Below are 57,671 nucleotides of genomic sequence, written 5' to 3'. Positions count from 1 at the left end.
CTACTGTGCTGTATGTCGGTGTTGGCGGCGGCTTAGAAGCGTTACAATTCGCTTATTTTTCCCGCTATGTAGGTGCTGTAATTGCCGTTGAACCGGTTGGGGCTATGCGAGAAGCAGCTGCACGCAATCTGGAAATTGCTGCTCAAGAAAACCCTTGGTTTGACACCAGTTTTGTAGAAATCCGCGAAGGTGATGCTTTTAACTTGCCTGTTGCTGATGCTAGTGTCGATATCGTAGCGCAAAATTGCCTTTTCAACATCTTTGAACCAGAAGATTTAACCCGTGCTTTAAAAGAAGCCTACCGGATATTAAAACCGGGCGGACGCTTGCAGATGAGCGATCCAATTGCCACTAGTCCAATTCCAGCACATCTTCAACAAGATGAACGGCTCAGAGCCATGTGTTTATCAGGCGCACTCACTTATGAAGAGTATACTGAACGAATTACAAATGCTGGCTTTGGTCAAGTTGAAATTCGCGCCCGTCGTCCTTACCGTTTACTAGATTCCCAAACTTATAATTTAGAAGAACACCTACTTTTAGAAAGCCTAGATTCTGTCTCCTTTAAAGTTGCTATTCCAGAAGATGGTGCTTGTATCTTTACGGGAAAAACAGCAGTTTATGCTGGCTTGGAACCCTTCTTCGACGACTCGGCAGGACATGTATTCCAGCTAGGTATTCCCGTAGCAGTGTGTGATAAAACTGCTGCTAAACTTGCGGATATCAAGCCAGCAGAAATAATTATTACCGATTCAACTTGGCACTATAGCGGTGGTGGTTGCTGTTAATTTCTTAAGAAAACCTGAGTTTGGGATAAGCTGAAACCCTTATTACCCCGTTGCTTGATTCTGAGATATTTCAACGTGTTTGCGTCGTTTCCGTCAACTAAGGCATCATGTAAAAATAAGTTGTACAAAATTTATTTGGAATAGCTTGCTAAATCTAGCTTTCGCACAAAAATTGTTCAGGTTATTTTTACACAAATCCTAACGCTGAATTCTTTCTTAACCCGAACTGACGTTAAGAAAGAATTCAGGTGTCAAGAGTCAGAATTCAGAACAATTCTGTACGACACTTCGACAAGCTCAGTGCATCGCTGGGGAATGAATGCACAATTTTAATATTTTAGTAATTGCATTCTGAATTCTGGATTATGGATTCTTATTTCTTCTTTATAACCCCGAAATGTTGTTAATTAGTTTATTTATCGCCACGCTTTTTTTAGCATATTCAAATGGGGCAAATGACAACTTTAAAGGGGTAGCGACGTTGTTTGGTAGCCGAACCAGCAGCTATCAAACAGCAAGTCTGTGGGCAACTTTTACAACTTTAGCTGGTGCGGTTACTGCAACTTTTTTGGCAAGTACATTAATTAAAAATTTCTCTGGGAAAGGATTAGTGCCTGATGCGATCGCTAATTCACCAGAGTTTCATTTGGCAGTTGCGATCGCTGCTGGTTTAACTATACTGATAGCCACCTTCATGGGGTTTCCCATTTCCACAACTCACAGTTTAACAGGTGCGCTGGTTGGAGCTGGATTAGTTGCGATCGGACTCAAAGTTAATTTTGCAGCTTTGGGAACTTCCTTTATTTTGCCTTTATTACTCAGTCCCATCATTGCTATTCCTTTAGGAGCAGGAATTTATAGCTTATCTAACTGTATCATTTCAAAATTGAATCTACCAGTCAATCAGAGAATTATTGATACTTGCCATTTTACCAGTGCGGGAATTGTCAGTTTTGCTAGAGGATTAAATGATACTCCCAAGATTTTCTCACTCATTCTAGTTATTGAGTATTTTTCGATTCAGGGGGGAATGATCACGATTGCGATCGCAATGGCACTTGGCGGTTTACTAAACTCCCAAAAAGTTGCAGTAACTATGAGTGAAAAGATTACCTCATTGAATCATACTCAAGGCTTATCAGCAAATATAGTAACTGGAGTTCTAGTTATTGCAGCTAGTAGTTTTGGACTTCCGGTTTCCACCACTTATGTTTCAGTTGGTTCTATTTTTGGAGTGGGATTAACTGGCAAAAAAGCCAATACGCGTGTTTTTTTTCAGATATTATTATCGTGGGTTTTAACTTTACCTACTGCTGCAATTATTAGTGCAATAGCTTACAGATTATTGCAAGGTTAGAGAAATTGATTGAATGAATATATTTTGCCATGTTTAAGGAGTAGTAACTAATGCAAACTCAATCAATAGCCATACCATTTAAAAATAAACTCAATTCCCCTTTGACAAAAAAGGGAATTACTGTTTTACAAATTAATCTCGGTAAGCGTTGTAACCTTGCCTGTACACACTGTCATGTCGAAGCTGGCCCAAAACGTACAGAAGAACTTTCTCCTGAAGTTTGTGAGCAATTGATTTCGCTAATCCATAAATTTCCCGAAATTCAAATTGTGGATTTGACTGGTGGCGCACCAGAAATGAATTATGGATTTAAGCCACTGGTAGAAGCAGCAAGAGCAAGCGGGAAGCAAGTGATTGTCCGGTCTAATTTGACCATTTATTTTGAAGATGGATTTGCTGATTTACCAGAATATTTCGCTCAACACCAAATAAGAGTTGTGGCCTCTCTACCCTGCTATTTAGCAGATAATGTTGATAAAATGCGCGGTGCTGGTGTTTTTGATAGTTCAGTCAAAGCTTTGCAGTGGCTTAACCAACTTGGCTATGGTAAAAAGCCAAATTTAATTTTGGACTTGATATTTAATCCCCAGTTACCCACTGATGAAAAATTTTCTTTAGCTCCAGAACAGGTCAACCTAGAACAAGATTACAAAATGTTCTTGCAAGAACATTTTAATATTGTATTTAACAACCTCTTCGCCATTACCAATCTACCAGTTGGTAGAACCAAAATGCATTTAGAACGGAGAAAACTGTACCCCAGCTATTTGCAGTTTTTAGAATCGCATTTTAATCTTAGTACAGTTGAACATTTGATGTGTCGCGATGAACTTTCAATTGACTATCTAGGTAATGTATATGATTGTGACTTTAATCAAATGATGAATTTGCCTGCTAAAAATCGCAATGGTGAAACTTTGACAGTTAGCAAACTGTTAGAAGCTGGCAGTTTAGACCTGATTAGTGAGATCCAAACTGCTGCTTATTGCTATGGTTGTACTGCTGGATGTGGTTCTAGTTGTGGTGGTGCTTTGCTGTGAAATTAGCTATTCTTGAGCTTTTAGTGTATTCTCCTTACCCTGCATGAGTTTGAGGCTTGTTTCTGCCTCAAAAATGTTTAAGTCCCAAATAAATAACTCCTAACTTTTTATACCGCGCAACTCAACTCGCCGGCTTTTTGACTAAAGCGGTGATTTTCCCGATAGTCTACGGGGCAATCTATCACCGCAGGTACATCTTGAGCGAGGGCTTCTTTCAAAGTGGGAATCAAATCTAAAGCTGATTCAACTCGGTAGCCTTTTAAACCCATGCTTTCGGCTAATTTTACAAAATCAGGATTGCTAAAATGCACAAAAGATGAGTTTCCTTTGCCAAATTGATTTTCTTGCTTCCACTCAATTAACCCATAACCACCATCATTGAAAATTATGGTGACAAAGGGCGTACCAACACGCAAGGCTGTTTCTAATTCTTGAGAATTCATCATAAAGCCGCCATCGCCTGTTACAGCAACGACTTTGCGGTTGGGATGAACGAGTTTTGCTGCTAAAGCGCCAGGAATAGCAATACCCATAGCTGCGAAGCCGTTGGAAATTATGCAAGTATTGGGACTATGGCAATGATAATGACGGGCCATCCACATTTTATGTGCGCCAACATCAGAGATGACAATATCATCTGGGCCCATCACTTGGCGTAAGTCATAAATTAACTTTTGCGGCTTAATGGGAAATCCATCATCATGGGCATACTGTTCGTAATCAGCCCGAATCTCTGACCTTAAGCTAATGGCAAAAGGATCGGGTTTACCTTGCCGATCTGCTAATTTTAAAATTTCATAAAGGGAATCTGAAATATCTCCCACTACTTCGGCGTTAGGAATATAACTACTATCAATTTCCGCCGGGCTTACCCCAATATGCACAATGGGAATTTCACCATTACGATTCCATTTCTTGGGGGAAAACTCAATCAAATCATAACCGATCGCAATTACTAAATCTGTGTTATCAAAACCACAAGTAATATAATCTCTTTGCTGTAATCCCACTGACCACAAAGCTAATTGATGTGTGTAGGGAATAATGCCTTTACCCATGAAGGTATTGGCAACGGGTATATTCAGCAAAGTAGCAAATTGCGTTACAGCATCACTTGCTTGAGCGCGAATTGCCCCATTTCCTACTAAGATTAATGGGTTAACTGCTTGGCAAATTGCGGCGGCGGCTGCCCGAATGCTAGCAAAAGATGCATAAGTCTTTTCGCTATTATCCTTACGCAAAGGTTTGCCTTCGACGGGCATGGCAGCAATATTTTCTGGCAAATCAATGTGAACTGCACCAGGCTTTTCAGATTGCGATCGCTTAAATGCTTTCCGCACTACTTCTGGTGTAATACTCGGTCGCACAATCTGCTTATTCCACTTGGTAACAGGTGCAAACATTGCCACCAAATCTAAATATTGATGGGATTCAATGTGCATTCTATCTGTCCCCACTTGACCGGTAATCGCCACTAAGGGCGCACCATCAAGGTTAGCATCTGCTACCCCAGTCATCAAGTTAGTTGCCCCAGGCCCAAGAGTAGAAAGACACACTCCGGCTTTTCCTGTTAAGCGTCCGTAGACATCGGCCATGAATGCTGCACCCTGTTCATGACGAGTCGTAATAAATTTAATGGAAGAATGTTTTAGTGCTTCCAAAACGTGCAGGTTTTCTTCGCCAGGGAGTCCAAAAATATATTGCACTCCTTCATTTTCTAGGCACTGCACCAATAACTCTGCTGTATTCATTTTATTTCCTAACTATTTATTTTGTCATTTGTCCTACCCTGCGGGTTCGCCCTTGGCGTTCTCGTTCGCGTAGCGTCTCCGTCAGGAGAAGAGTAGCCGCAGAAGCGTCTATGTCATTAGTCATTTGTCATTTTTTTGACCAATGACCAATCATTTAACCCACACGGTTTTAAGATTGACAAACTCATGTATACCCTGGATACTCAATTCTCTGCCATATCCAGAACGCTTAATACCACCAAAGGGTAACCGGGGATCAGATTTGACCATACTGTTGATAAATACGGCACCTGCTTCGATTTCCTCAACTAAGCGATCGCTCTCTTGGTCGTTGGTTGTCCAAGCACTTGCACCTAAGCCAAAGGGTGAGTCATTAGCGAGTTTAATGGCAGCATCGATATCTGGAACCCGGAATAACAAGGCTACCGGGCCAAAGAATTCTTCTTTGGCAATTGGTGCTTCAGGCGCGATATCGATGATAATTGTTGGCGGATAAAAGTTGCCTGGACGATCTGATAAAGGATGTCCACCTGTGAGGACTTTAGCACCGCTTTTTGTAGCAGCTTGCACTTGTTGGTCTAAATCCTGGAGAATACCAGGAGTTGCCAGTGGGCCTAAATCGGTATCTAGTTGCATGGGATCGCCTACTTTCAGAGCCTCAAATTTTTCTAAAAGCAATTTTTCAAATTTATCTGCGATCGCTTCTGCGACAATAAAACGTTTCGCTGCAATACATGATTGCCCGTTATTCAACATCCGTGCTGTAGTAGCTGTGACAACTGCTGTCTCTAAGTCAGCACTTTCTAACACAATAAACGGGTCACTTCCCCCCAATTCCAAGACGGTTTTTTTAATTTGTTTGCCGGCGGCGACGGCGAGGGATGCGCCGGCTGGTTCGCTTCCTGTCAAGGTGGCAGCTTTTACACGGTCATCAGCCATCAAATCGGCAACTTTGGCAGCGCCTATTAATAGAGTTTGAAACGCACCTTCAGGAAAACCTGCGCGTCGGATAATATCTTCAATTGCCAAGGCGCACTGCGGCACATTGGAAGCGTGTTTGAGTAAGCCGACATTTCCCGCCATTAGCGCTGGTGCAGCAAAGCGGAACACTTGCCAAAAGGGGAAATTCCACGGCATCACCGCAAGAATTGTACCCATTGGTTGGTAGCGAACAAAACTTTGGCTAGCATCAGTTTTTACAGAAACATCAGCTAGGAAAGCAGGGGCGTGTTCAGCATAGTAGCGACAGACGACGGCGCATTTTTCGACTTCCGCGATCGCAGCTTTAAATGGCTTACCCATTTCTAGAGTCATCAACTTAGCAAATTCTGCTTTGTCTTGCTCTAAAATATCAGCAGCCTTTTGTAGCCAGAGCGATCGCTCAGAAAAACTAGTCTGACGATACTTTTCAAAAGTCTGATTAGCTAAATCGAGTTTAGCGGCAATTTCTGCATCATTGAGTGACTCAAAAGTTTTGAGCGTCTCCCCAGTGGCGGGATTAATGGTGGCGATCGCCATTACCTAACCTCCCGTTAAAAAATAGCTTGACTGTTGGCTTCCTAGTGTTACACAGATCAATTGTGGAAGCTACCACCCAAATTTTAGTCTTTTAACCAAGAATTAGTTGCTCAATATTACAATTTTGCAATTATTTTTGAAACAAAATATACAAATTAACTATGTATTTATCTTGATAAATTAGTCATTTGTCATTTGTCATTAGTTATTCTCCCCTGCTCCCTGCTCCCTGCTCCCTGCTCCCTGCCCCCTGCCCTATACCTAAATATTAATAAATGGATTAATGATTGTTGACGCTTGCTGCAATTTTGTCTGATAAACCTTTACCAATCGATCAATACCTTTGAAACGATAATCTCCCATTTCCTCAAAGTCTGAGGGTTGTGAAAGCATTTTATGAGTAGCTTGACTAATCACACATTCACTAGGAGGACAAACTGCTTCCATGCGAGCAGCAAGATTAATCGTCCCGCCTAATGCCGTATAATCTACCCTTTGGGAACTACCGACATCTCCCACAACAGCCTTACCACTATTAATAGCAATACGTAATTGAAGCGGTTCGTGCCAAAAACCATTGGCATTGAGATGTTCCAGACGAGTGAGCATTCCCTTGGCAGCAGTAACAGCGCGATCGGCGTGATCCACTTGCGGTTCGGGAGCGCCAAAAAATGCCATAATACAATCGCCAATATACTTATCTAAAGTGCCACCGCAAGTAAACACTTCTTTTAGCATTTCTTCAAATAAATTATTTAATAGTTGAGCGATCGCAGTTGGCGTTAACCGTTCAGAAATTGCCGTAAAGCCAACTAAATCTGCAAACAAAATACTGATTTCGCTCTCGGTGGGAGCTAAACGACCACCTGGTAATCCACCTACAGATATTAACTGCTGCACAACTGCTGGAGAATGATAACGTTCTAGTCGGTGACGAATCATCTCTTCAGTTTTGAGTTTCTCTACCAGTAGCCAACGCTGCACGCTAGAAGCCACAAGGTTTGCTAAAGCCGAAAAAAAGCTGAGTTCTTCCTCACCTTCATTTGCCCAATGGTAAGAAGAAAGATTGGCATCAGCATAGAGTACGCCTACAACTTTATTTTCATCCCATAAAGGTACTGCCATCGCGCTACGAATGCCTTTGACCAAAATACTCTGTTCACTAGCAAACCGTTCATCTTGATGGGTATCGGCAGTTTGAATGACGACTTTTTCCTCAAATACCTTTTGACAAATACTACGACTAATCCAACTCCCATCAGAAGCAAGATGTTTTTGTTGGGAAACGTTTCTAGTGGCAGCGTTCACTAACTCTAATTGACCGCAACCATTAACATCAATTAATAATGCCAAGCGTTCGATACTATCAAGGTAACGAAAAACTACTTGCTGCACCTGAGAAAAAATCTCTTCTATAGACGCTGCTGCACAGAGGTTTTTAGCTATATCTACTAAGTCTTTGAGACGAGCAATGGTTTTGTCCTTATTACTGATGCCACCATCTTTACTATCAGCTGCGATCCATTGCTGTTGTAATTGTTCAACATTGTGAAGGATTGTTCTTTGCTCATTACTTTCCGAAGTTGGGGAATACTCAGGTGTAGATTGAGAAGCGGGGCTTGTGAGCAATACTACCAAGTTAACATTGCCTAACCAAATAACATCGCCGTGATGTAGCTCTTGGGGAAACTTAACAACATATTTATTTACTTGCGTCCCGTTTTTGCTGCCCAGATCCTCAATACTCCACACACCATCAGCCTTTTTCACCAAGCGAGCATGGTTGCGGGATACTCCAGCAAAAGGTAAATATAAGTTACATTCCGGCAAACGACCAATTGTGAATATATCTTGATCAACTGCGATCGTTGTCTCGGTATCTCCCTCTTGTAGGCGTAGTGTGAGTTCAGTCATGAGTGTGATAGATCCATCGAAGCTAGAGGTGCAAGCAACTCTAAGGTAAGTTATACCCTACAGGTTAACCTTCACCTTTTCTTTATGACACTGTTAACTGCAATCCGACAACTATATGTGACGGATATTACATTGGAGGTCATTTTGCTGTAGGTTCAGTATAGAGGGGGTTTGAATCCCTTTGTCAAATGAGGCAGGGGAGCAGGGGGCAGGGAGCAAGGGAGAAAGCTGAGACGAAGCGAAGCTTGTTACTCCGCCCCAGCAAGAGCGCCCTTTATGGCGGGCTTTATACCCATGTTCCGCTCTGCTCCACGGCAACTCTTGGAGACGCTGCGCGAACGAGCAGGGCTTGCTCCCCCTGCCCCCTGCTTACACCACGATAGGATATTTTTTTAGTTGGAAGTCCCTTAGTTAGGGGGTAATTCCAAACTCAGTTCACCCAACAACCCCTTGCGAAAATCTGTTAAAAGTTGCCTTGCAGCTCGCTCTACATCACCTTTGTAACGATGCTCTGCTAAGGCGTGTAAATAGGTATCTCCAGTGTCGGATGTCGAATCGAATTGGTAACGGGACTGCAATGGCTTCTTCGGTAATAAATCTGTAGCTACAGCATCCAAATAGTTGAGTAAATCCACTAGGGCTGCTGCTACAAGTTGGTTATCATAAGATGCTTCACCGATATCATCACAAATGGCTAATTTCAATGCTGCCTCTTGGTCTTCCAATCTTAAAGGGATGACACCAGGAGCATCTAGCAATTCCAAATGTTCAGAAATTCGCACCCAGCGCAGTTGGCGAGTCACCCCAGGACGGGCTGCACTTTCCACGACTCGCTTTCCCAACAGGCGGTTAATCAAAGCTGATTTACCGACATTGGGAAAACCAATCACCACAGCCCGAACTGGACGAGGTAACATCCCGCGATCGCTTCTTCTTTGATTAAGTTCTACCCCGGCGGCTTGCGCTGCCCGCGCCACTTCTGCTATACCTTTTCCATGTTGAGCGTTGGTAAAATAAGGGACTTCCCCTTGACGTTTAAACCAATCTATCCACAGCGATCGCATTTGTGGCGTAATCATATCTACTCGGTTAAGTATCAACACCCGTTTCTTCCCCTCCACCCACTCACCTATTTGGGGATGGTGAGTCGCTAAGGGAATCCGGGCATCTCGTACCTCAAACACCACATCTACGCGCTTAAGCTGTTCTTTGAGCTTCTTTTCAGCTTTAGCAATGTGACCTGGATACCATTGAATCAGGTTTAATCTATAGTTTTGAGTTATAGCCATAATTTATTATTAATTACCAATTACTTAATTATCGCCAATAAAAGGGACTGGGGGAGAATAATAACTCCTAACTCAGCACTCTTCGGTGGCTTGATGTAAAATCAGACGATTGCCATCAGGGTCATAAGCATAAATTTCTCTGCCGTGGGAAGCAATGGAAATATTTCCTGGTGGGGGATAGCCCAATGCTGTTAGGTGAGCGATCGCATCTTCTAAGTTACTCACCTCTAAACACAAACTTATCTTACTTTTGGCGTTCGCTTTAAATTCCGATTCGTTTGTGTTCTTTGGTTTAAAAATACCTAAACGCATACTCAGCAAATTAAACTCAGCATAGACATTCGGAATTAAAATAACTGGCTTTTGCTCCAGTAATTTGGTATAGAAATTCACTAAATTATCACAATTAACCGATGCTATGGTGACAAATGCGTTAGTGTACTGGAAAACCATATTTGCCTATTGCCCTTTCAACTTTTAACTTAAATAGCATAGGCGGACAACAAGAAGTCTAATATCTTGACTAATTTATGAATTACCACGACATTGTTACGATTGAAGCTGGAAAACGCAGTGGTAAACCCTGTATCCGAGGAATGCGAATCACTGTTTATGATATTTTGGAGTATCTTGCTGTTGGAATGACTGAACCAGAAATACTAGAGGATTTTTCTGAATTAACTTCCGAAGATATCAAAGCATATCTAGCTTTTGCTGCTTTCGGGCAGCGATCGCTATGATCGCCTTCTACTTCAATCATCAACCGGAAGTAGAAGCCTATTTATAATAAGCATCTTAAAATTATGCCTGTTCATATTTATAACGATGAAGGTGATGACATAGAGACAATAAGTGAGTGTAGCCCCGGAGAGTGGGAGCTACCTACACAGATTGGCAAACTAGAAGAATGGCTCAAAACAAATCATAAAGTGATTCCTAAAGGAAAGTATGTAGCGGATATTGGATTTAAAGTACGTAAGAACGCTACAGGTGGCGGTGCTGTAATTTCGGCAGAGATGATTCGCATTCTGGATGATTTAGGAATGGAAGTCTATCTCTCTGAATATGGTTATGATTTTAGCGATGTGGAATGAAGTAGGAAAATTCCAGTCCTGATCCCTGATCCATTTATTGGGTAGCTTGGCTCTATCTAACTGTAGGCTCTAAGCGAAGCGAAAAGCCCCTAGCCTAAAATAGAAAAATTAGACGCGTGAGCGGCTATTTCTATAACAGTTCACCAACCCCGCTACAGCAAAGAAGAATTCGCTCGATGTGGCGATGAGATTTATGAATCTCAGGTGCGCTCACAGGTTGAAGCAAATAATCATGGTAAGATTGTGGCGATCGACATCGAAACTGGAGCTTTTGAAGTTGATGCTAGTGAAATTACTGCCTGCGATCGCCTCGAAGCCCGTTACCCAGACGCTCAAATCTGGATTGTCCGCATTGGTTCTCGCCATGTTCGTCGATTCGGCGGACGCACGAAAAAAGCCGTATGATTGCCGGAATCGTTAACGCGGATTTGGAACCTCAGATATGATTTAGACATGGAGTTTGAGTGGGATGAGTCAAAAGCAACAGCTAATATAACAAAGCATGGTGTCAGCTTTGAGGAAGCTAAGACCGTCTTTGATAATGTACTGGCAGTTATTTTTGATGATGAAGCTCACTCAGTGAGTGAGAAGCGAGAGATTATTATTGGGCACTCCCAAAACAATCGCTTGCTATTAATTTCTTTCACCGAACGCTCTAATGCCATTCGCATTATCAGTGCCCGTTTAGCCACTCGAAGGGAGCGTGAAGATTATGAACAAAACGCCTTTTGAGGAGTCACACAATTCTGATGACGAGCTTCTAACTGAGTACCACTTTGATTATAAAAAGGCGAAGCCCAACCGCTTTGCTGCTCAAAGTAGAAGAAAGCAACTGCTAAAAGTTGTGGTTCTAGATGAAGATGTAGCTCAAGTTTTTACAACACCAGAATCGGTCAATAAGGTGCTCAGGGCACTAATTGAGTCAATGCCACAAGTCACAGACGGCGATGCAGCCGACGGATGAAGACCTCTGGTGCTGAGTTCAACCTTGCTTACATCCCCTGAACAGGAACGTTACCCTGAAGTAAGCAAGCTACAGATAGGTCTAAATTGCCATCTAAAACTGTCTTCTCTACGAGACGCTGCGCGAACAATTTTAAATAATTATTTTGACTTTTGAATTTACGAAATGTCCCGTTCTGGATACACACTTCCCGTCTTTGCCTGCGCTGCGGCTGTTGCTGCTTTACACTGGTTACGCGATCGCCAACCCCTAACTTTAGCATCTATAGATTTGATTGAACCCGCTCAAATCGCCGAAATCCCCATTGAACAAGTAGCAGGATTATCTGAAAATACAGCTTTAGCAATAACTCGCAGCGATCCTGGTGATAATCTCGATCTGACCAAAGATACACCGATTTGGGCGTTGGTGGAGTGGAGGGAAGAAGGGGAGACTGTAATTATTAAAGGAGGGGAAGGAATTGGCATACAAATTAATGCCGATGACAAGCCTGCTATTTATGCTTATGCTCAAAGGCTCTTAAAAGAGAACTTGCAACGAATGCTAGCACCGGGAGAAAAAATCACGGTGACGATTATTCTACCCGAAGGGCGATCGCTTGCTGTTCGGACTTCAAATTCTGCCTTTGGTGTGGTTGAAGGACTTTCCCTTTTAGGCACAACTGGTATTTCTCAACCTTTGAGTACACCCGATCAGCTTGCAGTTTTTCGGGCGGAATTACAAAATAAGGCCAGTCGTTTTGAAAGTTTAGTATTCTGTATTGGCGAGAATGGCCTAGATTTAGCGCGTAAACTAGGGATTAATCCTGAACAATTGGTGAAAACTGCTAACTGGCTCGGCCCAATGTTAGTAGAAGCTGATGTGCTGGGTGTAAAAGAAATCTTATTATTTGGCTATCACGGGAAGCTGATGAAGCTGGCTGGAGGGATTTTTCACACCCATCACTACTTGGCTGATGGACGGCGAGAAATTTTGGCAGCGCACTGCGCGATCGCAGGTTTAAAATCACCAGATATCCAAGCTGTGTTTAATAGTGCTACCGCCGAAGCCGCACTAACATACCTAAAATCGCTCGACGCTGCAACTGGTAGTGATTGGGTAAATCAAGTTTACAGTGCGATCGCCGAAGCCATCGATGTCCGTTCTAAAGAATACATCCAAAGTCATAGCGAAAAGGGCACAGGAGTAACAATTTGTGGCTCTATCCTCTTTGATCGCGATCGCAAAATTATCGTGAAGAGTAAAACTGCTGGTCTGTTGATGGGAAAATTATGTTAATTTATTATGAATAATCGTAAACAATCCAAATAAATAATTTCTTAAGTAAGCACTCTAGGGTAAATTGATCGTTTTAATACCATCTCCGACTCCGGGAGTAGACAAACGCACATAACCGGGCGTTTGTAAAGGCTCTCTATACCATTATTAGCCTACCCAGGCTGAATAATAGCATCATCATAGACCATAAAGCATCTACCCTTAACAGACATAACACTCCCGTCATGAATACAGCGGTGATACCAACAGAACAAGCGCCCCAAACATTGGAAAATTCGGGGAGACTTGATCGCCAATTGATCGTAATTCTGGACTTCGGCTCTCAATATTCTGAGTTGATTGCCCGTCGCATCCGCGAGACTCAAGTATACTCGGAAGTTTTATCCTATCGCACTACTTCTGAACAATTGCGCCAACTCAATCCCAAGGGAATCATTCTCTCAGGTGGGCCGAGTTCGGTTTATGGTGATAACGCTCCCCATTGTGACCCAGAAATCTGGAATTTGGGAATACCCGTCTTGGGTGTTTGCTATGGGATGCAGCTGATGGTAAACCAACTCGGCGGCGAAGTGGCAAAGGCCGATCGAGGTGAGTACGGCAAAGCCTCATTATATATTGATGATCCCACAGATTTGCTAACTAATGTCGAAGATGGCACTACGATGTGGATGAGTCATGGAGACTCAGTTACCAAAATGCCATCAGGGTTTGAATTGCTGGCACATACAGAAAATACTCCCTGTGCAGCGATCGCCGATCACGAAAAGAAACTTTACGGCGTTCAATTCCATCCAGAGGTAGTGCATTCTATTGGCGGTTTAGCATTAATCCGTAATTTTGTCTATCACATCTGCGATTGCGAACCCACTTGGACAACAGCAGCTTTTGTCGAAGAGGCAATTCGGGAAATTCGCGCCAGAGTTGGTGAAAAGCGAGTGCTGTTGGCGTTGTCTGGTGGGGTGGATTCTTCTACCTTAGCCTTCTTGCTGTATAAAGCCATTGGTGATCAACTGACTTGCGTATTTATCGATCAAGGCTTTATGCGAAAGTATGAGCCAGAGCGATTAGTAAAGCTGTTCCAAGAGCAGTTTCACATTCCTGTAGAGTATGTAAATGCTCGCGATCGCTTTTTAGCTAAAGTTGCCGATGTTACCGATCCTGAAGAAAAACGCCGCCGCATCGGACACGAATTCATCAGTGTATTTGAGGAAACATCCAAACGCCTCGGTCACTTTGATTATCTAGCTCAAGGGACTCTTTATCCAGATGTCATTGAATCTGCTGATACCAACGTTGATCCCCAAACTGGGGAGCGGGTAGCGGTGAAAATTAAAAGTCATCACAATGTTGGCGGTTTGCCTAAAGACCTAAGATTTAAATTGGTGGAACCACTGCGGAAATTATTTAAAGATGAAGTCCGCAAAGTTGGGCGTTCTATTGGTTTACCAGAAGAAATTGTCCAACGCCAACCTTTTCCTGGGCCTGGTTTGGCAATTCGGATTCTGGGGGAAGTCACATCTGAACGGTTAAACATTTTGCGTGATGCAGATTTGATTGTCCGGCAAGAAATTAACCAACGCGGCATGTATCATGATTTTTGGCAGGCATTTGCTGTATTGCTACCAATTCGTAGTGTTGGCGTTATGGGTGATCAACGTACTTACGCTTACCCCATCGTTTTGCGGATTGTTACTAGTGAAGATGGCATGACTGCTGATTGGGCAAGAGTGCCTTACGATGTCCTAGAAGTGATTTCCACGCGGATTGTAAATGAGGTTAAAGGAGTCAATCGGGTGGTTTATGACATCACCTCTAAGCCGCCTGGAACTATTGAGTGGGAATAATCAAGTTTTGAGTTAACTTAACTAAAAGCTCATAACTCCTTCTGATAATTCAGATTCTTTACGGTAGTTTAGATTTACATATTTCAAAATGGCAATGCCAACCTGACTTGTTTTGAGTTTTGGCATTGTCTATTTTTTTGACTCTTGGTTTATGCAACTTATATTTTTTCGCTTTATAGCAAAATGTCATAGTTACTAAATTTAAAAGCCTCATCAGCATTGCAAGTTTTTAGTAATAAAGCAAGCAGCGATTAGCAAAATTATTTTGCAAATTCAACTATTTATTAAAGTAAGTTTTTTAAATGTTAAGTAATTTAAATATATACATAATTTTCTTCAGCCAATAATTATAAATGTCAGCAAACAATTAACCATCAATTAAATGGTGGTTGGAAAAATTGAATTATTGTCTAGGAAAATAGGCGCGATCGCAGTAAAATTACCAATGGTGTGGTCATTAAGAAAAAAACCAGCAGCTCATTAGAAATAACTTTGATTTGATAAACATTAATGGAGATGTTATGGAACCTCCTCTTTCCCTTGCTGGCTTAAACATCCTCGTAGTTGATGATGATGACGATAGCCGTTTTTACATTACTACCGTGTTAGAAGCTGATGGAGCCACCGTCACGGCAGTTCCATCGGCTGCAGTAGCATTGAAAGTACTACCTGAGTTGCAGCCAGATGTCTTAATTTGTGATATTGCTATGCCTGGTGAAGATGGCTACACCCTGATTCGCAAAATCCGGGCGCTGAAGCCTGATATTTGGGAAAAACTCCCCGCGATCGCCTTAACTGCATACGGCGATAGTGAGTATCGTAGCCGTGCATTAGAAGCGGGCTTTCAATCTCATGTGGCTAAACCTGTTGATCCAGGACAACTAGTTGCGATCGTCGCTAATTTGGTTGCTTCTTATCAAAGTTAATGCAAATATGCAGTTATTTGTAGGTTATTAAAATGCACGGCTTTACATCTTAATAGGGCATAATTTTGAATTGCTCAGACTACTTTGCTCCAGTTTGAAAGCTAATTTGCTCAGACTTATATGCTGGTGGCTCAACATGAATTAAAATCCTCACTGGACGGAACCGTTCTTCTAATCGGCTTTCTACTTCTTCGGTGATGTGGTGAGCGGTTTCTACGTCTGGTGCATCTACTATTAAATGCATTTCAATGAAGACTTGACGGCCAATAACACCACGAGAAGCGATCGCATGACAGTTAATTACACCTGGAACAGAAGTAGCGATCGCATGAATTGCTTCTGGTGCGATCGCCATTTGATCCACAAGCCAAGGCAAATTCTCTTTTAAAACTGACCAGCCACTCCAAAATACCAACAAAGCGACAGGAAAAGCTAGCACCAAATCCATCCATTGATAACCTAGCCAAACTCCTATCAAGCTCCCAATTACAGAAATTGTCACCCAAATATCGCTCATGGTATGTGTCGCGTCAGCTATGAGAATTGAGCTACCTACGCGCCTACCCACACTTCGTTCGTAAAACGCCACAAAAATATTCACACCCAGCACAATTAGTAATAACCACAACTCTGATGGCGATATTCTCACAGGTTCACCACCACCTTTGAGAATTCGCTCGATTGCTCCTTGCAGAATTTCAAAACAGGCTATTCCTAAAAATGAAGCAATTCCTAACGCTCCCACAGCTTCAAACTTGCTGTGTCCATAGGGATGCTCGCGATCGGGTTGTGGAGAAGAAAATTTACTTGCAATTAATCCTAAAACGTTATTGGCGCTATCTGTCACACTATGCAAAGCATCAGCTATCAAACTCAACGAACCTGTCCAGGAACCCACAAGTGCTTTCAATCCCATTACAAACAGGTTGAGGAGTAGGGTAATAATTAAAACCTTTCGCACTTCGGCGCGGTTATCGTAAGTCATGAATAATTTATTACATCAAGTTCTATGACTTCTAATGTAGAACTCAAAATATAAATAAACACAAATAAACTGTATCGAAGTCTTACGCAGTAAGGATTAAGACTCTCTATAGCCTCTATCTTTTATACCAATTTGTTGACATTCTTTTTTACTAACAACAGCTAAAAGCTAGATAAGCATTAGTAATGGCTTTACAAATAAAAAGGCATATTTAGCATTAATAATTCCAGAAATATTTTAATTAATTTTTTTTATTAATACTTCTACATCGAACACCAAATAGGTGTTGTCTTACTCCCGCCACGGTTGCAACGCTTTCTTCACAACCCGCAGTAGTTACGTCTCAGTGGCTCCAGTCGCCACCAGGACTGACAAACACGGGGAACTATCACAGTGAGATTCAGATCCCTTCTTCCGGTAATATTAGTACTTATCAAGAACTTTTAATAAAAAAGATATGTCTTCAACCCCTCTAACATTGAACCTAATTGAAGGTTCTGTCTCCTTTAGTTTTTCACCCCAAGCAGCACGAGAATTAAAGACAGCAACAGATCAACTCATGGAGCGCCTGAAAGCTGTCGCCGCTAAACCCACCCCTGGCGGCGGCAAAGTCATTCCCCAACCTCCCCTCGAATATCGTTATACGGGTGAAGTATTTTTAGAAATTTTCTGTAATCCTAATATCTGGCCGACGCCCTTCGCAGCCAAAGTTTTGTTGACTGTCCGCAACGTCAACATCCGCTTGACTACTGAAGCTGAACTTACCCGGATCATTGAAGATATTAATCAGTATTTAGAGCAAGTAGGATAATAAGCTGATGCGCGCTAAAAAAGTATAAACACTCTTTACTCACGGTCGTTAACTGTTAACTGTTGACGGTTATCAGTCATCAGTCATCGGTCATTAGCCTTCATGTAAATGTTCAAGTTAAATGCGTAACAGCTTAGTTCACCTGGTTCTTCTGCGCTTTTTGAGATTTTTTCAGAAAATAATACTATACAAATTTTAGATTTTGCGAAAATTGAGTCAGTTACTTGCGGAGGTTCTCTTCATTGTCGAACTTAGCAAGCTTTTCAAGACGGGTTTTGGCTTTGAACAGCAAGCAGATTATCGGTTACTTGAAGTAAGCGGTGCAATGAATTGCGAGTCAAAAGCGAAGTTCCTACACTTACTTATCAGATAAATGTAGGAACGTCACAGAATCTACATACTAAACTCAAGCAGTAGCACCACATATTACAGAAAAAATTCTTCTGATGCCTTCTTTAACTTGAAAATTTGTATAAATTCAGACTCAAATGCTTCTAGTTAATGAAAAACGCAAGATTCTATATAAAGTGATGCTGATCAAAAAACAGAGATGATCCCCCAGCTTGGGTGTAGGATCGTTGATTGTGACATCCACATATCGAAAATGAACCCCTAATCCCAAACCCGAAATCAAACATTGATTAATCGTTGTCCCACTGTTCACGACCAATGAGGTCGCCAATGCGATCGCGTAACAAAAAGTCACATTTTTCTAATTCACATTCAACGCAAACCCACTCTCTCGCTGGAATATATTGGCAGAGAGTATATATTGGCTGTTGTCTGCTAACCATTCCTTTTTGCACCAGTCGGCGTGCTTCGTCTTGAATCAGATCGAGAGAATAGTAATTGATAGAAGGCACCGTATTCACACTCATGGTTTTTACTCACAAATTAACACTTACGATAGTGTTCCCCTTAATAATTAGGAACAAACATGACAGAATTTAGACTTGTGGCTAGGATTTTGTAGTTTGCTATACGGAACTATTTTTATTTTGACGCTACATATCCTAAAATTATCTCAAGAAATGTTAAAAAAGTCAACGAATCCTGACATTCATCGAAAATCCGCTTTACAAAAAAAATTCAGAGTAGTTAACTTAACCTGCTATGGTGGCTGTATTATCTTCATTCAACAAGCCTGAAAGTCTTCCTATTAAAGTCTTTAGGCAAGATTTAGTGTGTGGGAAGAATTTATATCGCGTAGGCTTAAACTACACTTCGACCCAACTCTTGGAGAGGCTACGCTCAGTACAAGTCAGGGCAACGCAAGCTCTGTGACCACCGCAGGCATTGCTTACGTATCAAATAATCACCTTAAAGCCGGATCTAGAACTGCTGGTATTTATCTAAGGTTAAACAACATAAGAATATTTGTCACATACTAAGGTATAAAGTGTTCCAAAACATAACGCCCAAAATACACTATGAAGGCTTTTATCCCGGCATCTGTTAATAATTTATTAAGTAAATCCGTAATTTATTGGTTAATTTAAGCACTAACATTACACAGTTTTCGTTGGATAAACATCTGTAGAAGGGCGGGGTACTAATTCGTTATTTGAAAGAGGCAGGAGGAGCAAATCATTAAGGGTCAAATCCTCGATTTGATGCCACTGTTACATTAGCTTCCCGCTTTCTTGCGAGAGTTCAGTGGGGGTGTTTAAACCTTTGCTCCTTAGCATTGGCCGAAAGAAACTGTATAGATGCAACTACCGATCCCTGAACTAGGTTATGGTCATATTAAAACAGACGCGATTTAGTCACGTCTGTAAACTGTTTGGCGGATTTGCTGAGATTAATTGTTCTGAAGTTACATTGTTATGTAAGTTACTTATTCATCAAATAATTCATCATCTTGATCAGTGCTGCCATCTACTGACATTAGATTTTCTGGCGGACGCTCATGGTTAAGTTGGTTTAGTAGTGCCAGTACCTTATTACCGCGTTCTATAGAACGATCTTCGAGAAATAGTACTTCTGGTGTACGACGCAGTCGTACCCGCGCCCCAAGTTCGCTACGGACGTAACCTGTGGCCGACTTTAAGCCTGCCATTGTTTCTGCTTTAGCTTCATCTGTACCATAGATACTGACGTAGATTTTGGCGTGTTGGAGATCGCCGGAAACATCAACATCAGTAACACTTACCATTCCTGTACCCACACGGTCATCCTTGATGCCGTTGAGCAGCATTTGGCTAACTTCCCGTTTGATCAATTCAGCAACGCGGGAAACCCGGCGATTTGTAGCCATAAAAATTTCGCCTCCTCACAGAGGTTGTACAACAATATATGCAAGTTGGATAGACAGTACTTAGCGGGAGCAACGCCAAGAATAACCGTCTGTGGGGCACAGCCCCGATATAGCGCTAGTCTAGATTGTACTCAAGCCTAGCATTGCCCGTAAGGTGAGAGTAAGAAAGACTAGGCTGCTCACAAACAAACCCAAGATAGCGATTAAGGTAACTGGGCGCTTCAACAATGGCACTAACGGCGCAAAGGTGTTCAGAAACAGTCCTAAGACGATACTAATTAAGTACCGGGGGTAGCGAAAGACGTTATCCCAAAATCCGTCAAACATCTGAATGTAAACTGCCTTGTTATATACTTACGTTTGTTTTGATATGCTTTATCTACTTAATTGTAATCTATGCAGATGGAAAATTAGCCAGTTAATATAAAATATACTCCGTCGGTTATATTGGCTTTATTTAGTCACGATTATTTTAAATTAAATCGTAAATAAATGGGAATTCAAATCCTCAAGGAAACTAGCCCGCGTCCATTTTTGAAGTGGGCAGGGGGTAAAAGTAGGTTGATACAGCAATATATTCCTTATTTTCCCAACAGTTATAAAAATTACTATGAGCCATTCTTAGGTGGTGGTGCTGTTTTTTTCTATCTCCAACCAACCGCAGCAGTTTTAACTGATATTAATGCCGAATTAATTAATACTTATTGTTGTGTTCGAGATCATCTTGAGGAATTAATTTCTATATTGAAAGAGCATAAAACTCGACATGATCAAGATTATTACTATAGTGTCAGAAATAACTCCGGCGGTACTGATATAGAAAAAGCTGCTCGTCTAATTTATCTTAATAAGACTTGTTTTAATGGTCTTTATCGAGTCAATTCACAGGGTAAATTCAATGTACCTTTAGGCAGATATGAAAATCCCAATATTTGTTCTGAGGATTTACTGCGAACAGCCTCTGAAGCGCTTTCTACATCTAAAATTAAACAAGCAAATTTTGTTGATGTACTAAATTATGCTATAAGCAGTGATGATTTTATTTATTTTGACCCACCATACTATCCGGTAAGTGAAACTAGCTATTTTACAGCTTATAGTAGCGATCGCTTTGCTAAAGATCAGCAAGTTCAACTCAAAGATGTGTTTGAAAAATTAGCTGAACGTGGAGCCAAACTCATGCTATCTAATTCAGATTGTGAGTTTATTCGCAACCTTTATAGCAGTTTCAATATCCACACTATATCAGCATCTAGGGCAATTAATTCTAACGCCAAAAAGCGCGGAAGAATTACAGAAGTATTAGTGACTTCGTATTAAAGATTATTGTTAGACCAAGCAATGAATGAACTTAAATTATGAACAGAAAGAAGATTTCGATTGAGAACAACTTGTTTATCTAACCACGATACAGCTTGCGGTTTCATACCGCCACCGTCAATTAATACAACTGCTTGTGCAGGATAGCAATTTTGAATATTCAAGTTAAGGTAAGGAAGTTTTTCATCAACTGAACCGCTAGTTTGCTGCCATTTACACTCAATAATTAGCCCGGAAGAAACGGATGCAGCGCCAATAATGTAAAAGTTTACATATATATAGCTTCCATAAATTCCTGCTCCGATATAAACCTGCCTTGCATATCGTTTTGGTATAGTATTCGAGCTTAAAAGACATCCGAGGCGCTGTTTTTTTGGTAAATCAAAGCCCACTTGGACATATCCATGACCCACCCAGTAAAGTCCCTTCTACAGCTTTTTCCAAGACATTGCCAGAAGTAACTGCTCTTGCGCCTTGAGTCATCTTTATCCTGATTATCTTCAAAAGGTTTCCTGATTTTAGGATTCCCTAGAAGCAACAGTAAATGCTAGGTTATATAAATTTTTGATTTTTGATGCACAAGGCTAGATTTATTAGGTATGAAGTAGGAAAAATTTGGTATTTTTGTACTAAACAAATACAAATGTATTAATAATTTGGATCAGAAACAAGTTTTATGATCAAATCAATTATTGATTTAAGTGCAGTAATTAGAACGTAAATATAAGAAGTATGAATGTATTGACACTTCCCTCGCCTTTTAGCGAGGGGATTCTAGTTTTGTATATGTAACTTGCTAACCAAAGTAGGCATTAAGCCGAGATATCCATACTGTTGGCGAAATATTACTTAACAGGAAAACGTAATTGTTTGGTTTGTCCTGCTCGTTCCTAATTTACTTGTGCAAAAATAAAACCTCGTGGATTAAGCATACAAGTATCCCTTAACCTCTCTAATAGCTAGAATTGAGCTTGGAGAAATTTAGTTATTTCACCTTAGCTTCAACCCGTCTGGGCTTCAATATGACCGTTGCGGATAGCCCATGCTATTTCTAAAAGTTGAGTCCAGCGCTTTTGTAACTGTTTTGGGGTGCATTTGATGGTTTTGGCGATCGCTTGGTCGTTTTCCCGTGCAGTTTTTAACTGTAATATTTGCTGTTGCTGTTCTGTTAGTTGATTCACAAAGATTTCCCACTGCTGGGAAGATAAACCCAATTTTTGCTCTAAACCCGCACCTAACCATTGATGTACCAATTGCCAGTGGTGTTGTTTGGCAAACTTTTCTACGTGGTATTTAAAGCGTTGTTGGAGATAATCGCGCTGACGACTGGTTAAACCGAGAATTTGGTCAATTTCTGGGGCTGAAAGGTCTTGAAGTTTCAAGCTGAGGTAGTTCATACAGTCAGATTGACCTTGAGAATCCAGGTATTTCATCAATTCAGTGATGACGCGATCGCGTTCTGACTCTTCGGATGGATCGAAATTAGTTTGGGCAACCATTTGCGATCGCAGCTGTTGCACCGCCGAGTTACGCTGGTAAGATTCTGCTTCTTCACCCTTAGCAGACTCTACCGCCATTTCGATATCCACGGTAGTTTCTTGCGGCTGACGACGAGCAAAACCTTGGGCCCGCAAGATAATTAATTGCTGATTTGCACCACCAGGTAAATTGATCCGGCGTTTGGCATACTGTTCTGTAAATGCCATATATTCAGCTAGTTGCAGCTGAGTACGCGGTGTGTGATCATTAGGTAGTTCGTTTTCTCTGCGGAAAGCTTTGATAGCTTCGATATAAAATGCTTGTAGAAAATCTTCAATTAGGCTGTAACGAGCCTCAAAACCCAACTCAGAGCCGGATATAGTTACATGACGGTAAACCATAGCACCTAAATTGCTATGTAGTTCCACACGCCCTTGTTTTGAACCTAGTTGGTAGTAACGTAAGCACTTGTGCATCCGATGCCTTCCCAACGTAATCTGCCAGGATTTGATTTCCCCAGATGTTTGGATACGGGAGCTTTTATCGCAAATACGTTCTACTTCTATGGCTATTCGGTTTGCTAAAGCTTCTACACACCTGGGCGCTGCTTTCACTTGCGCTTGCATTTCGTGACACAGCAATTCAATCAAAGTCTCGCTGCTGTTGTCTGAAAATTCTTCAGTCGAAAGGTGGTTATCAAAAATGGGTGTAGAGTTTGGTAGATTAACGACGTTAGCTTTCATGACTTTTCCAGGGAGTAGTATTGCACCGTAATTACAACGCAGACACAGCAATCAAGACAGTCCTTGGCTTGTGAATTTTTAGGCATTCATCCATCAAAACTTGCCGCATATAATGCTCACATCTAAAGCTCATATATAAAACTACTGTAGGAAATACGAGAGAGTTACAGTTATGGCAATGTGTAGGTTTTTTCACAAGCCACCACATTGACGCTGGGACATAAGTACCGGCCATTTTCTCCAAGTTGTCAAATTTCTTGTTGTACCAACTGTTGCCACCATCCTGTCATATCCACTGTGTCACCAAACAGCCCATCGTAGACATCGCTTTTAAGTATGACAATTTCAAAACTGGAGTCGCTTTTATCACAATTTCCGAAACGGAGAGGTGCGCCTGTGAAGTTTAATTCTTATACCCATGCTGCTGCTGCTTCCCAACCTAAACCCCTCCGTATAATTACTGGTTCGTCTTCCGTCATATCCAAGATGGTAGATACCTCGTATGTAGGTTCTTGGCCAGTGTCTACAATTATGTCTACCAACTTGTCTAAAAGGTCAAACAACTCTACCCGCGACTGAACAGTTTCTGGATCTATCCGAATCATGCCATTATCTGCTTCATCTGGTGGCAGATGTGCTGAAGTTGAAATAATCGGATTGCCCAAGGCTGCCAGCAACTCCAAACACACAGTATGGTTTGGTACTCTAATTCCAGTAGTTTTCCGCTTGGGGCTTTGCACCAATCGCGGTACTAATTTAGTTGCTGGGAGCAAAAACGTGTATGGCCCTGGAATCAGGCGTTTCATAATCCGATAAGCTGTGTCACTTACGAAGGCATAAGTTGCCACATTTGAAAGCGAGGGACATAAAAATGTCAGTGGTTTATCATTTGCTAGCTGTTTAATTTGCCGCACTCGTTCTACCGCCGACTTGGCATTCAAATCACAACCGATCGCATAGACTGTATCAGTAGGGTAAAGCATGACTGCGCCACTAGAAAGCGCCGACTTTATTTCCTCTATTCGGCGAATTTGAGGATTATCCGGATGAACTGAGAAAATTTTTGCCATAGAAGGATTGGAGATTGGGGATAGGCGAGAATAACTAATGACTAATGACTAATGACTAATTTATTATGAATAAAATTGCTTATCTTCAATGCCCGACAGGAATCTCTGGTGATATGTGCCTAGGTGCTTTGGTAAGTTCGGGTGTTCCTGTGGAGTATTTAATTGAAAAACTCAATGAGTTGGGTATTGAACAGGAATATAAGTTAAGGGCGGAGTTTGTCCAACGTAATGGTCAGCAGGCGACTAAAGTTCATGTGGATTTAGTACACGATCATCATCACCACCACGACCACGAACACAATCACCATCACACACGCCACCTGCCAGAAATAGAGCAGATGATTCTCAAAGCGGGGTTGCCATCACGGGCAGAAGCTTGGAGTTTAGCGGTATTCCGACAGCTAGCAGTGGCAGAAGGAGCGGTGCATGGCATTTCTCCTGAAAAAGTTCATTTTCATGAAGTAGGTGCTATAGATGCGATCGTAGATATTGTGGGTACTTGCCTGGGGTTAGATTGGTTAGGGATTGAGAGTAATGACGAAGGATGGCCTCTACTTTACTGCTCGGCGTTCCCGACTGGTGGCGGCACTGTTCGGGCTGCACATGGTCAAATGGCAGTACCAGTACCAGCCGTATTAAAGCTGTGGGAAATGCGGGGTTGTCCAGTTTATAGCAATGGGATTGACAGAGAACTGGTGACACCAACAGGAGCTGCGATCGCTACTACTTTGGCAAGAGATTTTGGTTCACCACCTGCGATCGCTATCAAGCAGATAGGACTGGGAGCAGGAACCATAAATTTACCCATTCCCAATATTCTACGCCTCTGGCTGGGCGAAAGCGCAAGTTTACAGTCTAATTTCAGCGATTCGGAAGATACTAGCTCAAATTTAGAAACGATATCAGTACTAGAAACCCAAATTGATGATTTAAATCCCCAAGCGATCGGTTATGTGTTTGAGGCGTTGTTTGCTGCTGGTGCAGTGGATGTTTTTACCCAAGCGATCGCCATGAAAAAGTCCCGTCCAGGGATTTTGCTGACTGTGATTTGTCATCCAGAAAATTTGCTCAGTTGTGAAGGGGTTATATTCCGCGAAACTACAACTTTGGGTATTCGGCGAACAACTCAGCAACGTGCCATTTTACAACGGGAAATTCAACAAGTGGAAATTGAATATGGCAAAGTGCGTGTCAAAGTAGCATGGAAGGGACAATCACCAGAAAAAGTTATTGCAAATGTGCAGCCAGAATATGAAGATTGTGCAGAGTTAGCTCGAAAACATAATATTCCTTGGCGCGAAATTCAACGGCTGGCGCTACAGCGTTGGTATTCAGTCAATGACTGATGCAAATTCTTTATACCAAAGGTAAGCATAAAACCTTTGTACTGCTAACTAATGGGCAGCTAGGCAATTTGAAAAAAAGTATAAGTTTATGTTCGCAAAATAACCGATACAAAGAACCGCTCTTGAAACTCCGTCAAAGCCTCGATTTGCTCGTTACCGTAGTTCAAGCCTTGCGGTACGACAATCAACTTGTCATCTGCATCATCAATTCTCCTAATAATGGCAATACACTCACCTTCAAACTGGCTTAAAGGCTCGAATACGCCCAAAATATAAGCATCCACTTCCTCGCCATCTGGAGCAAGTGTGCCGGCAATGTAACCGTAATTAATCGGGTAGATATATTTGTGCTGCGGATGCCTGCTACCAAGTGGACGGTCAACAATGACAGTTACCTGGGTTGCAAGAAACTCTTTAATGTCTATTTGCATCTGGTTTCAGTTGTAGACAATATAATTTATGTCCGCGCAGATCATACCTATTTTGAGCCACAGTTCTGCAACCATAAGCAGGTTTTATCATCCAACGGAAGCAGATATGCTTTGAACCATAAATCGAGCAAAAGGTAACGTCAACTCAAGCTTTATAGCCAAAAGCAAAATCAAACTTTGCATTTATACATGAGCAAGAGTTTGTTTTTTGAACCATAACGTAAATATGAGTTTAAAAAACCTGTTCGGACGAAACTTGTACAAAATAAGCCAGTATTTTTATAAACTTTCATCCCAAAATATGATTCAAACGCTCATTTTATGATTCAAATCACAATAAGCAATCAAGCGGACATGACAGAATACAACGTCCTGACGCTACGCTCTAAAAATTGGCGTTTAAACCCACACGAAAAGTGAATCCAGGACTATAGATGCGATTAACTCGCTCATATTGCTCACCGAGTAAATTTTCTAAGTAAACTGTCAATCCTAAATTCCTAGTTAAAGGTACACGGCCGCTCAAATCTAAGTTCACAAAAGATGGTGCAAAATCTGTAATAGTGTCACCAGGGTTAGTAAAGAAGGCTCTACGAGTGCCACTATTGTACGTAACATACAAATTAGCCTGCCAACCTAAATTTTGATAACCCACGCCAGTTTGAAGTACAGAGTAGGGAATTAAACCTAACTGTAAACCTCTCTCTGAGCCTGTTTTTATTTGAGCATCTGTATAAGTATAGTTGAGGAAAGTTGACCAGCCAGCCGCAATTCTTAATTGCAATGCAACTTCTAAACCATTGGTATCTACTAATCCAATGTTTTCCCATCTTCCGGCGATGACTCCCAAGCGATCGCCTATACTACTACCAAAGTAAGTAAACTGTCCAATCAGATTTTCCGAAAAATTCACATCTACTCCGGCACTCCAAGTAGAGCCAGTTTCCGGTCTTAAATTAGGGTTAGGTTCCCACCCATGAACTGTATCATAAACATACAACTGATCTAACCCAGGATTGCGTTGTGCCCCTGCCCAACTTCCACGCACTGCTACTAATGGTGTGACCGCATAACGTAACCCAACACTAGGGTTGAGATAATTTCCAAACTGGCTGTCAAAGCTTTGTCTTAGCCCTAAATCTATCAGAAAATTATCGCTGATATTCCAAGTATTAACAGCAAATAAAGCTGTATTAAACAAACTCCTATCTTCAGTTTCATTATTGGCAATTCTATCAGGATTTGTACTTAAAACATCACCGATTAAGTCGGTGTTTTTCAAATCTAATCCCCAGCGTAATTTATTATTAGAAGTAATTTTCCATTCATGATCTACCCTGGCTGTAAGTTGTTGTGTATCTAAAGATGCTGTACGGTAAAATTCTCCAGTCGGGCCATAGGTGCTGAAATAATTTTGGTTATAACCAATTGAGGTTGTAAGATTGGAGCTTTCCCCATTACCTAGCCGAGTTTTCCAGGATAAGCCAACATTTAAACCATCGTGGTCTAATCTATCTCTTTGAAGAGGGGAACCGAAATAAATTAAGCCGCGACGACTGCTGAGTGCAGTAACATCTAAATTCAATGAATTTTTCTGATCTAAATCTAGACCAATGCTACCAAAATAGGTACTTGTAGCTGTGTCTGCATTTGATAAGAATCCCTGCTCATCACGATTTGCTGCGCCTACAGGGACGCGGTAACGGTTATCTATAAAGAATCTTTCAAAGCTAAAGTTGTAATTGACATTATTAGATGAACCACCATAGGTTACTTGTTGATTATTTAAATTTAATGAGCCAAATTCTACAATAGCGTTCAATTGCGGTTTGCCATAACCTTGTTTGGTAATGATATTCACAACTCCCCCAAAGGCTGAAGAACCATACAATGCAGAAGCTGTGCCGCTATATAATTCTACTCGTTCAATAGCCTCTACAGGGATGCTATTTAAGTCAGTTCCACCATGATAATTGTTAACATTATTATTAATTGGTCTGCCATTAATCAGAAATACAGACTGATTAATTGAGGCTCCCCGGTAATATGTACCTGTATGAATATCTGCACCATGACCTACATCATTGATAGCAAAACCAGGCATTCTTTTTAAAATATCGGCTAAACTTGTAGCGCCCTGTTTTTGAATTTCTTCTTTATCAATTACATAAGTTGGAGTAGATTGAGGTAGGTTGTCTGGTTCTGCAATTACTTCTATAGAAATATCTGCATCATCACTCGGAGTTTGCTCTGTTTCTGGCTGAGTTTCTGGATTAACTTCACTCGGTACAGATTGTTGAGTTAATAATTCGGCATTAGTAGCGGGTAGCTCAATTTCACTCAAACTCCGAATATTTGAAATGACTTCGGTTGATTTATCAGTATTTCTCTGCTTAATTTCATTCTCAGCAGCAAAACCAGGAAACGCTAGCAGTAAACTCGGTAAAGCAACTGTTAGCAACAAAAAATCCTTTTTCACGTTCTCTTTCACACCAACTAAAAACAGTCACCGCGTAGTATTGTTGCTGTAATAGTAAAATCATGTCAAAAGACACGCTGTCATATTTCCACAACTCAAATACTCCGATTTATCTCAGAAATCGGGGTATCTTGTTGTTCACAAATAATGCTATATCAGCCCTCAAAAATCTTCATCATCAACAAAAAATTCGGCATCGTCTTCCAATCGAGAATTACGCTGCCCAAAACTAGCAAGTCCCCACAGAGGTTGCAGCAGTGCCATGCCAATTAACCCTACACAGGCACTAAAAGCTAGCAGTAAACCCATTGGGATCTGAATCGATTGAAATGTTAAGAATTTTAAAGATACGGGTGTGGCGTTTTGGACTGAAATAATTGCGATCGCTATTACCCAAATAGCTATTATTAGGGTTGTCAAAAAAGGAGCAAAAGTTTTCATATTTTGATTTAAGGAGAAGCGAGAAGCTAGGAGCTATTAATTTAGAACCATAAATAAATGTTAATAAATATAAGTTAAGAATTATTAATTTCCCGAAGAAAGGCAGAGGGCAGGAGGCAGAAAATATATTTTTTTGCCCTCAGCAATCAAGGGTTTAAAGCCCCTAAATTTATTTATGGGGATTACCTCCAGCAAGAACTGCCTTGTCTACGACACGCTGCGCGAACGTCCTCCTGCCTCCTTAAAACTCTTAACTCCTCTTTCTTATGCCTCTAATTTAACAATGGCACTCTCTAACTCTCGCGCGATTTTGGTGAGTTTTTCGGGAGTGTTGGTTTCTAGGTAGACGCGCATCAGTGGTTCTGTACCAGAAGGACGCAGCAGCACCCAGCTCCCTTCTTCTAAATACAGCTTAATACCGTCTTTACGCCCCACTTCCTTGACTTTAATTCCTGCTACCTCTGTAGGTGGATTTTTAGTAAAGGAGTCGATGACGGCGGTTTTGTGAGCCTCTGTGAGGTGCAAGTCAAGGCGGTTGTTGTAAAGGGGGCCATCGGCTTCTACGATCGCTTCTTTGACAAGTTGACTCAGGGGTTTGCCTTCATAAGCGATCGCTTCTGCCACCAGCATATCGGCTAAAATCCCGTCTTTTTCGGGAATATGCCCAATAATACTCAAACCGCCTGATTCTTCTCCACCAATTAATACGGCAGTTTCTCGCATTTTTTCGCCGATGTATTTAAAACCAACTGCTGTCTCATAAATTTGCAGTCCATTTTTAGCAGCGAAATTATCTAGCAGGTGGGTTGTCGCTACAGTGCGAACGATAGCCCCTGTTTTACCTCTATTTTTGATTAAATGACGCGCTAGAACTAACAGTACAGTATTAGGAGTAAGAACGGTTCCTTGTTCATCAACGATACCAAAGCGATCGCTATCTCCATCCGTTGCCAAGCCCAAATCAGCTTGATCGTGAAGTACTGCTTCCATTAATTCAACTAATTGTTCTCCTTTGGGTTCTGGCATTCCACCCCCAAATAAAACATCCCTCCAATCGTGGAAACTCTCTAATTGAACGCCACAATGTTGCAAAACTTTATCTAAATAGCCGCGAGAGGTAGAATACAAAGCATCGTACTTTACCCTTAAATTAGCGCTTTTGATCTTTTCTATATCAAGTAGGGTGTAGATAAATTGTAAATAATCTGGTTTCGGATCGAAAATTGAAATTGAACCTGATGGGTTGCTTCCAGGCAACTTATCCGATGCACTTTCTATATTTGCCACAATAGTATCAGTAATCTCTGGAGTGGCAGGCCCGGCATAATCGGGTATATATTTAATTCCACAGTAGGGTGCTGGATTATGACTAGCAGTAAACATTAACGCCCCAGCAGAATTTAGATGACGGGCGTTGTAGGCAATTACTGGTGTAGGGCAATCCTGATTAGTAATTTTTACAGTCCAACCTAAATCTGCTAAAACTTGGGCCGCTGTTTGGGCAAACTGGTCAGCTAAAAAGCGAGTATCGTAGGCAATAAGTACTGGTCTGTCTTTTGTGTAGGCTGTTTCCAAATAAGCGGCGATTGCCCTTGTTACTTTCCGCACATTGGGGAAAGTAAAGTCATCGGCAATAATCCCTCGCCATCCATCAGTACCAAACTTTATCTTGCTGGACATTTTTGCCACTTGCCCCCGTACATTATCAGTACTATCAAAGCTTCCCGCAAAGGGTGTGTAGCAGTAAGTATCCTCCGAAGTTCTTTTCTAAGCAAACCTTAGCTTAAACTTCTCCCCCCGTATTTTCTCTCACTGTTTCTGAGCAATGTCAACCCCCGATCGACCTTTTGCCAGTTATCACCTTTGGTCTCTAGTTGCCCCAGCGACTGGGCAAGAACGCTGGCATTGCCAGATGAGACGGGGGTTTATCAAAGCACGGCAACACGAACCACAAGTTAAAGCCCTTTTAACCCAAGCCACCGCGCCCCAGAGGATTGGCATACTTGCCCAAAAAGGCATTTATGAGTTTCATCATCACAGGTATCTGTTGAAGCAAGCCGATGGTGTAGAAAGAGTTGCACAGCTACTTAAATTAGGCAACTCAAGCGATCAAGTCCAGCAACGCGTGCTGCAAATCCTGAAAAAATATCATGATGCGCCGTTGCTTTTGGATAAAGATATTATCCAATTAACTCCGGGTGATGAAGGCTTTCCTAAACCGATAGTAGTTGAACAAGAAGATTATTGCTTTCGCTTATATGCGGCTATGGACTGCGTTTTCATTGAGTCTGATGACACTTTACATATTTTAGATTTCAAAACTGGTAAGTCGGCTTTTGACCGACGACAGGCATTAGTTTATTTGGTAGCTGCTCGTTATCTTTACCCTGGACGGGAAGCCGTTGCATCATTTTATAATTTAGAAATATGTAAAAAATCTGAGTTAATTAGCATCAATAATAGTGAATTAGAATACTTAAAATTTGAGTTAGCTAATATTGCCCACAAGCACCAGCACGATTTGCAAAAATATCAGGAAGAAACTAGTAATTTCAGTAAAATTTTCCCTCCCAATCCTGGCTCTCACTGCCGCTTTTGTCCATTTAACTCAATCTGTGAGTTTGCTAATTTTAAGCAGCATCAATCGTATCCAATGCCTAGTTTAAGAGTTAATAGCTAGTGGGGGGCAGGAGGCAGGGAGCAGGGAGTAGGGAGTAGGGAGCAGGGAGTAGGGGGCAGAATAAAAAATTACCTCTTTCCCCTCTGCTCCAAGCTTTGTGCCCCTCTGCCTCTTTCCAATCCCCAACGCCCAATTCCCTAATTTAAAAAGGCGGTAATTCTTTAAGAATTGTGAACCGAATATGATTTATCGCCAAATCGCCAATGGGGATATCTTCTTTGGTTAGCCGTTCACCTTGACTTGTGACGGTTTCAAAGGTGATACCTTTACCAATTTCAATGTGATACCAGCATAAGCCCATAAAAAAGCGCGTCGGATAAGGGCCACCTTCACCTATATCATCAGGATTTGATTCCATTGGCAACCAGCCAAAATTCGGGACGTAGAACTCCAGCCAAACATGATTAAAGTCGGGTTGTAGCGGTACTCCTACGAAGTCACTATGGGGAGGACATTTGTATCTACCTACAGTACGGCAGGGGATGCCATTTAAACGGGATAGGGCAAGTAAAACCCCGACATATTCGCCACAGGAACCAACACCCCGTTCTAAAACTGTATCTGGCGTGTCAATGTAAGGTTTAATACCATAAGACAACTCATCATAGACGTAGTTGCGGATGCTGTGCATTTTCCGCAGGACATTGGTTTCAGAACCGATCGCTTCTCTGGCGGCACGGCGAACAATGGTAGTATCCATTGCTAAATCGTCGTCATCTACTAGGTAGCGCGTTTGTAATTCTGGGGAAAGATCAGGAACGTTTTCCATATCTCTGGGTGTGATGCGATACTTAATGCCTCGAACTTCCAAAAGTGCTTTCCAGCCAAATATATGCCGTTCTCCTGGAGCAAGAGAATCAAATTTGAAGACTGCTACACGTTGCCCTTGTATCACTTCTTCAGTAAAAGGTATACCAATGGGTTCAACGTGTTTCACCTTTTGACGTTCAGTTTCGGATGGTAAGGCGATGCGCCATTCGACATCAGGTAAATAAACCTCGTCTAAGGGTGCAATTTCCTCAGCATAAGACATTTCAATCAGATAGCCATTAGAGAGGGCGTAGCGCTTATCTGGATCGTAATGATAGTACAGAGGGTGAATAAAAGTGCGATCGCGGAATGTTAGCTCATGACTCGGATCAGCATTGGGGTTGTCCCGAATATAAGCCTCCTCTGAGGCATAAGCGACGTAAATACTTTCTTTGCCTGTTTCGGCATTTTTATGGATTGCTATGCCTGTGGGACATTCAAAGGGGGTCAAGACACTGAATTGAAGTTCTCCTGTGGCCCTGTCCATCGCGTAAACTGATTGTTCGGTGCGATCGCAAATCCACAGCATTTCCTGAGTGACTGCTAAATTCTCTATCCCAACTCCAGGGGCATAAAATTTGGTAATCTCTTTTCGCGTTTCGCGGTCATAAACCAGAATGTAGCCCAGCCGTTGGCAGGTGATATAAACTGTTGTTTCCCAAACAGCAACGCCGTCAGCAGGATAAGGCAATGTCACAAAATGTTCTAGACCCAAAACATTGAGATTGCACAAGTAAACACTATTTTCTCGGCTCACCCACAGGGTATCTTCCCACGCAGCTAGACCAGTGACATCAGTAAATTCTTTAACTTGATGAGGATTGAGAATTTTGCTGTTGTCAGAGGTCGGATCAATTTCTAGTAGATGCCCTTTAATACTATCAATGCCAATCAGTCTGTCTTTAATGAAAGTAATGCCACACAGGGTAGCAGCAGTAAGCGGTCGAATTGTTTTTTGCCCAAACATCTGGCTAACGGTCGTGGGGAGTGCAAAACTCATATTAAGCATATTTATTGAATGGTTTAGCGCACCTGGGCAATTCAAAATTTAAAATTCTTCTTGAAAAGTTTGCTAAATCGGGAAACCTTCCTGACACGCCAGTTCGCTTGAGCGAGGAAATACATAAGCGACTGGGTCAACTTTCCGCAAAATTAAAAATTTTCGCGTAGCGTCTCAAAGATAAGGAATGCAATCGGGACATGCATCCTAGCTGTTGATTACGGAATATAAATGAAAGCAATGGCAGCCTAAAATTAATTTTGGCATATCCTCTGTAACAAAGCTTCAAAGCTCTATTACTTATAATTATCAGTAAAATGTGTTCCGATAAAATCTTTCGTGAGAAATAATACTATGTCAAAATAGGAGGAATTCACAAATGTTAAGAATTACATATATATTCATTAAGAAAGGTAGGAGGAAAAATGCCCTCACTCTTGAACTGCTGCGACTAGAGCGAGCTTGGGTTTAAGACCCCCACTTAAACGATAGTTCAGTGACTTCAATTAACTTCAATTTATGCGGTGTTGAATCCCCAACTGAAAAGCTCCTTCTGCCTCCTGCCTTCTTCATACAACTGAGCGATCGCCTTAATGTAACTTTAGAAGATGGAATTCCTGCCATCACTAAATTATGATCGAATTCTATAACCATTCCTGTGACCTACACGATGTCTGCTAATTCTCTGCCTGAAGGTGCCGCCGTTTGGCATAGTTTAGAAATTGATAAAGCGTTAGACCTGCTCGATAGTAACGCAGACAGTGGTTTAACACCCCAAGAAATTCAACAGAGGTTGCAAAAATACGGCCCCAACGAACTTCAAGAAACTGCTGGCCGTAGTACTTGGGAAATTCTGCTGGATCAGTTCAAGAACATTATGTTGTTGATGCTGATTGGCGTAGCTCTGATTTCTGGGATTTTAGACCTGGTGGCTTTGCGGGCGGGCGATTTGAAGCCTGGTGAAGTGCCATTTAAAGATACGATCGCTATCTTAGCAATTGTCATCCTTAATGGCATACTTGGCTACGTCCAAGAAAGCCGCGCCGAAAAAGCCTTGGCAGCCTTGAAAAAACTCACCTCTCCCTTAGTGCGAGTCATCCGCAACACCAGATTGGTAGAGATAGCAGCCAAGGAACTAGTTCCAGGGGATATAATGCTGCTGGAAGCCGGGATGCAGATAGCGGCAGATGGACGCTTGATTGAACAGTCGAATTTACAAGTGCGTGAGTCGGCACTGACAGGTGAAGCCCAATCTGTGAATAAACAGGCAACGTTAAAATTGCCAGAAGAAGCAGATCTAGGCGATCGCATCAATTTAGTATTTCAAGGAACCGAAGTAATCCAAGGACGGGGGAAGGTTCTGGTAACTAACACTGGCATGACAACAGAACTAGGCAAAATTGCCACTATGTTGCAGTCGGTGGAAAGTGAACCTACGCCGTTACAGCAGCGGATGACTCAATTAGGCAACGTTCTGGTTACGGGTTCTTTAATTCTCGTTGCCATTGTTGTCGTCGGTGGCGTTATCCAGGCAAGAGGCTTTAGCAACATCCAAGAACTCTTGGAAGTTTCTTTAAGTATGGCGGTTGCTGTGGTGCCAGAAGGTTTACCAGCTGTAATTACCGTCACCCTGGCACTGGGAACCCAGCGAATGGTGCGTCAGAATGCCTTAATTCGCAAACTGCCAGCAGTGGAAACATTAGGTTCTGTAACTACCATTTGTTCTGATAAAACCGGTACGCTGACTCAAAACAAAATGGTGGTGCAATCGGTTTTCACCAATAACAGAAGTTTTCGCGTCACCGGCGCAGGTTATGCTCCCACGGGGGACTTTCAGTTAGATGGTCAAAAAATTTCTTTAGAGGAGTCTCCAGAAATCTCAGCTTTGTCAGTCGCCTGTGCTGTTTGTAATGATTCAGTCTTACAAAAAGAACAAGGTGAATGGGCAATCTTGGGCGATCCTACAGAGGGAGCATTAGTCACCTTGGCGGGAAAAGCTGGAATTGAAAAAGACCAGTGGAACAGTAAATTACCTCGCGTTGCCGAGTTTCCCTTTTCCTCGGAACGTAAGCGGATGAGCGTGATTTCCCAGGTGGAGGGAGTCGCTACAGGTGATGCATCTTCGAGAGGCGTTGACCCTGCGATCGCTAATTTTCTCCAATCTGAACCTTACTTAATGTTTACTAAAGGTTCTCCAGAGTTAATTTTGGCGCGTTCAACTCAAATTCATTTGGCCAATCACTCAGCCCCCTTAACCGAAGCACAACGCCAGAAAATTTTGGCAGAAAATGACCAAATGGCGAGTAAAGGTTTGCGGGTACTAGGTTTTGCCTACAAACCCCTGGCACAGATTCCACCGGAAGGTTCAGATGAAACATCCGAACAAAAGTTAGTGTGGCTGGGGTTGGTGGGAATGCTGGATGCACCACGCCCAGAGGTGAGGGCAGCAGTCCAAGAGTGTCGGGATGCAGGCATTCGCCCAGTAATGATTACTGGCGATCACCAGTTAACAGCACGAGCGATCGCTACCGATTTGGGAATTGCTCAAGAAGGCGATCGCGTCCTCACAGGTCAAGAATTGCAACGAATGAGTGACCAGGAACTAGAGCAAAACGTTGACCTAGTGAGCATCTATGCTAGGGTTTCCCCAGAACACAAACTGCGAATTGTCCAAGCACTGCAACGCCGGGGCAGATTCGTGGCGATGACAGGTGATGGCGTTAACGATGCCCCAGCCCTCAAACAAGCCGACATCGGTATTGCGATGGGCATTACTGGCACTGATGTCAGTAAAGAAGCCAGTGACATGGTATTACTTGATGACAACTTCGCCACCATTGTCAGTGCCACCAAGGAAGGTAGAGTTGTCTACACCAATATTCGCCGCTTTATTAAATACATTCTGGGCAGTAACATTGGCGAAGTTATCACCATTGCAGCTGCACCCCTAATTGGTTTAGGAGGGGTTCCCCTTACCCCCTTGCAAATTCTCTGGATGAACTTGGTAACAGACGGTTTACCAGCCTTAGCATTAGCTGTGGAACCTCCAGAACCGGATGTGATGCAGCGTCCGCCTTTTAGCCCCCGCGAAAGTATTTTCGCTAGGGGATTGGGTTCTTACATGATTCGCATTGGGATAATTTTTGCCATTATCAGCATTGCCTTAATGTGGTGGGCTTATCAACATACCCATGCCCCTGAGTATCAGGGCAATCGGGATACTTGGAAGACAATGGTATTCACTACCTTATGTCTCGCCCAAATGGGTCATGCGATCGCCATTCGCTCTAACAACCGACTGGCCATCGAGATGAATCCCTTCTCCAATATATTTGTACTAGCGGCTGTTGTCGTGACTACAATTTTGCAGTTGATGCTAGTTTACGTCCCACCCCTGCGAGATTTCTTTGGTACTCACTATCTGAATCTGCAAGAGTTGGGGATTTGTATTGGCTTCAGTGCCTTAATGTTTGTGTGGATTGAAGCGGAGAAGATATTTCTGCGGATTATGGGCAAGAAGGCTGTGTAAATTGGGCATGGGGCACTTGTACTGAGCGTACTCCTATGGAGAAGCCGTAAAGCCTGCGGCATAGCTACGCTTCGGGCGCAGCCTAAGAAGAGAAGTATTGGTGATTAATAATTTTCCTCTACCCCTCTGCTCCCCTGTTTCTTCTTTGTCTCACCTTCTCCAATGCCCAATCCCCAATGCCCCATGCCCAATCCTCACTATGTACCTGAAAACTCTAAACCTCCGACAATTTCGCAATTACCAAGACCAACAGGTTGAGTTTAATGCTGCCAAAACAATTTTGGTAGGTAATAACGCTCAGGGAAAGTCGAATTTGTTGGAGGCGGTGGAGTTACTGGCGACATTGCGATCGCACCGTATGACCCGCGATCGCGATTTAGTTCAAGAAGGGGAAGCCGTAGCCCAAATTAATGCCACCCTTGAGCGGCAAACAGGCATTAGTGACCTTAGGTTAACGCTGCGCCGCAATGGTCGACGTACCGTTGCTCTCAATGGTGAATTTATCCGCCGTCAAATGGATTTTCTCGGCGTTCTCAATGCAGTCCAATTTTCCAGCCTGGATTTAGACCTAGTACGCGGCGGCCCGGAAGGTCGCCGCAACTGGTTAGATACACTCTTAATTCAACTTGAACCAGTTTATGCTCACATTTTGCAGCAGTATAACCATGTGTTACGCCAGCGCAATGCTTTTTTAAAACGCCATATAGAAACATTGGATGCAACGTCTCTACACTCAGAATTGGCTGTGTGGGATGCACAGTTAGCTACTACAGGAACCAGAGTAATTAGACGACGCGATCGCGCCATCCAAAGATTAGCTCCCATTGCTAGTGCTTGGCACGCCAGTATTAGCGGCAGTACAGAAGTTCTGCATATCAATTACCTGCCTAATATTATTTCAGAGGATAACCATCCAGAAGAAGTGCAGCAAGCTTTTTTAGCAAAAATTCAGCAGCGAGCCGTTGCTGAAATGCACCAAGGCACTACTCTTGTCGGCCCCCATCGTGACGAAATAGAATTAACTATTAACCAGACACCCGCTCGTCAATACGGTTCTCAAGGTCAACAACGAACGCTGGTTCTAGCCTTAAAATTAGCCGAATTACAATTAATTGAAGAAGTCGTCAAAGAGCCACCATTGCTATTACTTGATGATGTTCTTGCCGAACTCGATTTATCGCGCCAAAATCAATTGCTCGATGCCATTCAAGACCGCTTTCAGACCCTAATTACTACTACTCATTTGGGTTCTTTTGATTCCCAATGGTTGAAATCCTCTCAAATTGTTTTTGTAAAAGCAGGAGAGATAATCCAACAGTAATTATGAATTACGCTGATGTTTTTCTAGCCTTTTAAAAACGGTAAGAACCAAAAAAGTCAACAAAGCAGCGATTAATGCTAACTGCCATAAACCACAGCCAGCAGCAATTCCCAAAGCAGCCGAAACCCAAATAGCTGCTGCTGATGTAAGTCCGTGAATTTCAAGTTGCTGTGATTCTTGAGAAGATTGGCGCACAATTTCTCCAGCACCGAGAAATCCTACACCGGCTGCAATCCCCTGGATCACGCGGCTAAGTGCATCATCACTGGGCTGTGACCCATCTGCTTGCATAATTATGAGAGTAAACATGGCTGAACCGAAACTCACCAGCATATGAGTTCTTAAACCGGCTGGTTTATGCCTAATTTGGCGTTCTAAGCCGATAATTGCTCCAATAACCAATGCAAGGCACAGCCTGAAGCTGATATTTAGCCAATCATTAGTTGCAAGGTAGTAAGTGTTTAACAATGCTTAGTCTGGGGTAGAGAATTTTATATACTAGTACAGCACAGTAGAAATCCAGTTACCATATAAATTAACAAGAATTGAGACAAAATCCCATTGTTAAAGGTAGGCAAACTTTCGCTATAGCTATTAGATTAATTAATATTTTTACAAAAATAGCGCAAAAATATTTTAATCTTTTATTGATGGAGTCTAATTCAACAAGTACTATCTAAGAGCCTATATGATATTTAAATTCTATCAATTCGATAATGCTTTTTTAAATAAAAAAATTAATATCTTACTTGTTAGAATTATTTATCAATAAGATTTTATTTTTGAAAAAAATATAATGTATATTTACATCGTTAAATGATCACAATTATCGTAATCTCGGCAAACTACATAAATTTTAAGTTTATTAAATGGGTTTTAACTATTTAAAATTATTGAACTATAAAATTTTACCTCAAATTGCTAGATTTAACCCATACACTCAATAATTAAATATAATACCGCCATCTACAACTCGCGCAAGTCTCTAAACCCCCGATTTCAGGGAAGAGAGGCTAAATGAAGGAAAATATCTGATTTATAAAGGAGTCAAATTACAGCAATTTATCATGTAACTAGTAATTAAGCCTAATAAGGTCGGAAATTAAACGTAAATGCTAGAACCTCCTCTCCTAGTAGCGAGCAGCTAGTGAATTTACGGTTGATAACGTACCAAGAGGAAATGGCTGTGGCTACAAATAGACAACTGACAACTAACAAATTGAGTGGATAAACTCTACTGGCTAGACCAAATTAAACTACAAGACCGCGCCAAAGTAGGTGACAAAGCGTTTTACTTGAGCAAAATTATCCAGCGTGGCTATCCGGTGGTGCCTGGTTTTGTCGTTCCGGCGGAAATTTTACGGCAATTTCTCGAAAATCTCAACAGTTCAGAATCATTAGTGGCTGACTTACCCCATTCTTCATTACACTTGGATGTCACTAATTGGCGTCAACTTCAGCAGGTGGCTAGTCGCCTGCGCCAAGAAATTCTCACTGCAACTGTGCCACAGGATTGGGTGAGTACAATTTTCCAAGCAGCTAGAGAATGGCCAACTGGCTGTTTGATTCTTCGACCTACCTTAGCAGTAGCAAATGCCACTTCAGGGATGAAGAATATATCTGGTTTGCTGGAGTCGGTATTTTGCCAGTGCGAACCCGAAGCGATCGCTTCTGCCCTAAAGCGTACCTGGAGCCAGATATTTCGTGCCAGAAGTCTACTATATTGGCAACGGGCAGGAATTAACCTGCAACAAATCAGTTTAGCGGTTTTGGTTCAACCTGTTGAGAATGCGATCGCTAGTGGTTTGCTCAGAGCCAACTCCTCTGGGTGGGAAATTGAAGCTACTTGGGGATTAGGAATTGCGATCGCTCTTGGCGAAGTCCAGCCAGATGTTTACTATATTCAACAGGCAGTCGGTGTTGTGGAGCAACAGTTGGGCAATAAAATGCTGGCTTATGGTGTGGGTGATGCAGCAGTTGGAGCTTTTTCCGAACCCGTGTCCAAGTCAGCGCTAACACCAGATTACACTTGCCTAAGTACCTATCTACTTCCCGAAGCCCAACAAAAACAGTACGCTTTACAAGAAGAATACTTACAACAAATAATTACTCTGGGAACTCAACTGGTAAGTGAACTAGGTAAAACCTTCACCATTAAATGGACTATCACGGAGCAAACTGCATCTAGCAAGCTCTACATTACACAAGTTAGTTCTCCCCATGTAATCACCCACGCACACTTCATTAGGGGGCTAGGGGCGGCAGGAGGACGTGTTGTGGCGACTGCCTTAGTAATTATTAATCCGCTACAGAAACCCGAAGAATTGCCCAAGGGAGTGATTTTAGTTATACCAGCGATTGCACCTGATTGGTTACCATTACTGCAACAAGTTGGTGGTATTATTACCGAACAAGGCGGATTAACCAGCCACGCTGCAATTCTTGCTAGAGAATTAGGTATCGCAGCAGTAGTCAACGCAACATCTGCTACAACCTTAATCAAAACTGGCGAACGACTCCTGCTCGATGGCGATAGAGGAGAAGTTTATCGGCTTAGAGGAGAAGGGGAAAGTGGGAAAAGGGGAGAGATGGAGAGGAGGAAAGTCGTAGAAAATCCTCTCCATCTCCCTACCTCTCCATCCTGTCCTCCCTTTACTTCTCATTCACCTATGATTGCTACTCAATTGCTGGTTAATTTAAGTCAGTCCAGTTTAATAGAACAAGTACAAAACTTCCCTGTGGATGGAGTGGGGTTGTTGCGCTCAGAATTGATGGTACTAAATATATTGGACGGGCAACATCCTAATGGTTGGATTTTAGGCGGGCGACAAGCAGAATTATTAGAGCGATGGTCTAAGCAGATTATGCAGTTTGCCCATGCCTTTGCACCAAGACCAATTTTTTATCGTTCTTTAGATTGGCCGCAAGATTTAACATCATTGAGTAATAATTTACCATCTTCGTCACAGTCGATGTTGGGTGAACGCGGCACTTTCAGCTATTTACAAAATCCCGCAGTTTTTGAGTTGGAACTGCAAGCTTTAGCGAGTGTACAGCAAGCTGGTTACAGCAATGTGAATTTACTGTTGCCTTTTGTTCGGACTGTGGAAGAATTTGTCTTTTGCCGTCGTAAAGTTGAGCAAGCTCTTTTAACTGAGGTGTCACAGTTTCAATTGTGGATGATGGCAGAAGTGCCAAGCGTCCTATTTTTACTGCCAGAATATGTCAAAGCAGGTGCAGGCGGAATTTCTATTGGTACAAATGATTTGACCCAATTATTGCTCGGAGTGGATCGAGAGCAAGGACAACTAGGAAAAGTATTTAATGAACGTCATCCGGCAGTTATGGGTGCGATCGCTCAACTGATCCAAATGGCTAAAAGTGCCGGTATACCTTGTTCAATCTGCGGTCAAGCACCAGCCCTCTATCCAGAAATCATCGATCAGTTAGTGGAATGGGGGATAACTTCTATTTCTGTGGAACCGGAAGCAGTGGAGCGAACCTATCAGGCGATCGCTCGTGCTGAACAGCGCTTAATTTTAGCAGCTGCACGACGTGAATTAAAAGACGGAAAAAAGTAATTTTATCTAATATAGCCAGTTTCGCGTAAAAACTTACGTAAATCGGCGAAAAATTTGCTGCGGTCGCTGTTTTTGTAAGCTTGCTGCACTCGCTTCCAACCATCCTGTCCTTGATCCAGCAGATATTTATCTGCCAAATAAGCTGCTAAAAAGCCCTTGCCATCATCGCCTTGTTGTCGTGCCTGGATATAAGTTTGCCATAGCTCTGAGGCATGATTGGAGATTAATTTGGGATAGCGGCGAGTTACATTAACCATTTTACCTTGGCGATAATGCCAAATTTGCAGGGGGTAGCCAGAACCAGCATAAGCTGTAAAAGCATAGGCAAAGCGATCGTCTTGGCTATCAAACTCTGGCAGTCCATCTTTGTCTAAATCTCTGAGCCGATAGCCACCATTGCCCCATTCATGGCGAATCTTAATATACTTTTGGGATTTCTTGTCATAGCGATAAATCAATGAATAAGTACAACAGTGCGCTCCACCTGTATAGAAATCGGCAATTATTTCTGGTTCTTTGTTACCGTCTAAGTCTCGCACTGGTAAGTTATTTTCTTGTCCAGATATATTTCCTAAAGGTCTGTCATATTCATTTTCTTGCAGCTGTTTTTGATCCAAAACAGTTTTACCTGCTCGGATAATTTTCAACCGCACATTTTTATACTTATATTCCTCTGGCTTCTCGTAAGATATTTCTGCTCGCACATTCCCCGATTGTCCAGTTATTGTTTCTGCTGTTGCAGTCTGGGTAAACACAGCCGTTGCACTCAAAAGAGCTAAACCGATTAGAGATTGACTGATAAAGGAGCGAATAGTAATCATAGTTGGTGTTGTATATAGCACATTCAACTTTATACAACACCATCAAAATGTCAATATCGGTAAATCGCCGCAACGGCTGTGCTATATGGAATCTCTTCAAACCTGAATAAAAGCCACCAAATTTTTAATTTGGTGGGGGTCTTAAACCCAAGTTCCCTCCGGTCACGGGCAGGAGTTAGGGGTCAGTTTTCCTCTACTCTTGAACTGCCCCCTAACTCCTGCCTTCGTTGATAAAGTATGAGCAGCAACAAAATCCAACAAATCCTCATCACCAGCTTTTTTTTCTGGATGCAAATAAACCGTTTCTGAGGTTGGATCGAATAAACCCCACTGTTGCTGACCAACTGCAACTAGTAATGAATCGACTCGTTGGTAATAAGCGGCTGAGACAACTTCTTGGAGGTTGTTAGATGCTTTACCAGTATCACTACCAAATAATTCGTGTGAATTTCATTACGGAGTTGGCAAGAGTTAGCAAAGCTACTAACCCTCACCTTGCTAACCAGAAAGCATGGCTTTTTTGAATTCGCCAACAGAGTCGTAATTTACGCGAACACTTCTTTTTTGTCCAAAGTCCAATACTAATGGGCGTGTCTTCGTTAGATATACCCCTTCTAAACGATCAAGCTTTTTCTACCATTCGGCAGGGGCTTCAGCTTGGAAAATTTTTTACGATTGTTATGTGCAAAACCTGCTTTTATCTCTCTTTAACTTCACCTTAATAAATAATATGAGCTTCCTTTCGATCGAAGAACTGAAAGAACTTGTCGAACAGCCGCAAGGGCTATGTGTATCGATCTACATGCCGACCGTGCAGCTTGGGTCAGAAACTCAGCAAAACTCTGTCCGCTTTAAGAATCTCATTCGGCAGGCAGAAGCAGAGATAGGAAAATACGAATTGCGTTCGACTGATCTAGATCAATTTCTTCAACCCGCGATCGAGTTGGATGAAGATGACTTTTGGCAGCATCAGGACGCAGGTTTAGCTTTATTCATTTCAGAAGGATTCTTCCGCTTCTATCGTGTGCCGATCGACATAATTGAACTGGTGGTCGTGAACACTCGCTTTCATCTTAAGCCGTTAATTCCGCTGTTGAGCGGAGATAACCGCTTTTATATTCTCACGCTCGGTCAGCGCGATGTGCGGCTTTTGGAAGGCAATCGCTATGGCATGACGCGTGAAGTTGAAATCGAAGGCATGCCGAAGAGTATGGATGAGGCCTTGCAGTATGACGAAGAAACGTCGAAAGATGAACAGCGACGCCAGGGCGCGGGCGCAGGTCGTTCAGCTTTGCAAGCGGGTGGTTCCTATCACGGACACGGCGGCGGGCGTGAAAATGTCAAAGAAGAGTTGCTGCGATATTTTTATCTAGTGGATAAAAGCTTGCATGATTTCTTTCGCAATCGTCGATCGCCACTTGTGCTAGCTGGGGTTAACTATTTACTGCCGATTTACCAAGAGGCGAATACCTACAATTTTATTGTGGAAGAAGGAATTCAACACAACACAAAGGAGCAAACAATACAAGAACTTCATGCAGAAGCCTGGGCGATTGTGGAGCCGCTATTTCAAGCAGACCAGCAAAAAGCAATTGATTACTATCATGAGTCGATCGCCGCTGGCAAAGGATCAAACGACTTGGACGAAGTCATTCAAGGCGCGTTTTATGGTCGTGTAGAACAGCTTTTTGTTCCGGTCGGTGTGCAAAAATGGGGACATTTTGATCCGGACTCAATGGAGATTGAAAGGCACAATGAGGCTCAACCGGGCGATGAAGATTTGCTGAATGCAGCAGCAATTCAAACGATCTTTCATGGGGGAACGGTGTACGCCGTTGAACCAGGAGCAGTGCCGGATGAGGCACCTGTTGCAGCAGTCTTTCGCTACTAATTGGCTCAATGTTAGGGGACTTCCAGAAAATAAAATATACAGTTCCTAAAAATGATAATCATTGTTAGGGGGAAGGGGCAGGGAGCAGGGGGAAATGACCCCTGACTCCTCCTGTGGAGCGGAGCGGAACATGGGTCTGATTCCCCCACTTCTTACAAGTGGTTCTCGTTCAGGTGAGGTCGAATCCCCATTTTAACTTTCCCCTTGCTCCCTGCTCCCTTGGCTCTTTTTCATTTCAATAGCTGTATATTTTATTTCTTGGAAGTCCCTAATAGCGAAAAATATTGTCAGAAATAAAAATCGCCAGCCCTTGCTCTCTGATTTGCTCCCAAAACTCTTGGGTATCAATTTCCTGAGATTTTTCCAACAATGCGATCGCATCTTCATTCTTAGATGGTGGCGATTGAACTTCAACCGTCTGCTTCTGAATCTATTTCACCTTAAGGATGGCTTTAGTTACATCTTTCTTTTGACAGGAAATTTAATTAGAGGAATTACTAATTAAAACCTCAAATTTAAAATCTAAAATCACCATGAACATTAAATGTTTGGTGTGTTAGAGTTAGCGCGTTCTGAGTTTATGCCTATTCTACTATCTGGTCGCCTAAGACCTAAAGTTACTCGTTTCATAATCCAGTACAAACCTGCAAGTACCACAAAGGTGATAGCGATAATTACTAGAGGCTGTTTTCCCAGAATTTCTTCTATTCCTTTGGTAAGTAAGGCATCGGGTTGAGTAATCAAATCCCAACTGTTGAAACGCAAAAATCTACCCCAATAGACACCAATAGCACAGAGAAAATGGGTAATCAACTCAACGCGCCAAATCCATTGGCTCTTGCCGATGCGATGTAAGTAGTAACCCCAATTAATTAACGAGATTACATATGCTTCAAATCCACCGATAATTACTAGCAAATACAAAGGAATAAGTACTAAAGTAATCATCCAAACCGATTGAATTGTGCGGATATCGTCTATCAGGTGAATTACATCAGTCAACAAATATGGTGCATTCGGTAAGAAAGCGTAGAAAACTAAGAATCCTAGCCACCAAAGCAAAGAGCTACCACGCCTAAAGCGAAATAGCAACACACTCAAAGCTAAAGGTATAAAAGCCAGAAATAAATTCCAAGTCATCCAACTCATATTAATTCGCAAGACCTGTACAACTCTGGCTATCAATTCTTCTTTCATAGGTGCTAACTCAGAAGGCGTTTTATTGATCTAGATTCACTCTGTAGTGTTAGCCTGACAGATAAATTTTTGTAATCCCCAAGAAAACTGATATCTTCCAATATCAGACAAAATTTTTGTCTCATTTAAAAATAAATGCTCACTGAATATATGTCTGATTTGTTTTGATATATTTTATACAAAGGGATGAAATTTATCAATCAATCGGCTTAAGCCACTAGTATAGCCAGAAAATCATTAGGGTAAAATCTACCATAGAAAGAAAGTACACCCGTAGGGGCACGGCATGTTCCCTACACCTTGGAATATAATGTTGTACCGCATTTGAATGGGAACTATATCATGGCAAAAAGGCTACTGAATATCTTTCGGTGGAATTTCCTAACTGGAATATTGCTCCTGTCATGGCTATTATATAGATTTCATTCTGCCCTGCTAGAGTTCCAGAAGCATATTAAAACTTTTGCCAAAAGTGTAAAATACTTGTGCTATCCCTTAAGAACTAACTAACGTAGTAGTACCCTGTTTGGTCCATGCCCCAAATTACATTAGATTATTCTGGCTCGCTACAGTATTTATTCATCTGATTGATTAACGTATCCGACTGCTTGCCAACCGTTGTAGCTGTTGTTAATGCTGAATCAATTTCGGCTCTCGCCTTTTGAATTTTTTCTCTACCAGATGTTGAGACATCTGCTATTTTAGTCGCACCAAGCGCCTTACCTGCAATGGCTACCGCTTGACTGAGATTCTGGAAAATTTTGGCAAAACCGCCTTGAAATTCTTTCAGCTTAGGATCTTTTAAATTCAGTTCTTTAATAGATTTAGTCACAAATTCTAAATCTTTAGATAGCTGTATGCTGGTGATCACTTGCGTTCCTTTATTTTTATCAATTAGAGAAGTGCCGACATTCACAACTCGAACCAGTCGCTGGCACTGCGAGACTTTATTGTCGCTACAACTAGTAATCAATAAAGCAATGCTCAGGCTAACAGGAGCAATAGCAGTATATTTATGTGAAACAGACATTAACACCCCAACAACAATAAAACCGAGAATATAGTATCCAATATTACGAGTAAATAAAGCAGAGGAGGCAGGGCAGGAGAGGAAAAAGAGTTATTCAGTAATTCTTCTCTCCCCCTGCCCCCTGCCCCCTGCCCCCTGCCTCTTTTCTCTCCCTCATCTGGAATTACCAACCTATCGGTAAACCCAACTGGTCTAAAATAGCACCATCTTGCAAAAGTGGCTGAATATTGCTGTCTATTTGAATGCGACCACCGGACAGTACCAAAGCGCGTTGAGTAACTCTGCCTAGCCAATGTAGGTCATGAGAAGCAATTAACATCACCTGGATGGGCAACTTTAACAACACTTGCGCTAAATGTCGCCGCCATGCTGGATCAAGACCGTTAGTCGGCTCATCCAAAATTAGAATTGTTGGGTCTAGGGCTAAAATCGAGGCTAGGGCGGCCAAACGTCTTTGTCCTCCAGAGAGTTCGTGGGCGGAACGATTGGCGTAGGCTTCGAGTCCAAAATCAGCCAATAACTGCCGGGCGCGATCGCTTGCCTCTGCTGGTGACATTCCATAGTTGCGTGGCCCAAAGGTGATATCTTCCAAGATGGTTGGCATAAATAGTTGGTCGTTGGCATCTTGGAAGCTAAAGCCGATTTTGCGACGTACTTGGGGTAGAGTTTTAGGTTCTACTGGGATACCATTAATCGTAATTTTCCCAGTTTGCGGTTGTTTTAAGCCGATCAGGTTCTCCAACAAGGTGCTTTTTCCAGAACCAGTGGCTCCCATCAACGCCACGCGATCGCCCGGATTTAAGGTAAAAGAAATTTCTTGTAATACTGGCTCCTGGCTAGAATAGGCATACACCAGGTTCTCAACCTCGACTACGGCTGCGTTGGGGTTATGGGTTGATGATTGGGGATTAGGAGTTAAAGATTTCAAGATTCACAAACTCAATATTTACAACTTCACTAAATTCTGTAAGAAGTAAGAGTTACACAAGCAGCGATCGCCCAAGCTGCTAGTATGGCAAAACGCTCTTTTGGTCTGAGGGGAGAATCTATGGGCAATTGCCCGTTGTATCCACGAGTTACCATTGCTGCGTAGACTCGCTCTGCCCTTTCCAGACTACGGAGATACAAGGCTCCAATCATGGCAGCACTGGCGTAGCGCAACCATCCCGCAGTTCCATTCAAACCGCGTAATTGAGCGCTGCGTTGCATCCGCGTCACTTCTGAGAGCAAAATTTCCATATATTGCCCAGCTAACAACAAGTTTTCCTTTAAAGGTGCTGGTACAGGTAAGCCTTTAAGGGCTATACCAAAACTGTGGGGTGGTAAGGTTAACAAAAAACTATTCATCGTAACCAAACAAACCAGAGAACGAACTAGCAAAAAACTGGCTCGTTCCCATCCCAAGGGCAATGCCAGCAATGACAAAAAGATCAATTCTGTACCGAGTAATCCCCCTAAGCGGGGAATTGGTACGCGCAACAGCCAAACCCACAAAAGTGTGATCGCGCCATATACACCTAAGCAATACCAAGCATGATGCTTTAATAAAGCTGCTCCCACTACAACCACTAGTGACAGTTGCAAACGTAACGGCAAGGAAAGTTTAAGCATTATTCGGTTTCACCACCTTGGCAATCCCAAAGGCCACAGCAAAACAAACCGCAGCTCCCACCAATCCAGCGATACTAGTACCAATTGGCCCTAAACCCTCAATGCCATAGTCAGCTAAGGGAGTCGGCACAGTTACCCGTACTTTCTCGGCTAAGTCGATGAAGCCTGCGTTTTCGGCGACTTTTTCCAAACCATCAGGCCATGCTGAGGCAAAGAGTGATAACACTCCTGCAATCAAGAAAATCGTGACAATGGGTACAGACCAACCGCGAAACTCCTGCTGTTCCCCTGGTAACAAATCTGGTCGAGCGGTGGCTAAGTAAGTCAGCACACCCCCAGTAATTATCCCTTCGCCAATGCCAATCAGAATATGCACACCAGCCATAGCTGCTAAAACTATGGCTACGGGTGCAGTTCCTGAAAGGGCTAACTCAATGGCACAAGCTACAGCAGCTACCACTACACTTACACCAGCAGCGATGCCAGAAGCCAAAGGTAAGCGCCCTTTAGACCCCCCCAATAGCCTCTGCAAGGTTTGGGTTAAAACCCAGCCAACCCATACACCAATCACTGCCATGTTCAAAATATTCGCTCCTAAAGCTGTAATGCCACCATCAGCAAACAGCACAGCTTGAATAATTAAAACTGTGGCGATACACAACGTTCCTGCCCACGGACTGCCCAAAACGATCGCAGCTAAGGTTCCCCCTAACAAGTGACCACTAGTACCTCCTGCTACTGGAAAATTGATCATCTGGGCGGCAAAAATGAAAGCGGTGGTTAGCCCCAGTATCGGCGCACGGCGGATACCAAAAGCCTCTTGCGATCGCCCGAAGGCAATAAAGAGTGCTGCTACACTCGCTAAACCAGTAGCCCCTGCCACGGGAATAGAAACGAATCCATCAGGAATATGCATGATCTACCCTGTATTTTAGATGTTTATTTACTCAATACAAGCAATAAAACAAAGACATTAAATTAATAACAAACAAAATTTTCGCCTTTTTTGCAATGCCCTCTTGGGGGATTTTATGCTGTTACTTCCGAGATATTTACAATCCAATGGCTGCTAAATAGTATACTTATTTACTAATATATTAAATTTTATTAACTTTATTTTTATATCTGTCGCTAAATATTGACAAACTCTTAGCAAAATGGAAAAAACTTGACTTTATTAAATTAATATGCATTTAATTTAGTGTGCTATCAAGGGGCAAAATGCTGGCTAAAATTGCGTTTCTTCTTTACCAGATGCTACGCAAAAATTTTGGATTGCTTTGCTGCTCTTACGTTTAAGATATAGTTATCTATATTTACAGCAGTTTTGATTTATTGAAGCCACATCTGTTGTAGGGGCATAACATTGCTGTATCTAAAAGCGGAAGTTTATTTACTAAATAGTCTTGATATTATCTGGATTCAAGAAGAATTCTGAAATCAGAGTTCAGGATTCAGAATGTAATTAGCTCTTGTTTTTGATTCACCACTTCCTTGTTTCCTACCAATTTTAAGATTTTGTCAACCAATACTTAATCCAATACGGTTCAGTTAAGCCTCAAAGCCATGTAAATTAAGCATTGTTCCGAAGAATGGAAATTAAGTGTGGTGCATCTGAGAGATTTTTCGTTGGTGTCTCCCAATATACAAAATGGTGACTTGCTTAAAGCAATCGAGATGGCTATTCCAGCAACGGCAATTGAAGAGGCGATCGCTAACACTCAAAGCGAAGAAGAACGCAAGCGCTCATTACCAACAGAATTGGTGGTAAGTCTTGTAATAGCAATGAGTTTGTGGTCAAAAGACTCGATGCGGGATGTACTTAAAAACTTGATTGATGGTCTAAGTGAGGCCTGGATTAAGGTTGGTAAATATTGGCGAGTACCTTGTAAGTCAGCCATTACACAAGCCCGACAGCGAGTAGGTGCAAGGGTGATGAGCCAATTATTTCATCAATTAATAAGACCGATGGCGACACAGGAGACGTTAGGAGCATTTCTGAATGGACTAAGAATTGTAGTCATTGATGGCACCTGCTTCGATGTCCCAGACAGCAATGAAAATGCGAGAGTTTTTGGTCGTCCTGGCAGTCGTCCTGGAACAGTTGCAGCTTTCCCAAAAGTTAGGTTAGTGATCCAACTACTGCTGGAATTCCACCATTACGTCTGAGTTTTACAGGAACATTACGGGTCAAACGCCCTTGCTATTCCTAAATTTCAACACTTACAGCCAGAAGAATTCCCCCTTTTTTCGATTGGTTAACCGTAGAGATTCTGGATACGTTGTTACCCGAACGAGTTCACCGTACTAATCCCAGGGTTGTAAAAAAACCTGTATCAAAGTTTCGTTCTAAAAAGATGAGACACAGAGGTACTGGACAACGAGCCGAAGCTCCGAAATTTCATATCACTAATCAGCTTTTTAGCCTTAACTGAACCGTATTGATACTTAATCAATAAGTGTAAATAACTAGAATATCGTGTAGTTAGCGTAACGCACCGAAAACCTAAAATGGCGCTTTACTTACAGTCTTCGTAACATACCCTACAGCTAAACTGCTACGCATCTAGCTTGAACATTTACATGAAAGCTGATGACCAATGACTGATGACTGATAACCGTTAACCGTCAATAGTTAACAGCTAACGACCGTAAAGAGTGTTTATACTTTTTTAGCGCGCATCAGCTTACTATTTCGTCACGAATGATTTCCGATTAATACATTAGCTGTACTAATACAAAAAAGCCTTCGCATAGTCCTGATAAACTGTATATTTACTAACTTAGCTAGCTTATGTGGTACAGTATTTATTGTATAAAAAAATATAGAAATTACCATAAACATAAGCAGTAAAATGTAAAGTTTAGATGAAGTTTATGAAAAACTTTTGAATTGAGTTGCGGGAATTACTAAACTTTTCAGAATAGCCGACTGTAACAAAAGTATTCATCAAATTTTGGCAACCAGATTCAGTCAATAAAGCCAAACATCTGCTGGCTTTATTTCCCTCGGTCTTTACACGTCCTCGTTCTGTAATGTGAAACTATGAAGACAAACTCATCCAACTCACTGTTAACAGTACCAACTGGCCCATTAAAGATTTCAGAGTTGCCCCCTAACAGTGTGGTTACAAGTGGTGAATCTATTTATCTTTCCCTAGTAATTCCTACTTATAAAGAGCGTGACAACATCAAGAATGTGGTTAACATATTGAGTCAGTTACTGGATGAATCTATTCCAGGAAGCTATGAACTGATTGTGGTAGACGATGATAGCCCAGACCGAACTTGGGAAATAGCACAATCCTTAACGACAGAATACCCCCAGTTGCGGGTGATGCGACGCCAACAGGAACGAGGACTGTCCTCAGCCGTGATTCGTGGGTGGCAAGCAGCCACAGGGAATGTGTTGGGTGTGATTGACGGAGACTTACAGCATCCACCCGAAGTGCTGATGCAACTGTTGGGTAGTGTTGAACAGGGAGCAGATTTGGCAGTAGCTAGCCGTCATGTGGACGGAGGCGGTGTTAGTAGCTGGAGTGTTGTTAGGCGTTTCTTGTCTCGTGGCGCTCAGTTGTTAGGCTTGGTGATTTTACCGGGGGTACTGGGCAGAGTTTCTGACCCCATGAGTGGTTATTTTATGGTGCGGCGGAGTGCGATCGCCAATGCAACACTCAATCCTGTAGGATACAAAATTCTCTTAGAAGTAATTGGGCGGGGAAAAGTAGACCAAGTTGCCGAAGTTGGCTATGTGTTCTGCGAACGCAAAGAGGGTGAGAGTAAAGTGACATGGAAGCAATATATAGATTACATCCACCACTTGGTACGGTTGCGGCTTTCCACAGGACGAGTAGGACGGTTGAGTAGAAAAGTCAATTTCCCCATTGGTCGATTTATCCGTTTTGGGTTTGTTGGCTTGAGTGGTGTGTTTGTGGATTTAACGGTGTTTTACTTGCTGCTTACTGTGATTCATTTAGGTTTAACTCGCAGTACGATTCTTTCGGCCGGAGTGGCAATCATAAATAATTTTCTATGGAATGATTTATGGACTTTTGGTGATATTTCTCAAAGGCAACGCGATCCGCATCAACGTTTCAAGCGATTCTTGAAGTTCAGTGCGATCTGTTTGGCAGGAGTTATATTACAAGCTCTAATAATTAACTTTCTCTATAATTTCTTGGGGATAAATGAGTATTTAGCTAAGTTGATAGCGATCGCAGTTGCTACTATCTGGAATTTCTGGATTAATTTGAAACTTAGCTGGCGCGTCACTGATGTGAAATAATCACAACGATAGATTTGAGATTTTGATTTTTGTTCTTAGACTTTAGAACGAACTGAAATCTAAAACGTCAAATCTACAAATCTACTCGTGTGAGGCCCAGCAATGAGAGCTTTTTTCCAAGGTGCATTTTATTTTTACCGAAAAATTATCTCATTGCTACCTGTCTATGCTGCCCGTTTGCTGCCCATAGTAGATGCAAATTCTACCTTACAACGCAAGTATTGGCATGATTGGCATCGCCTCCCTCCTTTTTGGGTTCACCCCTTGCTGAACTTGATGTGGTTGCTTATTGGCATCAGTTTGCGCCTAGCGAACTTGACTGCAAAGCCTCCTTGGACTGATGAGTTTTCTACCTTGGTGTTTAGCTTGGGGAATACTTTTTTATCAGTTCCCCTAGATCAAGCGATCGCACCTGATATCCTATTACAACCACTGCAACCAAACCCAGCAGCTAGTATTGGTGATGTAGTTCATAACTTAGTTACACAAGATACGCATCCACCGCTCTATTTTGTGCTGGCTTACCTGTGGATGAAATTATTTCCCAGCGACGGAGGATTAGTATCGCTGTTTGCGGCGCGATCGCTACCAGCTATAATCGGTGCTGCCTCCATTCCATGTATTTACATATTAGGTAGGGTAGCGTTTCGTTCGCCATTAGTGGGACACTTGGCTGCTGCTATGATGGCAGTATCACCCTACGGCGTGTTTTTAGCACAAGAAGCACGACATTACAGTTTGGCAGCCTTATGGGTAACTGCTTCTCTCTTCTGCTTAGTAATTGCCACACGTCATATTCAAAACCGCACACCTTTACCCATCTGGATAGCACTTTCCTGGGTGACAATTAATGCTTTAGGTGTTGCTACCCATTACTTCTTCACCCTCACCCTCTGCACAGAAGCTGTAGTTTTAATTTTTCTTGCTTGGCTTCAATTGCAGACTAGCAGCAAACTTTCTCTCCTCTTCTCTCCTCCGTGGCGGCGCATCTATGCCGTTGCTGTAGGTACTTGTGTGGCGAGTTTCATTTGGCTACCAGTATTTTTAGAGAATAGAAATCGTAGTAATTTGACTGAGTGGATTCGAGGTTCGCGCGTCGGACTAGATTTGTTAAGCCCAATTTTTCAAGCTTTAGGAACATGGATTGCAATGATTTCTCTGTTACCAGTTGAATCTTCACAACTATTGGTTGTGATTCCTTCTGGACTGGTGACGCTGATTTTCTTTATTTGGGCAGTACCAATTTTACTGCGTGGATTTAAGGTTCAACTACAGCACCCAGAAACCCGGATTATGATTCAGGTGCTTGCAGGATTAGTTATCAGTGCGATCGCTTTGTTCTTTATATTTACGTACTTTTTAGGTATTGACCTGACCAGGGGTGCTAGATATAACTTTGTTTATTTTCCTGCGATCGTGGTTTTACTAGGAGCAAGTCTTGCAGTTTGTTGGCATTCCCCCAAAGAATGGATGGGAAAAGAGCAAGGGAAAAATGGGAGAAAAAGCATAGGCAGATGGGGAATAAACGGCAAAAAAGCCGTGATGTTAATTTGGCTAATGGGATTTATCAGTGCAATTACAGTCATCTGCAATCTCGGCTATCAAAAATATTATCGCCCTGACCTGTTTGTGCAGCTAATTCAACAAACTTCCTCAGCACCAGTGCTGATTGCCACTACTCATAAAACTTATATACACACTGGAGAAATGATGGGGGTAGCTAGGGAGTTTAAACTTGCAAATTCACCCCAAAAGCCTCTGTTTCTTCTTGCTCATCAAGAGCAAGACCCGAATAGTTCCACCATTGCTCTGGAAAATACTCTAAATAAATTACCACGACCTCTTGACTTGTGGCTGGTAAACTTTCGCGCCCCCGTAGCAGAAGCCGTCAAAACTTGCGTTAAGTCTGATAGTCAATCTTTGCCAAGTGTAGACGGCTACGAATATGAACTTTATCATTGCCAATAAACTAAGGAGCGGAGGATGGCTTAGGCATACAACTAAGTCTCACGCAGCACAACGTACATATTGACAGTTGTGTAGTCTTCCAGACCAGGAACTTTGTTCAGAAGGCGAAACAATGGCATAAGGTTAGAAGCTTCTTCAACAGCATTCACGGTTTCGCTAACAATTTCAAATCCGGCTTTTTCAAAAGCTTGCAGGAAGTCACGGCGTTTAAGTTTATTGAGTCCAAGGTCATACATTGAATGACAGTTAACTCCCGGATGGTGTCTATTATAAGCGGCCACAACACGTGCATCGCCAATAATGAGATGCGCCCACGGTAGCTTGAAGCGCTTTCCAATTGCGTGGAATCCGTGATCGCCAAAGGGGCTGTAATAGAGTGGACTAAAGCCAGTTATCAGTAAACCACCTTTTTGCAAAACCCGTTTTACTGAGATCAGAACTTGATCTAGGTTCATAATGTGTTCAAAAGTGTCTTTGGAAATTACGACATCGACCTCGCCTTCAAGTGCTATTTCGCTAATATCCAAGTGATGAAACTCTATCCTTTCGGCGATATCAGGAAAGCGTTCCGCTACGATCTGATTAGCAAATTCGATACGGCTACCAATGAGGTCAAGACCAATCACCCGTTGCGCTCCCGAAATAGCTGCATCGATGCACAGTGCGCCATGCCCACAGCCAATTTCAAGAACGACCTTTCCGGAGAAGTCCGGCCGTCCGCCTAAACGACGCCAGTACTTCTGTGAATCGAGAACTTGTTCCTCGAAGTATCTGAGGCATACGGCCTCATCTTCTACAGCAAAGTTATTTTCATTAAATTTGTAGGCTACACACGAATCTGTTAAGGTTTCCTTATTCATCACTTGATCTCCAAATCAATCGATAACTTTGATTAAAAAAGCTTTAATCTGACAAATTAGTTCTGGATCATGCTGTTGCTGCTTCTGCAAAAAAACGTAATGGAAAAAAACTAAAATTTTATATCTAGCATTAATGTTTAGATGCGTGAGCGTTTATTAACCTTATATTATCTGTGTATAAATTATCATGCTGTGATGTTCAAAATTTGTAATTAAAAAGTAAATTTTTAGCAATGTCTACGACGATGCGTCTCCAAGCTGCGATCGCTCTATGAATGAATTTACAAAATTATAGATGTAGCAATTGTGATGTTGTTTCTTGCGTACAAGTGTAAGAAAAATTACAGGGATTAGTTTTATTGATCCCACCCCCATCCAGCTCATCGGTGAGAGGTTAGAGTGATTGCACTTTTGTCAAGAGGGTGCAGGAAAAGGGGATAAATCCAGCTTGGAGACTGGTTTTCGCAGCGCTTTAACAACTCCTAAATCTTGATTCTCTTTTGCAGCGAAGTACTTAATAGGGTCATCCGCCTTACCTTTGTCATAGGCAACACTAAAATGGTACAAACCACGAAATATCATCTCCAAAGAAATGCGGTCAAATGGTAAAGCTAATTCATCAGCTACCGCGTCCCCCAAATCAACTAAAACAGCATAAAATAACCAAGTTGCCCAAACTTGTAGCTTGACACCATTAATAGAGCCAGTCCATAAATAAGACAGTCCCAATAAACGTTTAACCACGTAAAAAGCCTCTTCAATTCTCCATCTTCGTCGATATAAATCAGCGACGACGTAGGGAGGTAATATGTGTGGGTCGAGAACAGAAGTAATATAAGAATAGCTAGTTTTACCAACCTTTATCTCGATTAAACGTAAAGTCAGTACTGGTGCGCCACGACGAGCAGTACCAAGTTGAATCAATCGGTCTTTAAGTAAATGATCATAGCTAAAAATTTTTAAGTATTTAATAGAAGCTTTGGCTTTTAAACGAGTAATAAAATGGACTTCTTGATTAATCAGTTGTTGTAAAAACTGAAAATGATAGAAACCTCTGTCAAGTAAAACCAGAGTTTTAGCAGGTAGCAAATTCAGTAATGAAGTTTCAAAATTAGTTTCGGATGCGGCAGGATTAGTATGAAACCAGACTTCGACAGGTAAACGAGTAACTAAATCAATAACTGTACAAATCTTACCTGCAAGTTGCCCTGTTTTCAGGTCTTCCAAGCTTTTTAGCTTCCGAAATAGAGCCTCCAATGTAGACCCATCAGCTATCCATATTCGTTCAAAATTATCAAGTGCAAACTTCACACTATCTGGCAATGGTCGCCTGAATCTTTGTTGCCAATTAAATTGTAATTTCGGCAATAAATCTTTAAACGTCCGCTCAAATAATTCCGAAGGAAATACTAAAAATCTTTCTGACAAAGACTGTTGAGCAACTTTAGTAGCAGAACACCATAATAAACCTTCTCGTGCTAACAGACGATTTAACTCTTGAACACCAGGAACTTGTCGCCACAACAGTGTTAAAACTGCTGCTACCATTAAAGATAAATTGAGAACTCTGTCTCGTAATCCTAACTGTTTATAATATTTTTGTTGGGCAAAAACTGCTGGGGTTAATAAAGCTTCTAAGTGTTTAGCGATCGCTTCATTATCTATAGTAGGAGTATTATGTTTGTGTGCGTGATCAGAGTTTTGTTTTTGTCGCTTGGGCATAATGGTAGACCAAACTTCTCATTACCTCGTTTGATAATTGAATTTACCTAACAATGCTGCCCACTTTTTACGTCGTTACAATACTTTTTCATCTCCTATAAAAGCAGTTAAACATTTTAAAGATAATGATAATCAAATATAGGGGGAGGAGGTGAGCGACGCTCACCTCCTCCCCCTACCCTCAATGCGATTATCATTCTTATTTAAATGTTTTGAGTATTTTAACTGATTGACAAAAGG

45 protein-coding genes and 3 pseudogenes (1 of these 48 running past the window's edge) are annotated in these 57,671 nt (G+C 42.1%); 22 read left to right on the top strand and 26 right to left on the bottom strand.

Going from position 1 to position 57,671, the window contains the following annotated elements:
• From arsM to arsS, 3 genes are all read left to right on the top strand, one after another.
• Positions 1-788, top strand: the 3' portion of a protein-coding gene (gene arsM, locus H6G26_RS22345; protein WP_190731345.1) for an arsenosugar biosynthesis arsenite methyltransferase ArsM. Its footprint begins 181 nt before the window's first position; 788 of the gene's 969 nt are visible here — the last part of the coding sequence; its start codon lies beyond the left edge, outside the window; the stop codon is at positions 786-788.
• A 397-nt stretch (positions 789-1,185) separates the two neighbouring features.
• Positions 1,186-2,145 carry an inorganic phosphate transporter gene (locus tag H6G26_RS22340; RefSeq protein ID WP_190731344.1) on the top strand — a complete coding sequence of 320 codons (960 nt, stop codon included), beginning with the start codon at positions 1,186-1,188 and terminating at the stop codon, positions 2,143-2,145.
• A gap of 50 nt (positions 2,146-2,195) precedes the next feature.
• Positions 2,196-3,185, top strand: a complete 990-nt coding sequence (gene arsS / locus H6G26_RS22335; protein WP_190731343.1) for an arsenosugar biosynthesis radical SAM (seleno)protein ArsS — start codon at positions 2,196-2,198, stop codon at positions 3,183-3,185.
• A 107-nt stretch (positions 3,186-3,292) separates the two neighbouring features.
• Here the strand turns inward: arsS and H6G26_RS22330 are convergent, their stop codons facing one another.
• The 5 genes from H6G26_RS22330 to H6G26_RS22310 all read right to left on the bottom strand — a co-directional run bounded on the left by H6G26_RS22330 (position 3,293) and on the right by H6G26_RS22310 (position 10,110).
• Positions 3,293-4,936, bottom strand: coding sequence for an acetolactate synthase large subunit (locus H6G26_RS22330; protein WP_190731342.1), 1,644 nt, complete (start codon positions 4,934-4,936; stop codon positions 3,293-3,295).
• A gap of 150 nt (positions 4,937-5,086) precedes the next feature.
• Positions 5,087-6,454 (bottom strand): NAD-dependent succinate-semialdehyde dehydrogenase, encoded by a 1,368-nt coding sequence (locus H6G26_RS22325; protein ID WP_190731341.1) that lies wholly within the window; start codon positions 6,452-6,454, stop codon positions 5,087-5,089.
• A 261-nt stretch (positions 6,455-6,715) separates the two neighbouring features.
• A complete protein-coding gene (locus H6G26_RS22320) occupies positions 6,716-8,368 on the bottom strand; it encodes an adenylate/guanylate cyclase domain-containing protein (RefSeq protein WP_190731340.1) in 1,653 nt (550 codons plus the stop codon).
• 407 nt (positions 8,369-8,775) lie between these two features.
• Positions 8,776-9,657: a ribosome biogenesis GTPase YlqF gene (gene ylqF, locus H6G26_RS22315; protein WP_190731339.1), complete on the bottom strand. Its 882-nt coding sequence runs from the start codon at positions 9,655-9,657 to the stop codon at positions 8,776-8,778.
• A gap of 72 nt (positions 9,658-9,729) precedes the next feature.
• Positions 9,730-10,110, bottom strand: a complete 381-nt coding sequence (locus H6G26_RS22310; RefSeq protein ID WP_190731338.1) for a VOC family protein — start codon at positions 10,108-10,110, stop codon at positions 9,730-9,732.
• 77 nt (positions 10,111-10,187) lie between these two features.
• On the opposite strand from H6G26_RS22310, the gene H6G26_RS22305 reads away from it, so the two are divergent.
• From H6G26_RS22305 to H6G26_RS22270, 8 genes are all read left to right on the top strand, one after another.
• Positions 10,188-10,397, top strand: coding sequence for a DUF433 domain-containing protein (locus tag H6G26_RS22305; protein WP_190731337.1), 210 nt, complete (start codon positions 10,188-10,190; stop codon positions 10,395-10,397).
• Positions 10,398-10,460: 63 nt separating this feature from the next.
• A complete protein-coding gene (locus tag H6G26_RS22300; RefSeq protein WP_190731336.1) occupies positions 10,461-10,751 on the top strand; it encodes a hypothetical protein in 291 nt (96 codons plus the stop codon).
• Positions 10,752-10,883: 132 nt separating this feature from the next.
• A complete protein-coding gene (locus H6G26_RS22295; RefSeq protein WP_190731351.1) occupies positions 10,884-11,156 on the top strand; it encodes a hypothetical protein in 273 nt (90 codons plus the stop codon).
• Between the two features lie 48 nt (positions 11,157-11,204).
• On the top strand, positions 11,205-11,483 hold the full coding sequence (locus tag H6G26_RS22290) for a BrnT family toxin (protein ID WP_190731350.1): 279 nt from the start codon (positions 11,205-11,207) through the stop codon (positions 11,481-11,483).
• Positions 11,464-11,715 carry a hypothetical protein gene (locus H6G26_RS22285; RefSeq protein WP_190731335.1) on the top strand — a complete coding sequence of 84 codons (252 nt, stop codon included), beginning with the start codon at positions 11,464-11,466 and terminating at the stop codon, positions 11,713-11,715. The genes H6G26_RS22290 and H6G26_RS22285 overlap by 20 nt, the downstream gene beginning before the upstream one ends.
• Before the next feature lie 165 nt (positions 11,716-11,880).
• A complete protein-coding gene (cbiD, locus tag H6G26_RS22280; RefSeq protein WP_190731334.1) occupies positions 11,881-12,993 on the top strand; it encodes a cobalt-precorrin-5B (C(1))-methyltransferase CbiD in 1,113 nt (370 codons plus the stop codon).
• 224 nt (positions 12,994-13,217) lie between these two features.
• Positions 13,218-14,837, top strand: coding sequence for a glutamine-hydrolyzing GMP synthase (gene guaA, locus H6G26_RS22275; RefSeq protein WP_190731333.1), 1,620 nt, complete (start codon positions 13,218-13,220; stop codon positions 14,835-14,837).
• 521 nt (positions 14,838-15,358) lie between these two features.
• Complete coding sequence (locus tag H6G26_RS22270; RefSeq protein WP_190731332.1) at positions 15,359-15,763, top strand: response regulator; 405 nt, start codon at positions 15,359-15,361, stop codon at positions 15,761-15,763.
• A 79-nt stretch (positions 15,764-15,842) separates the two neighbouring features.
• Here H6G26_RS22270 and H6G26_RS22265 read toward each other — a convergent pair whose 3' ends face one another.
• A complete protein-coding gene (locus H6G26_RS22265; RefSeq protein WP_190731331.1) occupies positions 15,843-16,748 on the bottom strand; it encodes a cation diffusion facilitator family transporter in 906 nt (301 codons plus the stop codon).
• Positions 16,749-17,205: 457 nt separating this feature from the next.
• Here H6G26_RS22265 and H6G26_RS22260 point away from each other — a divergent pair, with 457 nt between their 5' ends.
• Positions 17,206-17,559: a hypothetical protein gene (locus H6G26_RS22260; protein WP_190731330.1), complete on the top strand. Its 354-nt coding sequence runs from the start codon at positions 17,206-17,208 to the stop codon at positions 17,557-17,559.
• A 641-nt stretch (positions 17,560-18,200) separates the two neighbouring features.
• Here the strand turns inward: H6G26_RS22260 and H6G26_RS22255 are convergent.
• The 3 genes from H6G26_RS22255 to H6G26_RS22245 form a co-directional block, all read right to left on the bottom strand.
• Positions 18,201-18,437 carry a DUF4327 family protein gene (locus H6G26_RS22255; protein WP_190731329.1) on the bottom strand — a complete coding sequence of 79 codons (237 nt, stop codon included), beginning with the start codon at positions 18,435-18,437 and terminating at the stop codon, positions 18,201-18,203.
• A 959-nt stretch (positions 18,438-19,396) separates the two neighbouring features.
• A complete protein-coding gene (gene rbfA, locus H6G26_RS22250) occupies positions 19,397-19,816 on the bottom strand; it encodes a 30S ribosome-binding factor RbfA (RefSeq protein ID WP_190731328.1) in 420 nt (139 codons plus the stop codon).
• 120 nt (positions 19,817-19,936) lie between these two features.
• The gene (locus tag H6G26_RS22245; protein ID WP_190731327.1) at positions 19,937-20,143 is read right to left on the bottom strand and encodes a DUF751 family protein; all 207 of its coding nucleotides are present in this window, start codon (positions 20,141-20,143) and stop codon (positions 19,937-19,939) included.
• A 165-nt stretch (positions 20,144-20,308) separates the two neighbouring features.
• Between H6G26_RS22245 and H6G26_RS22240 the strand changes: the two genes are divergently transcribed.
• Positions 20,309-21,136, top strand: coding sequence for a DNA adenine methylase (locus H6G26_RS22240; protein WP_190731326.1), 828 nt, complete (start codon positions 20,309-20,311; stop codon positions 21,134-21,136).
• On the opposite strand, the pseudogene H6G26_RS22235 reads toward H6G26_RS22240, so the two are convergent.
• From H6G26_RS22235 to H6G26_RS22225, 3 genes and pseudogenes are all read right to left on the bottom strand, one after another.
• A pseudogene (locus H6G26_RS22235) lies at positions 21,133-21,619 on the bottom strand (PD-(D/E)XK nuclease superfamily protein). The gene H6G26_RS22240 and the pseudogene H6G26_RS22235 sit on opposite strands and share 4 nt — an antisense overlap.
• Before the next feature lie 518 nt (positions 21,620-22,137).
• Positions 22,138-23,358 (bottom strand): HetZ-related protein, encoded by a 1,221-nt coding sequence (locus tag H6G26_RS22230; protein WP_190731325.1) that lies wholly within the window; start codon positions 23,356-23,358, stop codon positions 22,138-22,140.
• Positions 23,359-23,768: 410 nt separating this feature from the next.
• Positions 23,769-24,428, bottom strand: coding sequence for an L-threonylcarbamoyladenylate synthase (locus H6G26_RS22225; RefSeq protein WP_190731324.1), 660 nt, complete (start codon positions 24,426-24,428; stop codon positions 23,769-23,771).
• Between the two features lie 65 nt (positions 24,429-24,493).
• Here H6G26_RS22225 and larC point away from each other — a divergent pair, with 65 nt between their 5' ends.
• Complete coding sequence (gene larC / locus H6G26_RS22220) at positions 24,494-25,774, top strand: nickel pincer cofactor biosynthesis protein LarC (RefSeq protein ID WP_190731323.1); 1,281 nt, start codon at positions 24,494-24,496, stop codon at positions 25,772-25,774.
• An 86-nt stretch (positions 25,775-25,860) separates the two neighbouring features.
• Here the strand turns inward: larC and H6G26_RS22215 are convergent, their stop codons facing one another.
• The 4 genes from H6G26_RS22215 to H6G26_RS22200 all read right to left on the bottom strand — a co-directional run bounded on the left by H6G26_RS22215 (position 25,861) and on the right by H6G26_RS22200 (position 30,805).
• A complete protein-coding gene (locus H6G26_RS22215) occupies positions 25,861-26,205 on the bottom strand; it encodes an inorganic diphosphatase (RefSeq protein ID WP_190731322.1) in 345 nt (114 codons plus the stop codon).
• A gap of 385 nt (positions 26,206-26,590) precedes the next feature.
• The gene (locus tag H6G26_RS22210) at positions 26,591-28,684 is read right to left on the bottom strand and encodes a TonB-dependent receptor (protein WP_190731321.1); all 2,094 of its coding nucleotides are present in this window, start codon (positions 28,682-28,684) and stop codon (positions 26,591-26,593) included.
• Between the two features lie 162 nt (positions 28,685-28,846).
• The gene (locus tag H6G26_RS22205; protein ID WP_190731320.1) at positions 28,847-29,125 is read right to left on the bottom strand and encodes a LapA family protein; all 279 of its coding nucleotides are present in this window, start codon (positions 29,123-29,125) and stop codon (positions 28,847-28,849) included.
• 264 nt (positions 29,126-29,389) lie between these two features.
• Positions 29,390-30,805, bottom strand: a complete 1,416-nt coding sequence (locus tag H6G26_RS22200; protein WP_190731319.1) for a phosphoglucomutase/phosphomannomutase family protein — start codon at positions 30,803-30,805, stop codon at positions 29,390-29,392.
• 145 nt (positions 30,806-30,950) lie between these two features.
• On the opposite strand from H6G26_RS22200, the gene H6G26_RS22195 reads away from it, so the two are divergent.
• Positions 30,951-31,805 carry a PD-(D/E)XK nuclease family protein gene (locus H6G26_RS22195; protein WP_190731318.1) on the top strand — a complete coding sequence of 285 codons (855 nt, stop codon included), beginning with the start codon at positions 30,951-30,953 and terminating at the stop codon, positions 31,803-31,805.
• A gap of 142 nt (positions 31,806-31,947) precedes the next feature.
• On the opposite strand, the gene H6G26_RS22190 is transcribed toward H6G26_RS22195, so the two are convergent.
• Positions 31,948-33,615, bottom strand: coding sequence for a transglutaminase family protein (locus tag H6G26_RS22190; protein WP_190731317.1), 1,668 nt, complete (start codon positions 33,613-33,615; stop codon positions 31,948-31,950).
• Between the two features lie 670 nt (positions 33,616-34,285).
• Between H6G26_RS22190 and H6G26_RS22180 the strand changes: the two genes are divergently transcribed.
• Together H6G26_RS22180 and recF are read left to right on the top strand one after the other, a co-directional pair.
• On the top strand, positions 34,286-37,144 hold the full coding sequence (locus H6G26_RS22180; RefSeq protein WP_190731315.1) for a cation-translocating P-type ATPase: 2,859 nt from the start codon (positions 34,286-34,288) through the stop codon (positions 37,142-37,144).
• Positions 37,145-37,343: 199 nt separating this feature from the next.
• The gene (gene recF, locus H6G26_RS22175; protein WP_190731314.1) at positions 37,344-38,465 is read left to right on the top strand and encodes a DNA replication/repair protein RecF; all 1,122 of its coding nucleotides are present in this window, start codon (positions 37,344-37,346) and stop codon (positions 38,463-38,465) included.
• On the opposite strand, the gene H6G26_RS22170 is transcribed toward recF, so the two are convergent.
• Positions 38,466-38,933: an MgtC/SapB family protein gene (locus H6G26_RS22170; RefSeq protein WP_190731313.1), complete on the bottom strand. Its 468-nt coding sequence runs from the start codon at positions 38,931-38,933 to the stop codon at positions 38,466-38,468. It lies immediately after the preceding gene.
• Between the two features lie 755 nt (positions 38,934-39,688).
• On the opposite strand from H6G26_RS22170, the gene H6G26_RS22165 reads away from it, so the two are divergent.
• Positions 39,689-42,046 carry a putative PEP-binding protein gene (locus H6G26_RS22165; protein ID WP_190731312.1) on the top strand — a complete coding sequence of 786 codons (2,358 nt, stop codon included), beginning with the start codon at positions 39,689-39,691 and terminating at the stop codon, positions 42,044-42,046.
• A 2-nt stretch (positions 42,047-42,048) separates the two neighbouring features.
• Here H6G26_RS22165 and H6G26_RS22160 read toward each other — a convergent pair whose 3' ends face one another.
• Positions 42,049-42,867: a hypothetical protein gene (locus H6G26_RS22160; protein WP_190731311.1), complete on the bottom strand. Its 819-nt coding sequence runs from the start codon at positions 42,865-42,867 to the stop codon at positions 42,049-42,051.
• 682 nt (positions 42,868-43,549) lie between these two features.
• Here H6G26_RS22160 and H6G26_RS22155 point away from each other — a divergent pair.
• Positions 43,550-44,758: a hypothetical protein gene (locus H6G26_RS22155; protein ID WP_347242493.1), complete on the top strand. Its 1,209-nt coding sequence runs from the start codon at positions 43,550-43,552 to the stop codon at positions 44,756-44,758.
• Between the two features lie 540 nt (positions 44,759-45,298).
• On the opposite strand, the gene H6G26_RS22150 is transcribed toward H6G26_RS22155, so the two are convergent.
• From H6G26_RS22150 to H6G26_RS22130, 5 genes are all read right to left on the bottom strand, one after another.
• A complete protein-coding gene (locus tag H6G26_RS22150) occupies positions 45,299-45,955 on the bottom strand; it encodes a DUF1361 domain-containing protein (protein WP_190731310.1) in 657 nt (218 codons plus the stop codon).
• A 553-nt stretch (positions 45,956-46,508) separates the two neighbouring features.
• Positions 46,509-46,985 (bottom strand): hypothetical protein, encoded by a 477-nt coding sequence (locus tag H6G26_RS22145; RefSeq protein WP_190731309.1) that lies wholly within the window; start codon positions 46,983-46,985, stop codon positions 46,509-46,511.
• 163 nt (positions 46,986-47,148) lie between these two features.
• Complete coding sequence (locus H6G26_RS22140; protein ID WP_190731308.1) at positions 47,149-47,913, bottom strand: ABC transporter ATP-binding protein; 765 nt, start codon at positions 47,911-47,913, stop codon at positions 47,149-47,151.
• A 29-nt stretch (positions 47,914-47,942) separates the two neighbouring features.
• Positions 47,943-48,596 (bottom strand): energy-coupling factor transporter transmembrane protein EcfT, encoded by a 654-nt coding sequence (locus H6G26_RS22135; protein ID WP_190731307.1) that lies wholly within the window; start codon positions 48,594-48,596, stop codon positions 47,943-47,945.
• A complete protein-coding gene (locus tag H6G26_RS22130; RefSeq protein WP_190731306.1) occupies positions 48,589-49,512 on the bottom strand; it encodes an energy-coupling factor ABC transporter permease in 924 nt (307 codons plus the stop codon). The genes H6G26_RS22135 and H6G26_RS22130 overlap by 8 nt, the downstream gene beginning before the upstream one ends.
• Positions 49,513-50,255: 743 nt before the next feature.
• Here H6G26_RS22130 and H6G26_RS22125 point away from each other — a divergent pair.
• From H6G26_RS22125 to H6G26_RS22115, 3 genes and pseudogenes are all read left to right on the top strand, one after another.
• Positions 50,256-50,732, top strand: a pseudogene (locus H6G26_RS22125) (transposase domain-containing protein); the annotation flags it as partial.
• 910 nt (positions 50,733-51,642) lie between these two features.
• Positions 51,643-52,881: a glycosyltransferase gene (locus tag H6G26_RS22120; RefSeq protein WP_190731305.1), complete on the top strand. Its 1,239-nt coding sequence runs from the start codon at positions 51,643-51,645 to the stop codon at positions 52,879-52,881.
• 276 nt (positions 52,882-53,157) lie between these two features.
• Positions 53,158-54,849, top strand: a complete 1,692-nt coding sequence (locus H6G26_RS22115) for a glycosyltransferase (RefSeq protein WP_190731348.1) — start codon at positions 53,158-53,160, stop codon at positions 54,847-54,849.
• Positions 54,850-54,881: 32 nt separating this feature from the next.
• Here H6G26_RS22115 and H6G26_RS22110 read toward each other — a convergent pair whose 3' ends face one another.
• Together H6G26_RS22110 and H6G26_RS22105 are read right to left on the bottom strand one after the other, a co-directional pair.
• Complete coding sequence (locus H6G26_RS22110; protein ID WP_190731304.1) at positions 54,882-55,709, bottom strand: class I SAM-dependent methyltransferase; 828 nt, start codon at positions 55,707-55,709, stop codon at positions 54,882-54,884.
• Positions 55,710-56,135: 426 nt separating this feature from the next.
• Positions 56,136-57,431 (bottom strand): annotated as a pseudogene (locus tag H6G26_RS22105) (IS4 family transposase); the annotation flags it as partial.
• Positions 57,432-57,671 lie beyond the last annotated feature (240 nt).

This window comes from Nostoc sp. FACHB-888 (assembly GCF_014696655.1).
Classification (GTDB): Bacteria; Cyanobacteriota; Cyanobacteriia; order Cyanobacteriales; family Nostocaceae; genus Nostoc.
Note: the sequence above shows the minus strand (reverse complement) of the source record. Positions and strands in the feature narration are given on the sequence as shown.

What these genes read in the sequence shown, in the direction of transcription:
- H6G26_RS22340 (WP_190731344.1), top strand. Translation starts at nt 1,186, where the DNA reads ATGTTGTTAATTAGTTTATTTATCGCCACGCTTTTTTTAGCATATTCA.
- arsS (WP_190731343.1), top strand. Translation starts at nt 2,196, where the DNA reads ATGCAAACTCAATCAATAGCCATACCATTTAAAAATAAACTCAATTCC.
- H6G26_RS22330 (WP_190731342.1), bottom strand. Translation starts at nt 4,936, where the DNA reads ATGAATACAGCAGAGTTATTGGTGCAGTGCCTAGAAAATGAAGGAGTG.
- H6G26_RS22325 (WP_190731341.1), bottom strand. Translation starts at nt 6,454, where the DNA reads ATGGCGATCGCCACCATTAATCCCGCCACTGGGGAGACGCTCAAAACT.
- H6G26_RS22320 (WP_190731340.1), bottom strand. Translation starts at nt 8,368, where the DNA reads ATGACTGAACTCACACTACGCCTACAAGAGGGAGATACCGAGACAACG.
- ylqF (WP_190731339.1), bottom strand. Translation starts at nt 9,657, where the DNA reads ATGGCTATAACTCAAAACTATAGATTAAACCTGATTCAATGGTATCCA.
- H6G26_RS22310 (WP_190731338.1), bottom strand. Translation starts at nt 10,110, where the DNA reads ATGGTTTTCCAGTACACTAACGCATTTGTCACCATAGCATCGGTTAAT.
- H6G26_RS22305 (WP_190731337.1), top strand. Translation starts at nt 10,188, where the DNA reads ATGAATTACCACGACATTGTTACGATTGAAGCTGGAAAACGCAGTGGT.
- H6G26_RS22300 (WP_190731336.1), top strand. Translation starts at nt 10,461, where the DNA reads ATGCCTGTTCATATTTATAACGATGAAGGTGATGACATAGAGACAATA.
- H6G26_RS22290 (WP_190731350.1), top strand. Translation starts at nt 11,205, where the DNA reads ATGGAGTTTGAGTGGGATGAGTCAAAAGCAACAGCTAATATAACAAAG.
- H6G26_RS22285 (WP_190731335.1), top strand. Translation starts at nt 11,464, where the DNA reads ATGAACAAAACGCCTTTTGAGGAGTCACACAATTCTGATGACGAGCTT.
- cbiD (WP_190731334.1), top strand. Translation starts at nt 11,881, where the DNA reads ATGTCCCGTTCTGGATACACACTTCCCGTCTTTGCCTGCGCTGCGGCT.
- guaA (WP_190731333.1), top strand. Translation starts at nt 13,218, where the DNA reads ATGAATACAGCGGTGATACCAACAGAACAAGCGCCCCAAACATTGGAA.
- H6G26_RS22270 (WP_190731332.1), top strand. Translation starts at nt 15,359, where the DNA reads ATGGAACCTCCTCTTTCCCTTGCTGGCTTAAACATCCTCGTAGTTGAT.
- H6G26_RS22265 (WP_190731331.1), bottom strand. Translation starts at nt 16,748, where the DNA reads ATGACTTACGATAACCGCGCCGAAGTGCGAAAGGTTTTAATTATTACC.
- H6G26_RS22260 (WP_190731330.1), top strand. Translation starts at nt 17,206, where the DNA reads ATGTCTTCAACCCCTCTAACATTGAACCTAATTGAAGGTTCTGTCTCC.
- H6G26_RS22255 (WP_190731329.1), bottom strand. Translation starts at nt 18,437, where the DNA reads ATGAGTGTGAATACGGTGCCTTCTATCAATTACTATTCTCTCGATCTG.
- rbfA (WP_190731328.1), bottom strand. Translation starts at nt 19,816, where the DNA reads ATGGCTACAAATCGCCGGGTTTCCCGCGTTGCTGAATTGATCAAACGG.
- H6G26_RS22245 (WP_190731327.1), bottom strand. Translation starts at nt 20,143, where the DNA reads ATGTTTGACGGATTTTGGGATAACGTCTTTCGCTACCCCCGGTACTTA.
- H6G26_RS22240 (WP_190731326.1), top strand. Translation starts at nt 20,309, where the DNA reads ATGGGAATTCAAATCCTCAAGGAAACTAGCCCGCGTCCATTTTTGAAG.
- H6G26_RS22230 (WP_190731325.1), bottom strand. Translation starts at nt 23,358, where the DNA reads ATGAAAGCTAACGTCGTTAATCTACCAAACTCTACACCCATTTTTGAT.
- H6G26_RS22225 (WP_190731324.1), bottom strand. Translation starts at nt 24,428, where the DNA reads ATGGCAAAAATTTTCTCAGTTCATCCGGATAATCCTCAAATTCGCCGA.
- larC (WP_190731323.1), top strand. Translation starts at nt 24,494, where the DNA reads ATGAATAAAATTGCTTATCTTCAATGCCCGACAGGAATCTCTGGTGAT.
- H6G26_RS22215 (WP_190731322.1), bottom strand. Translation starts at nt 26,205, where the DNA reads ATGCAAATAGACATTAAAGAGTTTCTTGCAACCCAGGTAACTGTCATT.
- H6G26_RS22205 (WP_190731320.1), bottom strand. Translation starts at nt 29,125, where the DNA reads ATGAAAACTTTTGCTCCTTTTTTGACAACCCTAATAATAGCTATTTGG.
- H6G26_RS22200 (WP_190731319.1), bottom strand. Translation starts at nt 30,805, where the DNA reads ATGTCCAGCAAGATAAAGTTTGGTACTGATGGATGGCGAGGGATTATT.
- H6G26_RS22195 (WP_190731318.1), top strand. Translation starts at nt 30,951, where the DNA reads ATGTCAACCCCCGATCGACCTTTTGCCAGTTATCACCTTTGGTCTCTA.
- H6G26_RS22190 (WP_190731317.1), bottom strand. Translation starts at nt 33,615, where the DNA reads ATGAGTTTTGCACTCCCCACGACCGTTAGCCAGATGTTTGGGCAAAAA.
- H6G26_RS22180 (WP_190731315.1), top strand. Translation starts at nt 34,286, where the DNA reads ATGTCTGCTAATTCTCTGCCTGAAGGTGCCGCCGTTTGGCATAGTTTA.
- recF (WP_190731314.1), top strand. Translation starts at nt 37,344, where the DNA reads ATGTACCTGAAAACTCTAAACCTCCGACAATTTCGCAATTACCAAGAC.
- H6G26_RS22160 (WP_190731311.1), bottom strand. Translation starts at nt 42,867, where the DNA reads ATGATTACTATTCGCTCCTTTATCAGTCAATCTCTAATCGGTTTAGCT.
- H6G26_RS22150 (WP_190731310.1), bottom strand. Translation starts at nt 45,955, where the DNA reads ATGAAAGAAGAATTGATAGCCAGAGTTGTACAGGTCTTGCGAATTAAT.
- H6G26_RS22145 (WP_190731309.1), bottom strand. Translation starts at nt 46,985, where the DNA reads ATGTCTGTTTCACATAAATATACTGCTATTGCTCCTGTTAGCCTGAGC.
- H6G26_RS22135 (WP_190731307.1), bottom strand. Translation starts at nt 48,596, where the DNA reads ATGCTTAAACTTTCCTTGCCGTTACGTTTGCAACTGTCACTAGTGGTT.
- H6G26_RS22130 (WP_190731306.1), bottom strand. Translation starts at nt 49,512, where the DNA reads ATGCATATTCCTGATGGATTCGTTTCTATTCCCGTGGCAGGGGCTACT.
- H6G26_RS22120 (WP_190731305.1), top strand. Translation starts at nt 51,643, where the DNA reads ATGAAGACAAACTCATCCAACTCACTGTTAACAGTACCAACTGGCCCA.
- H6G26_RS22115 (WP_190731348.1), top strand. Translation starts at nt 53,158, where the DNA reads ATGTGGTTGCTTATTGGCATCAGTTTGCGCCTAGCGAACTTGACTGCA.
- H6G26_RS22110 (WP_190731304.1), bottom strand. Translation starts at nt 55,709, where the DNA reads ATGAATAAGGAAACCTTAACAGATTCGTGTGTAGCCTACAAATTTAAT.